The organism is Stagnimonas aquatica (assembly GCF_003730135.1).
Classification (GTDB): domain Bacteria; phylum Pseudomonadota; class Gammaproteobacteria; order Nevskiales; family Nevskiaceae; genus Stagnimonas; species Stagnimonas aquatica.
The window spans coordinates 169,923-226,360 of the sequence record NZ_RJVO01000006.1; the positions used below are offsets into that span (position 1 = coordinate 169,923).

General features: G+C 68.6%; 52 protein-coding genes and 1 tRNA gene (2 of these 53 cut by a window edge). 26 read left to right on the forward strand and 27 right to left on the reverse strand.

Annotated elements, in window-relative coordinates:
• The 4 genes in view from ED208_RS13270 to ED208_RS13285 are tightly spaced (at most 1 nt apart) and all read right to left on the reverse strand, a layout consistent with a single transcriptional unit that may run on beyond the window.
• A protein-coding gene (locus tag ED208_RS13270) for a carbohydrate ABC transporter permease (protein WP_123212400.1) crosses the window boundary here: on the reverse strand, positions 1-8 show its 5' end (the start). The gene continues 868 nt to the left of window position 1, outside the view; only the first 8 of its 876 coding nucleotides appear in the window; it begins with the start codon at positions 6-8; the stop codon falls past the left edge of the window.
• Positions 5-1,111 (reverse strand): ABC transporter ATP-binding protein, encoded by a 1,107-nt coding sequence (locus ED208_RS13275; protein ID WP_158608552.1) that lies wholly within the window; start codon positions 1,109-1,111, stop codon positions 5-7. Before ED208_RS13275 ends, ED208_RS13270 begins: the two co-directional genes overlap by 4 nt.
• Positions 1,111-2,526: an ABC transporter substrate-binding protein gene (locus ED208_RS13280; protein WP_158608553.1), complete on the reverse strand. Its 1,416-nt coding sequence runs from the start codon at positions 2,524-2,526 to the stop codon at positions 1,111-1,113. Before ED208_RS13280 ends, ED208_RS13275 begins: the two co-directional genes overlap by 1 nt.
• A 1-nt stretch (position 2,527) precedes the next feature.
• Positions 2,528-3,316: a carbohydrate ABC transporter permease gene (locus ED208_RS13285; RefSeq protein WP_158608554.1), complete on the reverse strand. Its 789-nt coding sequence runs from the start codon at positions 3,314-3,316 to the stop codon at positions 2,528-2,530.
• A 318-nt stretch (positions 3,317-3,634) separates the two neighbouring features.
• On the opposite strand from ED208_RS13285, the gene ED208_RS17365 reads away from it, so the two are divergent.
• The 9 genes from ED208_RS17365 to ED208_RS13330 all read left to right on the forward strand — a co-directional run bounded on the left by ED208_RS17365 (position 3,635) and on the right by ED208_RS13330 (position 18,306).
• Complete coding sequence (locus tag ED208_RS17365; RefSeq protein WP_158608555.1) at positions 3,635-3,727, forward strand: potassium-transporting ATPase subunit F; 93 nt, start codon at positions 3,635-3,637, stop codon at positions 3,725-3,727.
• A 29-nt stretch (positions 3,728-3,756) separates the two neighbouring features.
• Entirely contained in the window at positions 3,757-5,460 is a 1,704-nt protein-coding gene (kdpA, locus tag ED208_RS13295) for a potassium-transporting ATPase subunit KdpA (protein WP_123212405.1), read from the forward strand.
• A gap of 50 nt (positions 5,461-5,510) precedes the next feature.
• Positions 5,511-7,655, forward strand: a complete 2,145-nt coding sequence (gene kdpB / locus ED208_RS13300; RefSeq protein ID WP_123212406.1) for a potassium-transporting ATPase subunit KdpB — start codon at positions 5,511-5,513, stop codon at positions 7,653-7,655.
• A gap of 11 nt (positions 7,656-7,666) precedes the next feature.
• The gene (gene kdpC, locus ED208_RS13305) at positions 7,667-8,242 is read left to right on the forward strand and encodes a potassium-transporting ATPase subunit KdpC (RefSeq protein WP_123212407.1); all 576 of its coding nucleotides are present in this window, start codon (positions 7,667-7,669) and stop codon (positions 8,240-8,242) included.
• 56 nt (positions 8,243-8,298) lie between these two features.
• Positions 8,299-9,618: a hemolysin family protein gene (locus ED208_RS13310; protein WP_199720620.1), complete on the forward strand. Its 1,320-nt coding sequence runs from the start codon at positions 8,299-8,301 to the stop codon at positions 9,616-9,618.
• A gap of 4 nt (positions 9,619-9,622) precedes the next feature.
• Complete coding sequence (locus ED208_RS13315; RefSeq protein WP_233575069.1) at positions 9,623-12,319, forward strand: DUF4118 domain-containing protein; 2,697 nt, start codon at positions 9,623-9,625, stop codon at positions 12,317-12,319.
• Positions 12,320-12,335: 16 nt separating this feature from the next.
• Positions 12,336-13,031, forward strand: a complete 696-nt coding sequence (locus ED208_RS13320) for a response regulator (RefSeq protein WP_123212409.1) — start codon at positions 12,336-12,338, stop codon at positions 13,029-13,031.
• Between the two features lie 100 nt (positions 13,032-13,131).
• The gene (locus tag ED208_RS13325; protein ID WP_123212410.1) at positions 13,132-14,865 is read left to right on the forward strand and encodes a potassium/proton antiporter; all 1,734 of its coding nucleotides are present in this window, start codon (positions 13,132-13,134) and stop codon (positions 14,863-14,865) included.
• Between the two features lie 75 nt (positions 14,866-14,940).
• On the forward strand, positions 14,941-18,306 hold the full coding sequence (locus ED208_RS13330; RefSeq protein ID WP_123212411.1) for a transglutaminase family protein: 3,366 nt from the start codon (positions 14,941-14,943) through the stop codon (positions 18,304-18,306).
• Positions 18,307-18,492: 186 nt separating this feature from the next.
• On the opposite strand, the gene ED208_RS13335 is transcribed toward ED208_RS13330, so the two are convergent.
• Positions 18,493-19,428 carry an NTF2 fold immunity protein gene (locus ED208_RS13335; RefSeq protein ID WP_123212412.1) on the reverse strand — a complete coding sequence of 312 codons (936 nt, stop codon included), beginning with the start codon at positions 19,426-19,428 and terminating at the stop codon, positions 18,493-18,495.
• Between the two features lie 86 nt (positions 19,429-19,514).
• Positions 19,515-20,558, reverse strand: coding sequence for a DUF5924 family protein (locus tag ED208_RS13340; protein WP_148044762.1), 1,044 nt, complete (start codon positions 20,556-20,558; stop codon positions 19,515-19,517).
• A 106-nt stretch (positions 20,559-20,664) separates the two neighbouring features.
• On the opposite strand from ED208_RS13340, the gene ED208_RS13345 reads away from it, so the two are divergent.
• The 7 genes from ED208_RS13345 to ED208_RS13375 all read left to right on the forward strand — a co-directional run bounded on the left by ED208_RS13345 (position 20,665) and on the right by ED208_RS13375 (position 26,935).
• A complete protein-coding gene (locus ED208_RS13345; protein ID WP_123212414.1) occupies positions 20,665-21,087 on the forward strand; it encodes a hypothetical protein in 423 nt (140 codons plus the stop codon).
• Positions 21,088-21,174: 87 nt separating this feature from the next.
• Positions 21,175-22,359, forward strand: coding sequence for an acetyl-CoA C-acyltransferase (locus ED208_RS13350; RefSeq protein ID WP_123212415.1), 1,185 nt, complete (start codon positions 21,175-21,177; stop codon positions 22,357-22,359).
• The gene (locus tag ED208_RS13355; RefSeq protein WP_123212416.1) at positions 22,356-23,345 is read left to right on the forward strand and encodes an SMP-30/gluconolactonase/LRE family protein; all 990 of its coding nucleotides are present in this window, start codon (positions 22,356-22,358) and stop codon (positions 23,343-23,345) included. The genes ED208_RS13350 and ED208_RS13355 overlap by 4 nt, the downstream gene beginning before the upstream one ends.
• 106 nt (positions 23,346-23,451) lie before the next feature.
• Positions 23,452-23,958 carry a C40 family peptidase gene (locus ED208_RS13360; protein ID WP_123212417.1) on the forward strand — a complete coding sequence of 169 codons (507 nt, stop codon included), beginning with the start codon at positions 23,452-23,454 and terminating at the stop codon, positions 23,956-23,958.
• A 222-nt stretch (positions 23,959-24,180) separates the two neighbouring features.
• Positions 24,181-25,296, forward strand: coding sequence for an OmpA family protein (locus ED208_RS13365; RefSeq protein ID WP_123212418.1), 1,116 nt, complete (start codon positions 24,181-24,183; stop codon positions 25,294-25,296).
• Between the two features lie 35 nt (positions 25,297-25,331).
• Entirely contained in the window at positions 25,332-26,147 is an 816-nt protein-coding gene (locus tag ED208_RS13370) for a hypothetical protein (RefSeq protein WP_123212419.1), read from the forward strand.
• Between the two features lie 317 nt (positions 26,148-26,464).
• A complete protein-coding gene (locus tag ED208_RS13375) occupies positions 26,465-26,935 on the forward strand; it encodes a hypothetical protein (protein WP_123212420.1) in 471 nt (156 codons plus the stop codon).
• Between the two features lie 67 nt (positions 26,936-27,002).
• Here the strand turns inward: ED208_RS13375 and ED208_RS13380 are convergent.
• The 6 genes from ED208_RS13380 to ED208_RS13405 all read right to left on the reverse strand — a co-directional run bounded on the left by ED208_RS13380 (position 27,003) and on the right by ED208_RS13405 (position 31,499).
• Positions 27,003-27,076, reverse strand: a tRNA-Gln gene (locus ED208_RS13380).
• 57 nt (positions 27,077-27,133) lie between these two features.
• Complete coding sequence (rpsI, locus tag ED208_RS13385) at positions 27,134-27,541, reverse strand: 30S ribosomal protein S9 (protein WP_123212421.1); 408 nt, start codon at positions 27,539-27,541, stop codon at positions 27,134-27,136.
• 16 nt (positions 27,542-27,557) lie between these two features.
• Positions 27,558-27,986 (reverse strand): 50S ribosomal protein L13, encoded by a 429-nt coding sequence (gene rplM, locus ED208_RS13390; protein ID WP_123212422.1) that lies wholly within the window; start codon positions 27,984-27,986, stop codon positions 27,558-27,560.
• Between the two features lie 158 nt (positions 27,987-28,144).
• On the reverse strand, positions 28,145-29,206 hold the full coding sequence (locus ED208_RS13395) for a PilT/PilU family type 4a pilus ATPase (RefSeq protein ID WP_123212423.1): 1,062 nt from the start codon (positions 29,204-29,206) through the stop codon (positions 28,145-28,147).
• 72 nt (positions 29,207-29,278) lie between these two features.
• Positions 29,279-30,445, reverse strand: coding sequence for a PilT/PilU family type 4a pilus ATPase (locus ED208_RS13400; RefSeq protein ID WP_123212424.1), 1,167 nt, complete (start codon positions 30,443-30,445; stop codon positions 29,279-29,281).
• 10 nt (positions 30,446-30,455) lie between these two features.
• Positions 30,456-31,499 carry a type IV pilus twitching motility protein PilT gene (locus ED208_RS13405; RefSeq protein WP_123212468.1) on the reverse strand — a complete coding sequence of 348 codons (1,044 nt, stop codon included), beginning with the start codon at positions 31,497-31,499 and terminating at the stop codon, positions 30,456-30,458.
• Positions 31,500-31,606: 107 nt separating this feature from the next.
• On the opposite strand from ED208_RS13405, the gene ED208_RS13410 reads away from it, so the two are divergent.
• From ED208_RS13410 to ED208_RS13420, 3 genes are all read left to right on the forward strand, one after another.
• On the forward strand, positions 31,607-32,308 hold the full coding sequence (locus ED208_RS13410; protein WP_123212425.1) for a YggS family pyridoxal phosphate-dependent enzyme: 702 nt from the start codon (positions 31,607-31,609) through the stop codon (positions 32,306-32,308).
• A gap of 10 nt (positions 32,309-32,318) precedes the next feature.
• Positions 32,319-32,981, forward strand: coding sequence for a ribose-5-phosphate isomerase RpiA (gene rpiA, locus ED208_RS13415; protein WP_123212426.1), 663 nt, complete (start codon positions 32,319-32,321; stop codon positions 32,979-32,981).
• An 85-nt stretch (positions 32,982-33,066) separates the two neighbouring features.
• Positions 33,067-33,552 carry a DUF4399 domain-containing protein gene (locus tag ED208_RS13420; RefSeq protein WP_123212427.1) on the forward strand — a complete coding sequence of 162 codons (486 nt, stop codon included), beginning with the start codon at positions 33,067-33,069 and terminating at the stop codon, positions 33,550-33,552.
• On the opposite strand, the gene ED208_RS13425 is transcribed toward ED208_RS13420, so the two are convergent.
• The 7 genes from ED208_RS13425 to msbA form a co-directional block, all read right to left on the reverse strand.
• The gene (locus tag ED208_RS13425) at positions 33,539-33,994 is read right to left on the reverse strand and encodes an acyl-CoA thioesterase (RefSeq protein WP_123212428.1); all 456 of its coding nucleotides are present in this window, start codon (positions 33,992-33,994) and stop codon (positions 33,539-33,541) included. The genes ED208_RS13420 and ED208_RS13425 overlap by 14 nt on opposite strands.
• A 212-nt stretch (positions 33,995-34,206) precedes the next feature.
• On the reverse strand, positions 34,207-35,532 hold the full coding sequence (locus tag ED208_RS13430) for a hydroxyacid-oxoacid transhydrogenase (RefSeq protein ID WP_123212429.1): 1,326 nt from the start codon (positions 35,530-35,532) through the stop codon (positions 34,207-34,209).
• A 73-nt stretch (positions 35,533-35,605) separates the two neighbouring features.
• Positions 35,606-36,370 (reverse strand): 3-deoxy-manno-octulosonate cytidylyltransferase, encoded by a 765-nt coding sequence (kdsB, locus tag ED208_RS13435; protein WP_123212430.1) that lies wholly within the window; start codon positions 36,368-36,370, stop codon positions 35,606-35,608.
• The gene (locus tag ED208_RS13440) at positions 36,367-36,555 is read right to left on the reverse strand and encodes a Trm112 family protein (RefSeq protein WP_123212431.1); all 189 of its coding nucleotides are present in this window, start codon (positions 36,553-36,555) and stop codon (positions 36,367-36,369) included. Before ED208_RS13440 ends, kdsB begins: the two co-directional genes overlap by 4 nt.
• 2 nt (positions 36,556-36,557) lie before the next feature.
• On the reverse strand, positions 36,558-37,277 hold the full coding sequence (locus tag ED208_RS13445; RefSeq protein ID WP_148044763.1) for a protein tyrosine phosphatase family protein: 720 nt from the start codon (positions 37,275-37,277) through the stop codon (positions 36,558-36,560).
• Complete coding sequence (gene lpxK, locus ED208_RS13450; RefSeq protein ID WP_123212433.1) at positions 37,256-38,263, reverse strand: tetraacyldisaccharide 4'-kinase; 1,008 nt, start codon at positions 38,261-38,263, stop codon at positions 37,256-37,258. The genes ED208_RS13445 and lpxK overlap by 22 nt, the downstream gene beginning before the upstream one ends.
• 94 nt (positions 38,264-38,357) lie before the next feature.
• On the reverse strand, positions 38,358-40,124 hold the full coding sequence (msbA, locus tag ED208_RS13455) for a lipid A export permease/ATP-binding protein MsbA (RefSeq protein ID WP_233575070.1): 1,767 nt from the start codon (positions 40,122-40,124) through the stop codon (positions 38,358-38,360).
• A 108-nt stretch (positions 40,125-40,232) separates the two neighbouring features.
• Here msbA and ED208_RS13460 point away from each other — a divergent pair, with 108 nt between their 5' ends.
• Positions 40,233-40,589 (forward strand): histidine triad nucleotide-binding protein, encoded by a 357-nt coding sequence (locus ED208_RS13460; protein ID WP_233575071.1) that lies wholly within the window; start codon positions 40,233-40,235, stop codon positions 40,587-40,589.
• Positions 40,590-40,688: 99 nt separating this feature from the next.
• Here ED208_RS13460 and ED208_RS17475 read toward each other — a convergent pair whose 3' ends face one another.
• Positions 40,689-43,226, reverse strand: coding sequence for a PAS domain-containing sensor histidine kinase (locus ED208_RS17475; protein ID WP_199720621.1), 2,538 nt, complete (start codon positions 43,224-43,226; stop codon positions 40,689-40,691).
• 213 nt (positions 43,227-43,439) lie between these two features.
• Between ED208_RS17475 and dinB the strand changes: the two genes are divergently transcribed.
• Positions 43,440-44,507 (forward strand): DNA polymerase IV, encoded by a 1,068-nt coding sequence (dinB, locus tag ED208_RS13475; RefSeq protein ID WP_123212436.1) that lies wholly within the window; start codon positions 43,440-43,442, stop codon positions 44,505-44,507.
• Between the two features lie 27 nt (positions 44,508-44,534).
• On the opposite strand, the gene ED208_RS13480 is transcribed toward dinB, so the two are convergent.
• The 3 genes from ED208_RS13480 to gltX are packed head-to-tail and all read right to left on the reverse strand — an operon-like array spanning position 44,535 to position 48,745.
• Complete coding sequence (locus ED208_RS13480) at positions 44,535-45,368, reverse strand: M23 family metallopeptidase (RefSeq protein WP_123212437.1); 834 nt, start codon at positions 45,366-45,368, stop codon at positions 44,535-44,537.
• On the reverse strand, positions 45,368-47,278 hold the full coding sequence (gene thrS, locus ED208_RS13485) for a threonine--tRNA ligase (RefSeq protein ID WP_123212438.1): 1,911 nt from the start codon (positions 47,276-47,278) through the stop codon (positions 45,368-45,370). The genes ED208_RS13480 and thrS overlap by 1 nt, the downstream gene beginning before the upstream one ends.
• A gap of 39 nt (positions 47,279-47,317) precedes the next feature.
• Positions 47,318-48,745: a glutamate--tRNA ligase gene (gene gltX / locus ED208_RS13490; RefSeq protein WP_123212439.1), complete on the reverse strand. Its 1,428-nt coding sequence runs from the start codon at positions 48,743-48,745 to the stop codon at positions 47,318-47,320.
• 130 nt (positions 48,746-48,875) lie between these two features.
• Here gltX and ED208_RS13495 point away from each other — a divergent pair, with 130 nt between their 5' ends.
• The gene (locus ED208_RS13495) at positions 48,876-49,721 is read left to right on the forward strand and encodes a 6-carboxytetrahydropterin synthase (protein ID WP_123212440.1); all 846 of its coding nucleotides are present in this window, start codon (positions 48,876-48,878) and stop codon (positions 49,719-49,721) included.
• A 7-nt stretch (positions 49,722-49,728) separates the two neighbouring features.
• Here the strand turns inward: ED208_RS13495 and ED208_RS13500 are convergent, their stop codons facing one another.
• Complete coding sequence (locus ED208_RS13500) at positions 49,729-50,193, reverse strand: transcriptional repressor (RefSeq protein WP_123212441.1); 465 nt, start codon at positions 50,191-50,193, stop codon at positions 49,729-49,731.
• Between the two features lie 99 nt (positions 50,194-50,292).
• Here ED208_RS13500 and hisI point away from each other — a divergent pair, with 99 nt between their 5' ends.
• Positions 50,293-50,766: a phosphoribosyl-AMP cyclohydrolase gene (gene hisI, locus ED208_RS13505; RefSeq protein ID WP_123212442.1), complete on the forward strand. Its 474-nt coding sequence runs from the start codon at positions 50,293-50,295 to the stop codon at positions 50,764-50,766.
• Between the two features lies 1 nt (position 50,767).
• On the opposite strand, the gene ED208_RS17370 is transcribed toward hisI, so the two are convergent.
• Both ED208_RS17370 and ED208_RS13510 read right to left on the reverse strand, forming a co-directional pair.
• A complete protein-coding gene (locus ED208_RS17370) occupies positions 50,768-50,935 on the reverse strand; it encodes a hypothetical protein (protein WP_158608556.1) in 168 nt (55 codons plus the stop codon).
• 134 nt (positions 50,936-51,069) lie between these two features.
• Positions 51,070-52,656: a phytoene desaturase family protein gene (locus ED208_RS13510; RefSeq protein WP_123212443.1), complete on the reverse strand. Its 1,587-nt coding sequence runs from the start codon at positions 52,654-52,656 to the stop codon at positions 51,070-51,072.
• A 240-nt stretch (positions 52,657-52,896) separates the two neighbouring features.
• Here ED208_RS13510 and ED208_RS13515 point away from each other — a divergent pair, with 240 nt between their 5' ends.
• The 3 genes from ED208_RS13515 (at position 52,897) to ED208_RS13525 (ending at position 55,100) form a co-directional block, all read left to right on the forward strand.
• Positions 52,897-54,060: a diguanylate cyclase gene (locus tag ED208_RS13515; RefSeq protein ID WP_123212444.1), complete on the forward strand. Its 1,164-nt coding sequence runs from the start codon at positions 52,897-52,899 to the stop codon at positions 54,058-54,060.
• Between the two features lie 109 nt (positions 54,061-54,169).
• Positions 54,170-54,727: an antibiotic biosynthesis monooxygenase gene (locus tag ED208_RS13520; protein WP_123212445.1), complete on the forward strand. Its 558-nt coding sequence runs from the start codon at positions 54,170-54,172 to the stop codon at positions 54,725-54,727.
• 31 nt (positions 54,728-54,758) lie between these two features.
• Positions 54,759-55,100, forward strand: coding sequence for a YciI family protein (locus tag ED208_RS13525; protein ID WP_123212446.1), 342 nt, complete (start codon positions 54,759-54,761; stop codon positions 55,098-55,100).
• Here the strand turns inward: ED208_RS13525 and ED208_RS13530 are convergent.
• A protein-coding gene (locus ED208_RS13530) for a DNA internalization-related competence protein ComEC/Rec2 (protein WP_123212447.1) crosses the window boundary here: on the reverse strand, positions 55,086-56,438 show its 3' portion. It continues 975 nt past the right edge of the window; the window shows 1,353 of its 2,328 coding nt (coding positions 976-2,328); its start codon lies beyond the right edge, outside the window; its stop codon occupies positions 55,086-55,088. The two genes, ED208_RS13525 and ED208_RS13530, sit on opposite strands and share 15 nt — an antisense overlap.

The following is a 56,438-nucleotide window of genomic DNA, read 5'->3' on the forward strand; positions in this document are numbered from 1 at the left end:
CGATTCATGCCGGACCGGCGTGGCGGACCGGCGACAGCGCCTCGCCGCTATCAGGGTCGAACCAGCTGGCGCGCCCGAGCGCCAGTCGCAGCGGCAGGCTCACGCCCCGCCCCACCCGCAATTCCGGCTCGGCGCGCGCCGCCAGCCGCTGGCCGCCGGCCTGCAGCCAGACGATCTGCTGCTCGCCCAGCGGTTCGACCTGCTCCACGGTCGCCTGCAGCGTCGCCTGCTGCGGGTCGTCCTGCGCCCAGCGCGAACCGGGCAGGCTCAGGTGCTCGGGCCGCAGTCCCAGCACCAGCCGCCGGCCGGCGGCGGCGGGGGCCGGGCTCAGGCGGCGGCTGAGCTGCTGATCTCCCCACCAGAGGCCGCCGTCCAGCGCCAGCTGCACCTCCAGGGTGTTCATCGCCGGCTGACCGAGGAAGCGCGCCACGAACAGATTGGCCGGCTCGGCGTAGACGGTGCGCGGCGGCGCCAGCTGCAGCAGGCGCCCCTCGTGCAGCACGCCCAGGCGGTCGGCCAGGGCCATCGCCTCCGATTGATCGTGGGTGACCAGCAACATCGCCGCGCGACTACCGGCATGGGCCTTGAGGATCTCGGCGCGGGCGCGCACCCGCAGCTGGGTATCGAGGCTGGACAAGGGCTCATCGAGCAGCAGCGCCTTGGGCTCGCGCAGCAGGGCGCGGGTGAGGGCGACGCGCTGGCGCTCGCCCCCGGACAGTTCGCGCGGACGGCGCGCCAACAGCGGCGTCAGATCGAGCGTGTGGGCGGCGGCACGGGCGCGGTCCTCGGCATCGCGGCGCGCCATGCCGCGCGCGCGCAGGCCGAAGCAGAGGTTTTCCAGCACGCTCAGGTGTGGGAACAGCGCATAGCTCTGGAACATCATCGCCACGTCGCGCTGCCCGGGCGGCAGGGCCTGCACCGGCCGGCCGTCGAGGCGGATCTCGCCCGACTGCACCGGGCTGAGGCCGGCGATCGCGCGCAGCAGCGTCGACTTGCCGGAGCCGGAGGGTCCGGCGATCACCACCCGCTCGCCGGCCGCGACGCTCAGCGTCAAGCCGCGCAGTACCGGGCGGCCGTCGAGTGCGACGCCGAGGTCGTGCAACTCCAGCATCAGGGCGCGCCCCCGGCCGCCGGCGGCGGCGCCTTGCGCGCCTGCTCGCGGGCCAGATCCTCGGCCAGCAACGGCCGGGTGGCGTCGCGGATCTGCCGCGCCACCAGCACCGTGTCGGCGCCTTCCAGATCGGACTCGCCGGGCAGCGGCGGCTCGTAGAACCATTCCTCCAGCAGCACGTCGGCCTTGCTCTCGATCTCGTGCCAGACCGCGACATTGGGCGTGCGCCGCAGGGTCGGGATGGCGTCGAGGAAGACCTGGGCATGCGCCGGCTTCTGCGTGGGGTCGAGGAAAGCCGGCGAGTGCGCGACGGTCTTGCGCGAGGGCACAGTGCGGCCGCTCTTGGCGAGGATGCTCTGCCCGGCCTCCGACAAGGCGTAGGCGACGAACCGCTGCGCCGCCTGCGGCTGGCGGGAGGCGCGCGCCATGCAGTAGGCATCGGCATGCAGCACACCCACTTCCTGCTGGAGACGCGGCAGCGGCGCGACATCCCAGTCCAGGCCCTTGCCCTGCCCTTCCAGCTCGCGCAGGGTGGCGGTGTAGCGGCGGCTCTGGAACAGCATGCCGAGCGCGCCCCGGGCGAAGCGGGCGTCGTTGTTCTCGGCCTGGTATTCGATCAGCCGGGGCGTCACCCGGTAGCGGCTGATCAGCAGCTTCACCGCGTTGAGCCCGAGCAGCGCCGGACCACGGTCGAGGGTGAGCGTGCTGGGCGCCTGGAGGTCATCGACCAGTTCGCCGCCCATGCCCCAGATGAAGGGCGCCAGCCGGATCAGCAGCGGATCGAGCCCGACGCCGTGGATGTCGTTGCGCTTGTCGCCATCGAGATCGCGGGTGAGCAGACGCGCGGCGGGGATCAAATCCTTGAAGTAGGTCCAGCCCGGCTGCGGCTCGGGCACCCCGTACTGCTTGAACAGCGCGCGGTTGTAGTAGATCACCAGGCTGGAGACGTTCTGCGGCAGGCACATCAACTGCTCGCGGTAGCGGAAGGCCTCCACCGCCGGCGCGTAGAACTCCTCCTCCTTGAACTGGCCGCTGGCGCTCATCGCCGGGCCCAGCGGCAGCAGCACGTCCTTCGCAGCGAACTGGCCGAAGCGGCGGAAGTTGAGGATGAACAGATCCGGCGGGTTGCCGGCCGCGAAGGCGGTGGACAGCTTGGCCATGTGGTCGGCCTGCTTGCCCACCGGCAGCAGTTCGACCTTCTCGCCGGGATGCGCCGCTTCATAGGCGCCGATCAGCTCGCGGTAGCTCTTCAGCTCGGCGGTGTCGCCGAACACCTGGAGCTTGACCACGGTGGCCTTGCCGGTGGCGGCGGGCGCAGCGGTCTCAGCGCCGGAGGAGCCGCCGCGACCGCAGGCCGCGAGGCTCAGCGGCAGCAACAGGGCCAGCGCGGCGCGGGAAAGGCAGGAGGCGGACACGTTAGTTCTCCGGTCGATGATCGAGACTGCGGAACAGGCCCTGCGAGGCGAGGAACGCCAGCAGCACCGGCAGGGTCAGCAGGGCAGCGCCGGCCATCAGCACCGCCCATTGGGTGGGGCCGAGCAGGTCCAGCGCGTGCAGCAGCAGCGGCGCGGTCAGCTCGCGCTCGCGTTCCAGATACAGCAGCGGCTCCAGAAAGCCGCCCCAGAACTGCATCGCGGCCAGCGTGGCCACCGCCACCGTGGTCGGCCGCAGCTGCGGCAGGGCGATGCGCCACCACTGCGCCGGCAGGCTCAGGCCATCGAGCCGGGCGGCGTCGAACTGCTCGCTACCGAGCCGGCGCATCGCCACGAAATAGAGCAGCACGAACAGCGGGCTGGCGCCATACAGCGCGGGGGCCAGCAGCGGCAGCACGCTGCGCGACAGGCCGAGCCACTCGAACAACACGAAGCGCGGCACCCAGATCGCGGTCAGCGGGATGCTCGCCGCCACCACCAGCAGGGCCACCGCGCGCAACTGGCGCTCGGGGCTGAGCCGGGTCATGGCAAAGCCGGTGAACGAGGCACAGAGCACGCTGAGCACAACACCAGCCAGGGTCAGCGCCACCGAATTGACCAGGCCGCTGGCCATCGGCACCCATTCGAACACCCGCCGGTAGGCCTCCAGGCCCGGCGCCTGCGGCCAGGCCAGCGGCGACACCGGGATCGCCGCGCCCGGCGTGCGCAGACTGCCGATCAGCATCCACAGGAATGGCGCCAGCAGAACCGAGCCCGCCAGCGCCGACCACATCCACCGAAAACCCCACCGAACCCGAACCATGCGTCGAGTGTAGCAACCGCGCTAGCTCAATCTGCACATCCGCTACACATAGGCTTGACCAAACGACCGGTCGCGCCGGGCGCCGGTCTTTATGGCTTTTTTATGCCTCGTCGCCCGCCCCCCTCTCGACCCTTTATCGGGAGGGGGAGCCTAATGTCATGCCTCTGGCAAGGCCGCCGTCGCGGCCAGGAGCTTTTTTATGGACGACCTGATCTTCCTGGGCCTCGGCCTCGCCGGCTTTCTGGCGATGCTGGCCTACGCCCGCTACTGCCACCGGAGCTGATACCCATGCCGACACTCGACCTCGTCCTCGGCGGCCTCACCGTCGCCGTCCTGCTGGCCTATCTGGGCTACGCGCTCATCAAGCCGGAAAAATTCTGAGGGCCGCAGGCCTTCGACGCGAGACCATCATGACCATCAATGGCTGGCTGCAGATCCTTGCCTACTTCCTCGCCCTGCTGCTGCTGACGCGGCCGCTGGGCGGCTTCCTGTACCGCGTCTTCGAGGGCGAAAAGACCCTGCTCTCACCGGCCCTCGGACCGCTGGAGCGCGGCATCTACCGCGTGACCGGCGTCGATGCCCGGCGCGAACAGGGCTGGCTCGGCTACACGGCGGCGATGCTGCTGTTCAACCTGCTGGGCTTCCTGTTTTTGTACACGCTGCTGCGCCTTCAGGGCGGGCTGCCGCTGAATCCGCAGGGCCTGCCGGGCGTGTCGCCGCATCTGGCGTTCAACACCGCCATCTCTTTCGTCACCAACACCAACTGGCAGTCCTACGGCGGCGAGAGCACCCTCTCCTACCTGAGCCAGATGCTGGGCCTGACCACCCAGAACTTCGTTTCCGCCGCGACCGGCATCGCCGTGGCACTGGCCGTGGTGCGCGGCTTCGTGCGCCGCAAGAGCGACAGCCTGGGCAACTTCTGGGTGGACCTCACTCGCGCCACGCTCTACGTGCTGCTGCCGCTCGCCATCCTCAGCGCCCTGGCGCTGGTGGCGCTGGGCATGCCGCAGAACTTCGCCCACTACACCGAGGCAACCACGCTGGAGGGCGCCCAGCAGCTCATCGCCCAGGGGCCGGTGGCCTCGCAGGTCGCGATCAAGCAGCTCGGCTCCAACGGCGGCGGCTTCTTCAACGTCAATTCCGCGCACCCGTTCGAAAACCCCAACGCGCTCTCCAACTTCCTGGAATCGCTGTACCTGATCCTGATCGCCGCCGCGCTCACCAACACCTTCGGGCGCATGGTGAAGGACGAGCGCCAGGGCTGGGCGCTGTTCGGCGCCATGGCCATCCTGCTCGCCGCCGGCATCGGCATCAGCTACTGGAGCGAGTCGCAGGGCAACCCGGCGGTCGCGGCGCTGGGCGTCGAGGGTCCGAACCTGGAGGGCAAGGAGACCCGTTTCGGCGTCGCCCAGTCGGTGATCTGGAGCGCGGCCACCACCGCCGCTTCCAACGGCTCGGTCAATGCCATGCACGACAGCTACACGCCGCTCGGTGGGCTGGTGCAGATGCTCAACATCCAGCTCGGCGAAGCGATCTTCGGCGGCGTTGGCGCCGGCCTCTACGGGATGATCGTCTACGCCATCCTGGCGGTGTTCATCGCCGGCCTGATGGTCGGCCGCACGCCGGAATACCTGGGCAAGAAGATCGAGGCGCGGGAGCTGAAGCTGACCATGCTGGCGGTGCTCTGCCTGCCGCTGGTGCTGCTCGGCTTCAGCGCCTACGCCAGCGTCTCGCCAGAAATGCTCAAGGGGCTCGCGAACGCCGGCCCGCACGGCTTCAGCGAGATCCTCTACGCCTTCAGCAGCGCCGCCGGCAACAACGGCTCCGCCTTCGCCGGCCTCAGCGCCAACGCGCCGCTGTGGAATACCTTGCTGGGCATCACCATGCTGGTCGGCCGCTTCGCGATGATCGTGCCGCTGCTGGCGGTGGCCGGCTCGCTGGCGGCGAAACCGGCGGTTGCCCCTTCGGCCGGCACCTTCCCCACCCACGGCGGCTTGTTCGTCGGCCTGCTGATCGGCGTGCTGCTGATCGTCGGCGGCCTCACCTACTTCCCGGCGCTGGCGCTGGGGCCGATTGTCGAGCAGCTGGCACTGCACGCCGGCCAGAACTACTGAATCGAATCCGCGCAGCCGGTGGGCTGAAGCCCACCCTACGGAGACTCCCTATGAAAGCGCAGAAACAATCCCTGTTCGACCGGCGGCTGCTGGCCCCCGCCATCGTCGATTCCTTCCGCAAGCTCAACCCGGCTTCGCTGGCGAAGAATCCGGTGATCTTCATCACCGCCCTGGTCGCCGCGCTCGCCACCGCGCTGCTGCTGCGCGACGCCAGCACCGGCGCACCGGCCCTGGCCTTCTCAGGCCAGGTAGTGGCCTGGCTGTGGTTCACGGTGCTGTTCGCCAACTTCGCCGAGGCGATTGCCGAGGGCCGCGGCAAGGCGCAGGCCGACTCGCTGCGCAAGACCCGCTCGCTGACCGTCGCCAAACGCCTGGCCAGCCCGGAAGCGGTGACGACAACCGAGGTCCCGGCCACCCAGCTCAAGGTCGGCGACTACGTGCGCGTCGATGCCGGTGAGGTGATTCCCGGCGACGGCAGCATCGTCACCGGCGTCGCCACCGTGGACGAGTCCGCCATCACCGGCGAATCGGCGCCGGTGGTGCGCGAGTCCGGCGGCGACCGCAGCGCCGTCACTGGCGGCACCCGCGTGCTCTCCGACAGCCTGGTGATCCGCATCAGCGCCGCCGCCGGTTCCAGCTTTCTCGACCGCATGATCGCCCTGGTTGAAGGCGCCGCCCGCCAGAAGACCCCCAACGAGCTGGCGCTCAACGTGCTGCTGGCCGGCATGTCGCTGATCTTCGTGCTGGCGGTCGCCACGATTCCGGCTTTCGCGGCCTATGCCTCCGCCGGTTCAGCGTCATTGGCAAGTGCGCTGGGGTCGGCATCCGCGACGCTTCCCGCACCCACTTCGCTGCGCGAAGGCACCGTGTCAGCGTCGCACGCGGGTGGCCCGATCTCGCTGATCGTGCTGATCGCCCTGTTCGTGACTCTGATCCCCACCACCATCGGCGCCCTGCTGTCGGCGATCGGCATCGCCGGCATGAACCGCCTGGTCAACTTCAACGTGCTGGCGATGTCGGGCCGCGCAGTGGAGGCAGCCGGCGATGTCGATACCCTGCTGCTCGACAAGACCGGCACCATCACCCTCGGCAATCGCCAGGCGGTCGCCTTCATCGCCATGCCCGGCGTCGAGGCCGAGGAACTGGCCGAGGCGGCACAGTTGTCCAGCCTTTCCGACGAGACGCCGGAAGGCCGCAGCATCGTCGTGCTGGCCAAGGAGCGCTACGGCCTGCGCGGTCGCGACATGGCGAGCGCTCACGCCAATTTCATCGCCTTCAGCGCCCAGACCCGCATGTCCGGCGTCGACATCGACGGCCAGGTGATCCGCAAGGGCGCGGTGGACGCGGTGGTCGAGCAGGTGCGGCTCGCCGGCCAGAGCGTGCCGCCCGAACTGCTGGCGGAAACCGAGAAGATCGCCAAGAGCGGCGGCACGCCGCTGGCGGTGGTACGCGACGGCCGGGTGCTCGGCCTGGTGCAGCTCAAGGACATCGTCAAGGGCGGCATCCGCGAGCGCTTTGCCGAGCTGCGGCAGATGGGCATCCGCACGGTGATGATTACCGGCGACAACGCCATGACCGCCGCCGCCATAGCCGCCGAGGCCGGCGTCGATGACTTTCTCGCCCAGGCCACGCCCGAGGCCAAACTCAAGCTGATCCGCGAGGAGCAGGCCAAGGGCAAGCTGGTGGCAATGTGCGGCGACGGCACCAACGATGCGCCGGCGCTGGCGCAGGCCGATGTCGGTGTGGCCATGCAGACCGGCACCCAGGCGGCGCGCGAGGCCGGCAACATGGTCGATCTCGATTCCGACCCGACCAAGCTGATCGAGGTGGTGGGCATCGGCAAGCAGATGCTGATGACCCGTGGCGCGCTGACCACCTTCAGCATCGCCAACGATGTCGCCAAGTATTTCGCGATCATCCCGGCGCTGTTCGTCGCCATCTATCCGCAGTTGAACGCGCTCAACCTGATGGGCCTGCGTTCGCCGCAGTCGGCGATCCTGTCGGCGATCATCTTCAACGCGCTCATCATCGTCGCGCTGATCCCGCTGGCGCTGCGCGGCGTCGCCTACCGCCCGGGCCCGGCCGCCGGCCTGCTGCGCCGCAACCTGCTGGTCTACGGGCTTGGAGGGCTGGTGGCGCCCTTCATCGGCATCAAGCTCATCGACCTCCTGGTCAACCTCGTCGGTCTGGTTTGAGGATTACTCCCATGCGCGAACACCTACGCCCCGCGATCAGCCTCCTGGTCCTGTTCAGCCTGCTCTGCGGCCTCGCCTACCCGCTCGCCGTCACCGGCCTGGCGCAACTGATCTTCCCCAGCCAGGCCGCCGGCAGTCTCGCCAGCCATGACGGGCGGGTGATCGGCTCCTGGCTGATCGGCCAGAACTTCAGCCAGCCCGGCTACTTCCACGGCCGCCCTTCCGCCGCCGGCGCCCAGGGCAACGACGCCAGCGCCTCCTCCGGCTCCAACCTGGGGCCCACCAGCAAGGCCTTGCAGGAGCGCATCGCCGCGACGGTGGCGGCGCTGAAGGCCGAGAACCCGGGCGCCGCCATTCCCGCCGATCTGGTCTACGCCTCCGGCTCCGGGCTGGATCCGCAGATCTCGCCAGCGGCGGCGCGCTTCCAGGTTCCGCGCATCGCGGCGGCGCGCGGCCTCGACGCCGCCAAGCTAGACCAACTGATCGACCGCCAGACCGAGCCGCGCCTGCTCGGACTCTGGGGCGAGCCGACGGTGCATGTCCTGGTGCTCAATCTGGCGCTCGACGCGCTTGCACAAGAACCCTGAGGGAGCGCCGACCTATACTGTGCCGGCACCGATCTTGGTGCCGGCTGTGATCGGTGATGGACGTTCTGGGAAATTCGCTGTTGCTGCTGTTCGCACTGTTCCTGGTCGTCCTCAACGGCTTTTTCGTCGCGGCCGAATTCGCCATCGTCAAGCTGCGCGGAACCCGGGTCGCGGAGCTGCGCGAATCCAATGGCCTGCGCGGCCAGATGCTGGCGCGGGTGCACCGCAATCTCGACGCCTACCTGTCGGCCTGCCAGCTCGGCATCACGCTGTCCTCGCTGGGGCTGGGCTGGGTCGGCGAACCCGCCTTCGCCAGCCTGCTGGAGCCGCTGCTCGCCAGCGTCGGCGTCACCGATCCGGAGACGGTGCACACCGTCGCCTTCCTGGCCGCCTTCTCACTCATCTCCTACCTGCACATCGTCATCGGCGAGCTGGCGCCGAAGAGCATGGCGCTGCGCCGGCCGGAAGCCACCTCGCTGTGGACGGCGCTGCCGCTGTTCCTGTTCTACTGGGGCATGTATCCGTTCATCTGGGTACTCAACGCCAGCGCCAACCGGGTGCTGCGCTGGTTTGGCCTCGCCACCACCGGCCACGGCCACGACAGCTACTCGCAGGATGAGCTGCGGATGATCCTGCACATGAACCGCGCCGCCGCCGACGGCCCGCACAGTGAAGTCAACCACTGGCTGTCGCACGCGCTGGAACTGCCGGAGCTGACCGTCGGCGATCTGATGCGGCCCTGGCGCGAGGTGGTGGCGCTCGCCGCCGACGACGAGCATCTCGACCTGCGCCGCACTTTTCTTCAGCACCGCTACAGCCGCTATCCACTGCTCGACGCCGCAGGCGAACCGATTGCCGTGGTGCATATCAAGGACGTGCTGCTGATCGGCGCCAGCGACGGCTACTCGCGGCGCCTGCGCGAGGAGGCCAACGAGCTGATCCGTGTCCACGAGGACGATCCGGTGCTGCCCCTGCTGCGCGAGTTCCGCCAGGGCGCCTCGCATTTCGCGGTGGTCGATGACGGCTTCGGCAAGGTACTGGGCTTCCTCACCCTGGAAGACATCATCGAGGCGATGCTCGGCGAGATCGTCGACGAGCACGAGCGCGAGCGCAGCAGCCAGGTGCGGCGGCGCATCCAGCGGCTGCGCGACGGCAGCCTGCTGGCGCGCGGCGATACCGCCTTGTTCCGCATCGAGCGCGCGCTCGGCCAGAGCCTGGACGGCAGCGAGGACTACAACACCCTCAGCGGCTGGCTGATGGCCAAGCTCGACCAGATCCCCCGCGCCGGCGATCAGGTGCGCGCCGAACGCTGGCGGTTTGAGGTGCAGGCCGCCAACGGACCGCGCGTCGAGCGGGTCCGCATCCACCCGGTGTGAGCCCGTGAGCGAAGTCCCGCGCCCCGATCCCGATGCCCTGCTGGCCGAAGCCCAGAAGGAATCGCGCGGCAAGCTGAAGATCTTCCTGGGCATGGCCCCGGGCGTCGGCAAGACCTACGAGATGCTCAGCGCCGGCCGCAAGAAGCAGGCCGACGGCATCGACGTGGTGGTGGGCGTGGTGGAGACCCACGGCCGCCGGGAAACCCAGGCGCTGACCGAGGGTCTGGAACTGCTGCCGCGACGCCAGCAGGCCTACCAGGGCCGGGTGCTGGAGGAGTTCGACCTCGACGCCATGCTGCGTCGCCGGCCGCAGCTCGCGCTGGTCGATGAACTCGCGCACAGCAATGCGCCGGGCTCGCGCCACCCCAAGCGCTGGCAGGATGTCGAGGAGCTGCTCGATGCCGGCATCGACGTCTACACCGCGCTCAACGTGCAGCACATCGAGAGCCTCAACGACGTGGTGGCGCAGATCACCCGCGTGCGGGTGCGTGAGACGGTGCCCGACGCGGTGCTCGACGCCGCCGACGAGATCGAGCTGATGGACCTCACCCCGGCGGCGCTGATCGAGCGTCTGCGCGAGGGCAAGGTCTACGCCGGTGACGCCGGCGAGCGGGCGCTGGCCGGCTACTTCACGCCCGCCAACCTCACCGCCCTGCGCGAGCTGTCGCTGCGCCGCACCGCCGAACGGGTCGAGGATCAGCTCCAGCAGCACCGCCTGCGCCAGGGCGTGCGCGACATCTGGGCCGCTGGCGAGAACGTGCTGGTGTGCATCAGCGAGTCGCCATTCTCGGAATCGCTGGTACGCGCCGGCCGCCGGCTGGCCGACCGCTACAACGCACCCTGGACCGTGCTCTACCTGGAAACCGAGCGCAGCCGCCGGCTCGGCGAGAAGGCCCGCGACCGGGTCGCCGCCACCCTGCGTCTTGCCGAGGAGCTGGGCGCCGAGACGCGCATCCTGCCCGGCCGCTTCGACCTCGCCGCCGACCTGCTCGCCTACGCGCGGGAGCACAACTTCACCCAGTTGATGGTCGCCAAGTCGCGGCGCTCGCGCTGGTTTGAATGGCGGCACGGCTCGGTGGTGGACAAGCTGGTGCGCGAGGCCAGTGGACTCACCGTGCAGGTACTGACCGAGCGCGACGAGCAACCGCCACCGGAGCCGCTGATCCCGCTGCCTTTCGAGCTGGGGCCGCGCCGCGCCTACGCCTACAGCCTCAGCGCGCTGCTGGCGGTGACCGTGGTCGGCTACTTCGTCGATCAGCTGATCGACATCCCCAACATCTCGCTGGCCTACCTGCCGGTGATCCTGCTCACCGCCACCCGCTACGGCCTGACGCCGGCGCTGATCACCGCCTTCCTGTCGACCCTGGCCTACAACTTCAGCTTCACCGAGCCGGTGTTCACCTTCCACGTGGCAACGCCGGAGAACGTGGTGGCCCTGGGCTTCTTCGGCGCCATCGCGGTGATCGCCAGCCGGCTTACCGTGCGCCTGCGCGAGCAGACCCTGCTGGCGCGAGAGCAGGCCGACGCCACCGCCTCGCTGCTGGCCTTCGCGCGGCGCATGGCCGGCCTGCGCAAGCTCGACGAACTGCTCGGCAATACCGCCCTGCAACTGCGCAACCTGCTGCGCGTGCAGGCGGTGCTGCTGACGCCCGACGAACGCGGCCAGCTCCGGCTCAGTGCCGCCGCCCCCAGCGGCGCCAGCCTCAACGAGGCCGATATCGCCGCCGCGCAATGGGCCTATGAGAAAAACCAGGTGACCGGGCGCGGCTCCGACACCCTGCACGGCGCGCGCCGGCTGTTCGTGCCGGTCCGCACTCCCAACGGCGTGGTGGCGGTGGCCGGCGTCAGCGGCGACGACGCGGACTTCGTGCTGGCGCCGCCGCAGCGGCGGCTGCTGGAGTCGATCTGCGACCTCGCTGCCATCGGCGTCGAGCGCGTGCGCCTGGCCAAGGATGTCGATCAGGCCAAGACCCAGGCCGAGACCGAGCGCCTGCGTTCGGCGATGCTCACCGCCGTCAGCCACGACCTGCGCACGCCGCTGGCCGGCATCCTCGGCGCGCTCTCCAGCGTGCGCGCCTACGGCGAGCAGATGCCGCCCGGCGAGCGCGAAGGCCTGCTCGCCGACGCCGAGGAGGAAACCCGGCGGCTGGCGCGCTTCGTCGGCAATCTGCTCGACCTCACCCGGCTGGATGCCGGCGCGCTGACCCCGCGTACCGAGCCGGTGCGGCTCGCCGAGGCGGTGCGCGAGGTGCTGCGGCAGATGCAGTCGGCGCTGGCCCGCCACCGGCTGAGCGTGAAGGTGCCGGACAGCCTGCCGCCCCTGCGCCTGGACCCGTCCCTGCTCGAACACGTGCTCAGCAACCTGCTCGACAACGCCGCCAAGTACACGCCGGAGGGCAGCGAGATCGAGCTGGTGGCCGAGCAGCACCGCTTCAGCATCAGCCTGCAGGTGCGCGACCGTGGGCCGGGCATCCCCGAGGACGAGCTGGGCAAGATCTTTGACCTGTTCCACCGCGTGCGTCAGGGCGACCGCAACCGCGCCGGCACCGGCCTGGGCCTGGCGATCAGCCGTGGCTTCGCGCAGGCGATGGGCGCCGAAGTACGCGCCCGCAACCGCGACGACGGCGGCGCGGTGTTCGAGGTGGACTTCCCCTCGCGGCTGATCGTCGAACGCGGCGCCGAGGAAGTGATCGGCCCATGAGCCGAGCGCTGGCGGCATGAGCGCCCCGAGCCGGCTGGCGCTGATCGTCGAGGACGAGCCGGCGATCCGCCGCTTTCTGCGCGCCACTCTCGCCGCCAACGGCTACGAGGTACTGGAAGCCGCCACCGCCCACGCCGGCCTGACGCTGGCGCGCGGCGAAAAGCCCGATGTCCTGATCCTCGATCTCGGCCTGCCCGACCGCGACGGCCTGGAGCTGCTGCGCGAGCTGCGCAGCGAGAGCGAGGTCCCGGTACTGGTGCTCTCCGCCCGCGACAGCGAGGCCGCCAAGGTCGCAGCCCTGGACCTGGGCGCCGACGACTACGTGACCAAGCCCTTCGGCGCCGAGGAACTGATGGCGCGCCTGCGCGTCGCCCTGCGCCACCGCCTGCGCAGCGGCGGCGAGGCCCCGCGCTACGAGCACGACGGCCTGGTGGTGGACGTGCTGCGCCGGCAGGTGAGCCTGCGCGGCGAGCCGCTGCACCTCTCGCCCAAGGAATACCGCCTGCTGGAACTGCTGGCCCGTCACGCCGGCAAGGTGCTCACCCACCGCTACCTGCTGGAGCAGCTCTGGCCCGAGGGCGGCGAGGCCGACGCCCAGTACCTGCGCGTCTACGTGCGGCAACTGCGCCAGAAACTCGGCGACCCCGCCGAGACACCGCACTGGCTGCTCACCGAAGCCGGGGTGGGCTATCGCTTGCTGGCGCCGGCTTGAGGGCCTGCTGGCCGCGCATTCGCGTACGGATGGCGGCAAATCCAGATAAATCGGCACCGTTCGCTGGTATTGCCCACCAGCGCCCCTATAGGCTCAGTGCATGGACACCATCAACGCCCTGATCCTCGCCATCGGCTTTCTGGGAGCCCTGGGAATCGTCGCCACCATCGTCGCGCCGCGCCTGGGGGTGCCGATCCTGTTCGTGTTCCTGGTGGTGGGCATGCTCGCCGGGGAGGACGGGCCGGGCGGCATCCATTTCAGCAACTTCTGGTTCGCCAACTTCGCCGGCTCGATGGCGCTGGCGGTGATCCTGTTCGACGGTGGACTGAAGACCGACAGCGGCGACTTTCGCATCGGCCTGAAGCCGGCCGGCCTGCTCGCCACCGTCGGCGTACTGCTGACCGCCGGCGTGGTCGCGCTGGTGGCGCACTGGCTGCTGCCGCTGAGCTGGATGGAGGCCTTCCTGCTCGGCGCGGTGGTCAGCTCCACCGACGCGGCGGCGGTGTTCGGCACCCTGCATTCGCAGCGGGTCGGCCTCAACCACCGCCTGCGCTCGGTGCTGGAGATCGAGTCCGGCGCCAACGATCCGATGGCGGTGCTGCTGACCATCGGCCTGGTCGAGGCGCTGTCCGCCGAGGGCGGCATGAGCGCCAGCCATGCCCTGATGTTCTTCGTGGTGCAGCTGGGCGGCGGCGCGCTGATCGGCTGGGGCGGCGGCCGGCTGCTGAGCTGGACGCTGGGCCGCCTGCGTCTGCCCGACCCGCTCTATCCGCTGCTGGCCTTCTTCGGCGCCCTGCTGATCTTCGGCCTGGCGGCCAGCGTCGAGGCCAGCGGCTTTCTCGCCACCTATCTGGCCGGCATCACCCTGGCGCGCCAGCGGCCACCGGCGATGCGCGACGTGCTGCGCTTTCACGACGGCATCGCCTGGATGGCGCAGGTGGGCCTGTTCCTGATCCTCGGCCTGTTGGCGACGCCGCACGAGCTGCCGGCCCTGCTCTGGCCGGCGCTGGGCGTGGGCGCGGCGCTGATCTTCCTGGCCCGGCCGCTGGCGGTGGCGCTGTGCCTGTGGCCGCTGCGCTTCCCCTGGCGCGAGCAGGCCTTCATCGCCTGGGTCGGCCTGCGTGGCGGCGTGCCGATCGTGCTCGCCACCTATCCGCTGCTGGCGGAGCTACCGGCGGCGCGAGTGATCTTCGACGTGGCGTTCTTCCTGGTGCTGATGTCGCTGCTCTTGCAGGGCTCGACCGTGGCCTGGGCGGCGCGGCAGTTGAACCTGCTGATGCCGCAGGTACGCACCCGCGTGCATCGGGCGGAGTTCGACCTGCCCGGCCAGAGCGGCTGGGAGATCTTGAGCTACCGCGTCGCCAAGGGCAGCCAGCCGGTGGGCCGCACGGTCAAGCAACTGGGCCTGCCGGACGCCTCGCGGGTGGTCTGCGTGATCCGCGATGGCCGTCTGCTGCCCTACGCGCAATGGGGCCGGCTGAACGCCGGTGACCGCATCTCGCTGCTGGCCCGGCCGGAGGAACTGCCCGCCCTGGACGCTCTGTTCGAGCGCGCCAAGAGCGCCGATCTGAAGCTGCGCGACGCCTACCTGGGCCTGTTCCACCTCTCGCCGGAGGCCGGCACCGCCGAGGTCTTGCAGGCCTACGGCGCCCAGCCGCCGGCCGGCGTCGAGCAGGAAACGCTCAAACAGACCCTGCGCCGCCTGCTGCCGCAGCCGGTGGAAGGCGACCGGGTGCGGCTGGCCGGGGTCGAGCTGACCGTGCGGCGGCTGGAGGAAGGCCGCATCGCCGAAGTCGGCCTGCGGCTGCCGAAGGCGGAACCCGAGGAGCACTAGCCCGAGGGCCAGCCCGGTTCGGTTCTTGCCTCACAATCGGCGCCGGAGCCGTAGACGTTCACCCACCAGACCGCCATGTCCATCCACGCCGCGATCCACCACGTCACCCACTACCGCTACGACAAGCCGGTCACCCTGTCGCCGCAGGTGATCCGCCTGCGGCCGGCACCGCATTCGCGCACGCCGGTGCTGAGCTATGCGCTGAAGATCGACCCCGATCCGCACTTCCTCAACTGGCAGCAGGACGCCTTCGGCAACTGGCTGGCGCGGGTGGTGTTTCCGGAAACCGTGCGCGAATTCAAGGTGACCGTCGATTGCGTCGCCGATCTCGCGGTCTACAACCCCTTCGACTTCTTCGTCGAGGACTACGCCGAGCACTATCCCTTCGTCTACAAGCCGGAGCTGCTGGACGACCTGCGGCCCTATCTGCGCAAGGACGCGGGCGGACCGAAGTTCGCGGCACTGCTGGCGCAGATCCCGCGCGAGAAGATGCGCATGGTCGACTTCCTGGTCGCCCTCAACAGCCGCCTGCAGCACGACATCGGCTATCTGATCCGCATGGAGCCGGGCGTGCAGACGCCGGAGGAAACCCTGACCAAGGCCAGCGGCTCCTGCCGCGACTCGGCCTGGCTGCTGGTGCAGTTGCTGCGCCACCTGGGCTACGCGGCGCGCTTCGTGTCCGGCTATCTGATCCAGCTCACCCCGGACCTGAAGTCGCTGGACGGCCCCAGCGGCACCGAGGTGGACTTCACCGACCTGCACGCCTGGTGCGAGGTCTACCTGCCGGGCGCCGGCTGGATCGGCCTGGACCCGACCTCCGGCCTGTTCGCCGGCGAGGGCCACATCCCGCTCTGCGCCACGCCCGAACCCAGCTCGGCGGCGCCGATCACCGGCACCATGAGCGCGGCCGGCAAGATCAAGGACGAGTTCCACCACGAGATGACGGTGTCGCGGCTGCGCGAGACGCCGCGCATCACCAAGCCCTACACCGAGGCGCAGTGGCGCGACATCCAGCAACTCGGCCATCTCGTCGATGCCCGGCTCAATGCCGGCGACGTGCGCCTGACCATGGGCGGCGAGCCCACCTTCATCAGCATCGACGACTTCCAGGCGGCGGAATGGAACACCGCCGCCGTCGGCCCGACCAAGCAGAAGCTGGCCAATGATCTGCTGCTGCGGCTGCGCGACAAGTTCGCGCCCGGCGCCCTGCTCACCCACGGCCAGGGCAAGTGGTATCCCGGCGAGCAACTGCCGCGCTGGGCCTATGCCATGTACTGGCGCAAGGACCAGGAGCCGATCCTGCGCGCCGGGGTGATCGAGGGCACGGTGGCGGCCTACGAGATGCCGGCGCCGACCGCCGACACCAGCAAGACCCACGCGGACCGGGTGAAGAGCGCCGGCCGCTTGATGCGCGGCATCGCCGCGCGCATCGGCGTCAATCCCGACAACGCCCTGCCCGCCTACGAAGACGCCTTCTACTACCTGCACCGAGAGCGGCAGTTGCCGCCCAATGTCAGCACGCTCGACTCGAAGCTCAAGGACCAGGAGGAGCGTGCGCGCCTGGCGCTGGTGTTCGAGCGCGGGCTGGATGTCCCGCGCGGCTATGTGCTGCCGGTGCAGCGCTGGCAGTCGCGCGCCTGGGTCAGCGAGCAGTGGAAGCCGCGCACCGGCCGCCTGCAACTGATGCCCGGCGACTCGCCGGTGGGCTTCCGCCTGCCGCTGGAGTCGCTGCCGCACATCCCGGCGCAGGACTACCCCTACCTGCACGAGGCCGATCCCTTCGCGATCCGCAACGCCCTGCCGCGCCGCTTCAACCAGCCCTTCCTGCAACTGCCGCAGGTGGAGCAGGAGCAGCGCCGCAGCAAGCAGCGCCTGCTCACCGACGAGCTGCTCGCGGCCAAGCGCGAGAGCGAGTACCTGGAAGGCACGGTACGCACCGCGATGGCGGTGGAGCCGCGCGGCGATCACCTCTACGTGTTCATGCCGCCCACCGCCAATGCCGACGACTATCTGGAGCTGATCGCGGTGGTCGAGGACACCGCCGCCGAGCTGCAACTGCCGGTGCGCATCGAGGGCTATCCGCCGCCCAACGACCCGCGCCTGGAAGTGCTCAAGATCACTCCCGACCCGGGCGTGATCGAGGTCAACGTGCAGCCGGCCGGCTCCTGGCGCGAGCTCAACCACATCGTCAACACCGTCTACGAGGAAGCACGGCTGGCGCGGCTCACGGCCGAGAAGTTCCTGGTCGATGGCCGCAGCGTCGGCTCCGGCGGCGGTGCCCACATCGTGGTCGGTGGCGCCACCGCCGCCGACTCGCCCTTCCTGCGCCGGCCGGACATGCTCGGCAGCCTGGTGCGCTACTGGCAGAACCACCCGGCGCTCAGCTACTTCTTCTCGGGCCTGTTCATCGGCCCCACCTCGCAGCATCCGCGCGTCGACGAGGCGCGCGACGCCAATCTCTACGAGCTGGAGATCGCGCTGGCGCAACTGCCCAAGAAGGGCGCGCAGGTGCCGCTGTGGCTGGTGGACCGAATCCTCCGCCACCTGCTCACCGACCTCACCGGCAACACCCACCGCAGCGAGATCTGCATCGACAAGCTGTACTCGCCGGACAGCAGCACCGGCCGGCTCGGCCTGGTCGAGTTCCGCGGCTTCGAGATGCCGCCGCACCTGCGCATGAACCTCGCCCAGCAACTGCTGCTGCGGGCCTTGATCGCGCATTTCTGGGAGCAGCCCTACGAGGGCGAGCTGGTGCGCTGGGGCACCAGCCTGCACGACCGCTTCCTGCTGCCGCACTTCCTCTGGGCCGACCTCAAGAGCGTGCTCGCCGACCTGCGGCGCGCCGGCTTCGGCTTCGAGGATGCCTGGTTCGCGCCGCATTTCGAGTTCCGCTTCCCCAGCCACGGCACGGTGCGCTACGAGGAGGTCGAGATCGAGCTGCGCCACGCCCTGGAATGCTGGAACACGCTGGGCGAGGAGCCGGGTGGCGGCGGCACCGCGCGTTATGTCGATAGCTCGGTGGAACGCTTGCAGGTGAAGGTGACCGGGCTGACGCCGGGCCGGCACTTGCTCACCGTCGGTGGCCGGCGCCTGCCGCTGACCCCGACCGGCACCCAGGGCGAATACGTCGCCGGCCTGCGCTACCGCGCCTGGCAGCCGGCGAGCTGCCTGCACCCGACCATCGGCGTGCACACGCCGCTGGTGTTCGATCTCTACGACAGTTGGAGCAAACGCGCGGTGGCGGGCTGCACCTACCACGTCATGCACCCGGCCGGCCGCAACTACGACAGCTTCCCGGTCAATTCCTACGAGGCGGAATCGCGGCGACTGGCGCGCTTCGCGCCCTTCGGCCACACGCCGGGCAACTACTGGCCGGCGGAGGAAAAACCCAATGCCGACTACCCGCTGACCCTGGATCTGCGGCGACCCGTTGGGCTCTGAGACGGCGGCGGCACCAGCACCGGCCCGCGCAACCTACCGACGCGCGGGCCTTCTTGGGGAAACCCTGCTTAAGTCGTCATTCCGGCGGAAGCCGGAATCCAGTCCCAGCCAGAATTTCCCAGTTTGAAGTACTGGATACCGGCTTTCGCCGGCATGACAGACTTGTTTGGAGCAGTACAGACCTCCTTAGTTGCCGCGCTCCAGGCGCTGCACCCGGCCGCTGTCCTGCTCGATCACCAGAATCAGCCCATCGCCCAGCTTGCCGCTGGCGGCGGAGCCCAGCACCACCCACTGGTTGTCGAGCCGGTAGGCGCGGTAGGGCGCCTGCGCCAGCACCTCGGCCTCGCCGTAGGCCTGCGTCCACAGCTCGCGGGCGATGGCGATGGCGGCCTTGCCGCTGCTCACCGGGCCACGGCGCGGCACCCCGGCTACGAATTCGCTGGCCGGCACGCCTGCAAGGTATTGCTCCAGCCAGGGCTGCCATTGCTCCTGTGGCAGCGGCGGCAGCGGGCTGCTGTAGCCCGCCCCGCCCAGTTCCACCGGCAGCGGCAGGGACGGCGGGTAGCTCTTGGGCAGGGGCACTGCCTTCTGCGCGCCGAGCAGCTCGTTGAGCGTCTTGCGGATGCTGTCGGCGACGCTGGCCGGGCTCGGCGGCTTGGGCGGCCGGGTGTAGACGATGTTGCGCTGGCCGTCGATCACCACCACCCAGGGCGTGTACTCGACGCGATAGAGGCTGAGTGCATCATCGCCATCGAGCAGCAGTGGAAAGCGGTAACGGCGCTGCTTGAGCACCTGCACCGGATCGACGCCCTCCATCGCCCGCACGCTGATCATCCAGACTTCGACACCGGCGACGCGGTAGTCCTCGCGGATGCTGTGCAGATACGGCTGCAAGGCCCGGCTGTAAGGATCCCAGGCCGGCCAGAACATCAGCACCACCGGCTTGCCGGCGGCCAGTTCGGGGAAGCTCTGGGTCTTGCCGTCCGGCGCCTTGAGGCTGAAGGCCGGGGCGTACATGCCACTATCCCAGGGCTTGAGCGGCTCTTCCGGCTCCGCAGCCCAGGCCGGGCCTCCGAGCAATGCCGCCAGCAGGGCCAGCGCGCGCAAACCGTTCCAACGCATCCACAGCACTCCTAATTCCGTCGCGCCAGAAGCTAACGCAGGCCGCCGGACAGCGCCAGTTGCGCGGCGGGAAAAATAGCGGCGGCTCAGGGCAGGACCTCGAAGTAGAGCCGCCCAATCAACTGGTCGCCCGGGGTTAGCAGATCCACCCGCCAACGGCCCTGCGCCTGCGCCGGAAAATGCTGCTTGCGGGTGTAGGTGCGCCAGCCGCGCCCGGGAGCGCCCTCGATGCGCGCCGGGATGCTGTCCAGCCGCCGGCCGTCCAGATACCAGTCGAAGCGCAGCGGCTGGCTCAAACCCGCCGGGGCATGCACGGCAACGTAGGCAACCACCCCCTGGGACAGCTCGGCACTGCTCAACTGGCGCCGTTCCGGCCCCGGCTCCAGGCCCTGGATCGTCTGGCTGATGCGCGCCTCGGTGAGCTTGAGCCCGGCCGGCGGAATCCAGGCGCGCAAGGGCAGGCCGAGCAGCAGCAGCAAGGCCATCGTCGCGACCGGCAGCAGTTCGCGCGGCGCCCCTGCGGCGCCCTGCCGGAGCAGCCTGGGCAGCCCGGCGGCCATCGCCAGCAAGGCGATCAGCACCGCCACCGGCACCGCCCGCTCGACCGGCAGATGCAGTGCCAGCGGCAGCACCACCAGGGCGGTGATGAAGGTGCAATAGGCCTGAAAGGCGATGCCCAGGCCGCTGCCGCCACGGCCGGCCCAGCGGTGATAGAGCGGGTCCAGGGTGCTGAACAGGGCGGCGGCGCCTAGCAGCAGCGCGAACAGGACATGGCCCAGGCTCATGCGCAGGGCGCCCAGTACGAAGGGCAGCGCGAAGAACAGCATCTCCTGCTGCACCGACTGGGTGACGAAGGCGGTGAGGCGCGGCGACAGCCGGCCTTTCGAGGCACGCTGCAACCAGCGCCCGAACAGGTTGTCGAGCAGCATCCAGGGCCAACTGAGCAGGGCCAGCAGGGCGACCCAGCGCGCCAGTTGCGGGCCGCGCTCGATCAGCAGATAGCCGGCCCAGCCAAGCACGAAACTCGCCAGCGGCAACAGCCAGGGGCGTCGCTCCAGGCCGGCCATCAAGCGCGCGGTCCAGGCGGCGGCACCGGAATCCGGGCTGGGAACTGTGGGGTGATGACTCATGAGGGCGCGTAGTGTCGCATCGCCGCGCCGCGAGAGCTGGCTGCGGTCAACCCGAACCGCCAGCACCGACTTGTGGTCAGAATGCGTAGTCGCAAGGAGACCCGTCATGCCGAACCGGAAACCCATCACCATCGCCCTTCTCGCCCTGCTGCTGGCGGCCTGCGCCAGCACCCCCGCCACGCGCATCGATAAGAACCCCGCCGCCTTCGCCCAGCTCACGCCCGAGCAGCAGGAAAAGGTGCGCGCCGGCCAGATCGGCATCGGCTTCGACACCAGCGCCACCCGTCTGGCGCTGGGCGAGCCGGACCGCATCCTGCAGAAGACCACCGCCGCCGGGGAAACCGAGATCTGGCAGTACGTCGATGTCTACACCTACCCCACCGGCCCCTGTTACGGCGCCTTCTTCCGCTACGGCCTGCCCAGCTACTGCTTTGCCGGCTACTACGGCGCGCCGGTGCAGGAGACCAAGGAGCGCATGCGGGTGAGCTTCGAGGCCGGCAAGGTGGTGAGCATCGAAAAGGAGAAGTAAACCGCCTGCTCCGGCCGTGGTATTTCCAATCCCGGGGCCAGGCTTCGATAATGCGCGCCTTATAAAAGCGCCCCCGGAGCAGAGCCCATGTCGCAGGACCCCGTCGTCATCCTTTCCGCCACCCGCACGCCGATGGGCGCCCTGCTGGGCATGTTCTCCGGCCAGACCGCCGCCCAGTTGGGCGCGGTGGCGATCAAGGCGGCGGTGGAGCGCGCCGGCCTGCAGCCGGGTGACGTGCAGGAAGTGATCTTCGGCAACGTGCTCGGCGCCGGCCAGGGTCAGGCGCCGGCGCGCCAAGCGGTGCGCGGTGCCGGTCTGCCCGACGGCGTCGGCGCCACCACCATCAACAAGATGTGCGGCTCCGGCCTGAAAGCCGTGATGCTGGCGCACGACCTGCTCAAGGCCGGCAGCAACACGGTGATGGTGGCGGGCGGCATGGAGAGCATGACCAATGCCCCGCATCTGCTGATGAAGCAGCGCAGCGGCATCAAGTACGGCCACGGCGAGGTGCTCGACCACATGGCGGTCGATGGTCTTGAAGACGCCTACCAGAAGCGCACCCCGATGGGCGTGTTCGCCGAAGCCACCGTCGAGAAGTACGGCTTCACCCGCGAGCAGCAGGACGCCTTCGCGCTGGAGTCGCTGCGCCGCGCCAAGCTGGCCAACGAGGACGGCAGCTTCGCCTTCGAGATGGCGCCGGTGGAAGTCGCTGGCCGCAAGGGTCCCGAACTGATCAGCAAGGACGAGGGCCCGTACAAGGCGATGCCGGAGAAGATCCCCTCGCTGAAGCCGGCCTTCAAGAAGGACGGCACGGTTACCGCCGCCAATGCCAGCTCGATCAACGACGGCGCCGCCGCCGTGGTGCTGAGCACCGCCTCGGAGGCCGCCAAGCGCGGCTTGAAGCCGCTGGCGAAGATCGTCGCCCACGCCACCCATGCCCGCCTGCCGGCGGAGTTCACCATCGCGCCGGTGCAGGCGATCGCCTCGGTGCTGGAAAAGGCCGGCTGGAAGAAGGACGAGGTGGACCTCTGGGAGATCAACGAGGCCTTCGCGGTGGTGACCATGGCGGCGATGAAGGAGCACGCCCTGGACCACGCCAAGGTCAACATCCACGGCGGCGCCTGCGCGCTTGGCCACCCGATCGGCGCCAGCGGCGCGCGCATCCTCGCCAGCCTGCTCGGCGCGCTGAAGAAGACCGGTGGCAAGAAGGGCATCGCCACGCTCTGCATCGGCGGCGGCGAGGCGGTGGCGCTGGCGGTGGAGATGCTGTGAAGCCTCGGCCAAAGGTCTGGTTCCCGAACGCCGCGAGCAGCCTCCTGCTCGCGGCGTTTTTTCTGGCCGCCTGCGAGCAGGGCGCGACGACGACGGCGGCACCGGTCGACCCTGCCAGCCTTTGCGTGGATTCCAGTTGCGGCGAGAAAACCGTCCTGCTCGATGTTCCCGACGCCGAGAACCTGCTGTTCAGCCCGGATGGTCGCTTGTTCGTCAGCGGCGGGCTCAACGTCTACGAAGTCAGCCGCGACGGCGAGGCCTATCGGGCCCGGCCGCTGCTGGACGGCAGCGACAATTTCACTGGCCTCGCGCTGCGCGGCGATGTGCTCTATGCCAATGGTTTTTCCGGCCGGCTTTACGCGGCCCGGCTCGACGCCAACCCCAGCCTGCGCCCCATACACGAACTCGGGCTGAGTTCGGCCAACGGACTGGCGTCGGGCCCGGGTGGCGCGCTGTACGCGGTCAACGGCCCTGCGGCGCTGGCGCCGAAGATCGTCCGGCTGCGGCTGGACCCGGCGGATCCGTTCCGCGTCCTTGAACAGAGCGACTGGCTGCGCTTTGCGCCGGGCAGCTCCTTCCCCAACGGACTCCAGATTCGCGGCCACACGCTGTACTACAGCGAGAGCGTGCCGACGGCGCTGGGCCGCATTCGCAAGCTGGAGATCGGCCGCGACGGGCAGCCTGGAACTGCGGAGACGGTCGCCAGTCTGGGCAGCAGCCTCCCGGACGACTTCAGTCTGGTCGGCGATGCGATCCTCGCCGCCTATTTCACCGACGGCCGCATCGGCTTGTTTGGTGCCGATGGCACACGGCTGGCACAGACCGGCTTGGGCAGCTTCCAGAGCCCCTCGCAGGTTCGCCTGGGCCAGCCGCCGCTGTTCGCCAGCACCGACCTGCTGGTGACTGAGAAGGGGCTGCTGGGCGACAACAGCTCGCGCATCGGCAACGTTCTTTCGGTTTTCCGGCGCAAGGCACCGCTACCCTGAAGAGCTCGCTCCGGAGAGTAGAAAACTCCGACCTGGGATTTTTTACGATTCTCCGCACGTGAATGGCCTGTCATAACTCACCCAGAACCTTAAGGGGGAGAGACAAGTGCTTGATTGTGCGGACATCGGACGACCCGGATGGAGGGGCCTGCTCGGCGCAATCCTGCTCGGCCTGGGGATCGCTTCGACGGCGGGCGCCAATCCGCAATCCGACGAGCAGGGTGCATCCGCCGTCCGCGCGCAGCTGATACAGGCTGCCCTGCAGCAGGTCGGCGCCCGCTACCAACTTGGCGCCAATGGGCACGGCAAGTTCGACTGCAGCGGGCTGGTGCAGACGGCGTACCGGGCCGTTGGCCAGAGCCTGCCGCGCACCGCCCGGGAGATGCTGAAGGCCGGGGAACGCATTGCCTATGGCGAGGCTCGCCCCGGCGACCTGCTGATCTACGACTGGGGTCGGGGCCGGCGCTCCAGCCTGCACGTGATGATCTACCTGGGCAACGATCTCGCGGTGCATGCCTCTCCCAGTGCCCGGGAAGTGGAGATCACCTCGGTATCCAGCGCCTTGTGGCGACGGCGCTTCGTCACCGGAACCCGAATTCTGGTCGCCAGCTGAACCTGAAGCCTCCCAGCGGCAGCCGAAACAAGACATGTGATTCATGTCCATATCTCAGGCCTTCCAAAGAATCGCTCCTAAAAAGCAAATTTCCTAGCCAATAACTTGGGGGATCACTCACACTAAATGTGACTTTCGACTTACATTGCCAGTGGCGCCCGACATACAATGGCGCGGCAGATTAGTAGCTATTTACCACTGGCAATATGAGAAGGGAGTCGTATGAGAAACCTCACCAAGAAGGCTGTCTTTTGCAGTCTCGCAACCACGCTCAGCATCACCGCCGCGCACGCGCAGGAGCCGGTGCCTGTTGACGAGTCCACCGGCGGTGAGGTCTCGGCGGCGCCGACCGAGCCGATTCACTACGTGGGCGTGCTCGGCACCATCAGCCGCCCGGACGACGGCCGCAGCAACCGCGGTGCCGACATCGACTACGCCATCGGCGTCAGCGCCCTGTTTGGCAAGCAGTACGCCAACCGCTGGGGCTATGAAATCCAGGGTTTTGGCGAAACCTTCGAGACCGGCGACGTGCTGCGCACCGACTGGTATCGCTACGGCCTGAACGCCGACCTGACCTACTCCTGGGGTGATCGCAGCCACTTCACCCCCTTCGTGCTGGCCGGCGTCGGCGGCAACTACGACGACGTGTTCCCGGGTGAGGACAAGACCACCTGGTTCGCCAACGTCGGCGCCGGTTTCGTGACCGGCGGTATCGCATCGCTGGGCGGCCTGCGCCTGCGCACCGAGGTCCGCTACATCTACGACGACTTCGAGGACGGCTACGGCGACATCCGCCTGGGCGTCGGCTTCGAACTGCCGATTTTCGCCGCTGCGGAGGCTGCCGCCGAGCCGGCGCCGCTCGCCGAGGAACAGGTGAAGGTGGTGGAAGTCCCCACCGGCCTGCTCGACAGCGACGGCGACGGCGTGATCGACGAGAAGGATCAGTGCCCCGACACCCCCGCCGGCACCCGCGTCGACGGCAACGGCTGCCCGCTGCCCAAGATTCTCGCCCTCAACGGCGTGACCTTCGAGTTCGACAAGACCCGCCTGCGCCCCGACGCCGAGACCATCCTCGACAACGCCACCGAGATTCTGAAGAAGTATCCGGACATGCAGGTGGAAGTCGCCGGCCACACCGACAGCCAGGGCAGCGAAGCCTACAACCTCAAGCTCTCCGACGGCCGCGCCGCCGCCGTGCGCGAGTACTTCGTCAGCAAGGGTGTGCCGGAAACGCAGCTGACCTCGAAGGGCTATGGCGAAGCCGAGCCGGTGGCCGACAACGCTACCGAAGACGGCCGCGAGCGGAATCGTCGCGTCGAACTGCGCATCCTCAACTAATCAGTACTCACCCACTTCGGAAACGGAATTTCACCATGAAGAACCACAACCTCATCTTCAAGCGCACCCTGCTGGCCGCCCTGGTGGCGGTCGGCAGCGTCCAGCTGGCCGCCTGCGAAGCCGAAGGCGACCCCGCCGAGGCCGGCGGCATCAGCGGTGGCGGCACTTCCAGCGGTGGCGCCAGCAGCTCCGGCGGCTCCTCCGGCGGCGTGCCCAACGACGGCAGCACGCCGACCACGGTCACCGAGGGCGGCACGGCGATCAACGGCAACTTCATCTGCACCGCCAGCGCGAAGGCCTACGGCCCCTCCCCGGTCACCTCGGTCTCCGCCAACGGCCTGGTCGGCGCCGCCGTCACCCCGCTGCTGGCCCTGCTCGGCGGCAACACGCTCACCCAGCTGCTGAACAGCGTCAAGGATCAGTCGCTGGCGGTGGACGGCAACCTCGATACCGCTGCCACCTACTCCCTCACCCTCGGCCTGCTGGGCGGCCTGATCAGCTCGGTGGACTTCGCCATCCAGCCGAACAGCTCGGTACCGGCCGGCAAGTACGCGGTGTTCGCGCTCAGCTTCCCGACCGCGACGCTGGAACTTTCCCTGCTGCAGAACATCGAGATCAACACCTTCCTGAACGACACCGAGCAGGAAAGTGCCTCGACCGATGCCAGCACCCTCGACCTGCTGGGCCAGGTCAGCCTCACCGACCCCTATCGCTTCGTCGGCATGAAGGTGACCAAGCCCTACAACAAGGTGACGGTGACCCTGAATCCGCAGTTGCTTTCGGTGAACGTCGGCGACGCCATGCGCGTGCACGAGCTGTGCACCGACGGCAAGTTCGTCGCCGCTCCCTGAGAAGCCGGGGAGGGAATACCCTCCGGCCTGACGCTGCACCAGCGGCCCCTATTTTCTAGGGGCCGTTTTTTTGCGCTCGTTCCAGCCTGCCCCAACCAGCGCCGCCCCGGACAATCGCTTCGGCATCGTCTTGGCAGCACGGCGCATTGGAGTAGGCTAGCCGGCATCCGACCGCGCTGGAGGAGCCCATGAAAAGAACAGCCGCAGGAAACGGCGCCCACACTCCGCCCGCCGGGCAGCCCCTGGATCACTTGGTGGACGCCTACCTCAAGCAACAGGGGCCGCGCGCCAGCTCGGAACGAGACGATTTCCGAAGCATGGACCTGAAGTCTGCGGTAACCATGGCCGCCCTGGGCCTTCGCGCCGACGGCCGCCGACATGAGCACCTGCGGCGCATCCCTCAAGCCGCCCTCGAAGAGTGCTGCAACCGGCTGGTTTCCAGGCTGGAGGCCATCGACAGGATCGCGAGCTTTGACCAACTGCTCGACTTCATCGAAACGGTCGTTGGGCGCCCCCACGAGGATGAAGACCGCGTGCACGGCGTCAACGAGATGTACTACTACGATGCCGCCTGCGCCATCGCCAACCAACTGGGTCTGGACATTGACGCGGTGTATCTGCATCGCGGTACTCGCGAGGGCGCGATCAATCTCGGACTCGATGGCCGACTGCGCTCGCTGAAGGTCAGCACCCTGCCCGAGCCACTGCAACAGCTGGCACCGGGCGAGGTCGAGGATTTTCTGTGCGTCTACAAGGACGAGATGCGTCGCTTCCGCGCACGGCCATAGACGCGCAGACACAGCCACCCGCAGGCAACAAAAAAAGCCCGCATCGCTGCGGGCCTTCTCTGTTGCTTGGCTGGGAGACTAGGACTCGAACCTAGATAAGCAGAGTCAGAGTCTGCTGTCCTGCCATTAGACGATCTCCCAATAACTGCAATTGTAAGGGCCGCCACCGCGACTTCAAGCCGCAGTGGCGCCTCACGATTAACGCTTGGAGTACTGCGTACCGCGGCGGGCCTTGTGGAAGCCAACCTTCTTGCGCTCGACCTCACGGGCGTCGCGGGTGACCAGACCGGCGGCGCGCAGGGCGGGACGCAGGTTTTCGTCGTAGTCCATCAGCGCACGGGTGATGCCGTGACGCACGGCACCGGCCTGGCCGGAGGGACCGCCGCCAGCGACGGTGATCTTGAAGTCAAAACGGCCGACCGAATCGGTCACTTCCAGCGGCTGGCGAACCAGCATGCGGGAGGTTTCACGACCGAAGTACTGCTCGACGGTCTTGTCGTTGATGGTGATTTCACCGGAACCGGGCTTGAGGAAGACGCGCGCGGAGGCGGTCTTGCGGCGGCCGGTGCCGTAGTTCTGCTGAACAGGAGTCTTTTTGCTGGCCATGATCGGATCGCCTTACTTAGATCGTGAAGGTCTTGGGCTGCTGGGCAGTGTGCGGATGCTCCGCGCCAGCGTAGACCTTGAGCTTGCGGAACTGGGCGTAGCCCAGCGGGCCCTTGGGCAGCATGCCCTTGACCGCTTTCTCGATCACGCGCTCCGGGTGCTCGGCGAGCAGCTTGCCCAGCGTGGTGGACTTGATGCCGCCCGGGTGTTCGGTGTGGCGCCAGTAGATCTTGTCGGCCAGCTTGTTGCCGGTGGTGTGAACCTTGGCCGCGTTGATGACGACGATGTAGTCGCCAACGTCCATGTTCGGGGTGAACTCGGCCTTGTGCTTGCCACGCAGGCGCTTGGCCACTTCGGTGGCGAGACGACCGAGGGTCTTGCCTTCGGCGTCAATCAGATACCAGTCGCGCTTGGCGGTCTGGTCGTTAAAGAAGACCGTGGACATGGTCTCTGGTACTCCGTTAGGCCCTGCTGGATGCGGCTGCGGGCTGGTTTTAGTTCAGTGGCCGGACATAAGCCACCTCGAAAGGTCGCGAAGCTTAGCGGCGAGGCCAGAACAATGCAAGCGCCGCGACCACAGGCGTCGCCGTCACGGACGCAGGCTCAGACGCCGAAATTGATCTTGGCTTCCAGGTTGGTGCGCGAATCGGCGTTGTTGAGCGCCTCGTCGAGGTCGATCAGGCCGTCCTTGTAGAGGCGGTAGAGCGAGGTATCGAAGGTGAGCATGCCTCGGTCGGAACTGCTCGCCATCGCTTCCTTTACCTCGTCGATGCGCCGGTTGAGGATCAGATCCTGGATGTAGGGGGTGTTGACCATGACCTCCACCGCAGCGCAGCGGCGGCCGTCCTTGCGGCGCACTAGGCGCTGGGAAACGATGGCCCGCAGGGTCATCGACAAGTCCATGTAGAGCTGGTCACGCAACTCGTCGGGGTAGAGGTTGACGATGCGCTGCAGGGCCTGGTTGGCGTTGTTGGCGTGCAGGGTGGAAATCGCCAGGTGGCCGGTGTTGGCGAGCTGGATCACCGCGTCCATGGTCTCGCGCACCCGCACCTCGCCGATCAGGATCACGTCCGGCGCCTCGCGCAGCGAGGATTTCAGCGCGCGCTCGTAGCTCTCGGTATCGGTGCCCACCTCGCGCTGGTTGACGATGCTGCGCTTATTGGGGTGCACGTACTCGATGGGATCCTCGATGGTGAGGATGTGCCCGGCGGCGCTCTCGTTGCGGTGGTTGAGCATGCCGGCCAGGGTGGTGGACTTGCCGGACCCGGTGGCGCCCACCATCAGGATCATGCCGCGCTTGAGCATGATGAGATCCTTGAGCACCTCGGGGACCCCGAGCTTCTCCAGCGTCGGTATTTCCGCCTTCACGTAGCGCAGCACCATGGCGATGCTGTTGCGCTGGGTGAAGATGTTGATGCGGAAGCGCCCCAGACCGCCAGCGTCGGTGGCGAGGTCGATCTCCAGATGCTCGTCGAGGTAGTTACGCTGCTCCTCGGTCAGAAACGCCGTGGCCAGCTCGCGGATCAGCTCGCTGGTCATCAGCGTCTTGCCCACCGCCAGCATCTCGCCTTCGATACGCAGCATCGCCGGCGCATTCGAGGTGAAGTAGAGATCGGAGGCGTTTTTCTCTACGGCAAGCTTCAGGTAGGGCAGGATTTTCAGCATGAGTGGGCTCGCTTGCTCGTCAGCAGTACGTCGGCAGCTCTGGATTGCAGGCCCGGAGGCCGGATACCGGGCTCAGCGCCGCAACAACGTGGACTTGTCCTCTTCCTGCATCGACAGCCCCTTCACGCCGGCGTCCTCGTGCAGATTGGTGCGGGCGCGCTTGGATTCCAGCTTTACCTTCAGGCGCAGCTCGTTCTGGCTGTCGGCGTTTCGGATCGCCTCGTCGAAGCTGATCAGGCCCTCCTCGAACAGCTTGAACAGCGCCTGATCGAAAGTGACCATGCCGATCTCGTTGCTGCGTCCCATCACGCTCTTCAGCTCGTGGACATGGCCCTTGAAGATCAGGTCGGCGACCAGCGGCGAGTTGAGCATGATCTCGATGGCGGCGCAGCGGCCGCCGCCTTCCTTGCGCACCAAGCGCTGGGAGATGATCGCCTTGAGGTTGAGCGAGAGGTCCATCAGCAACTGCTCGCGCTTTTCCTCCGGGAAGAAGTTGATGATGCGGTCGAGCGCCTGGTTGGCGCTGTTGGCGTGCAGGGTGGCCAGCACCAGGTGGCCGGTTTCCGCGAAGTTGACCGCGTACTCCATCGCCTCGCGGGTGCGGATCTCGCCGATCAGGATCACGTCCGGCGCCTGGCGCAGGGTGTTCTTCAGCGCTGCTTCCCAACTGTGGGTATCGGAGCCGACCTCGCGCTGGGTGATCAGGCAGCCGATGTGCGGGTGCACGTACTCCACCGGATCCTCGATGGTGATGATGTGGCCCTTCGAGTTCTGGTTGCGGTAGCCGATCATCGCCGCCAGCGAGGTGCTCTTGCCGGAGCCGGTACCACCCACCATCAGCACCAGACCGCGCTTGGTCATCACCACCTCGCGCAGCACCGGCGGCAGCCCGAGCTTGTCGAAGTCGGGGATGGTGGTCTCGATGGTACGCAGCACGCCGCCCACCCGTCCCTGCTGGACAAAGGCATTGACGCGGAAACGGCCGATGCCCGGCGGCGAGATCGCGAAATTGCACTCGTTGGTGGCCTCGAACTCCTTCACCTGGCGGTCGTTCATCAGCGCGCGGATCAGCATCGCCGAGTTCTCCGGCGACAGCGGCTTCTCCATCACCGGCGTCAACTGGCCATCGAGCTTGATCGCCGGCGGAAAGCCGCAGGACAGAAACAGGTCGGAGCCCCCGCGCTGCTTCATCAGACTGAGCAACTGCTGGATCAGCTTTACTGCGGCCTCGCGTTCCATGGCAGCTCCCTCAGGCGACGGCGAAGGTGCGAGGATCGGAGGACTTCATGCGCGCTTCGTTGAGATCGACGGTGCCACGCTTGACCAGGTCCTTCAGGCATTGATCGAGCGTCTGCATGCCATCCTTCTGGCCGGTCTGGATCGCCGAATACATCTGCGCCACCTTGTTCTCGCGGATCAGGTTACGGATCGCCGGCGTGCCGATCATGATCTCGTGGGCGGCAACGCGGCCGCCGCCTTTCTTCTTCAGCAGGCTCTGCGAGATCACCGCCCGCAGCGATTCCGAGAGCATGGTGCGGACCATGTCTTTTTCGGCGGCAGGGAACACATCGACGATACGGTCGACGGTCTTGGCGGCGCTGGAGGTGTGCAGCGTGCCGAACACCAGGTGGCCGGTTTCCGCCGCCGACAGCGCCAGGCGGATGGTTTCCAGATCGCGCATTTCACCGACCAGGATCACGTCCGGGTCTTCACGCAGGGCCGAGCGCAGGGCCTCATTGAAGCCCAGGGTGTCGCGGTGCACTTCGCGCTGGTTGATCAGGCACTTCTTGGCCGGATGCACGAACTCGATCGGGTCCTCGATGGTGAGGATGTGGCCGTACTCGTTCTCGTTGATGTGATTGACGATAGCGGCGAGCGTGGTGGACTTGCCGGAGCCGGTCGGGCCGGTGACCAGCACGATGCCGCGCGGCGTGTTGGCGATGTCCTTGAAGATCGAGGGCGCCTTGAGGTCGTCCAGCGACAGGATCTTGCTGGGAATGGTGCGGAACACCGCGCCAGCACCCCGGCTGTGGTTGAAAGCATTGACGCGGAAGCGCGCCAGGCCGGGAATCTCGAACGAGAAGTCGGTCTCCAGGAACTCGTCCCAGGACTTGCGCTGCTTGTCGTTCATGATGTCGTAGACCATGTCGTGCACGGTCTTGTGATCCATCGGCGGCAGGTTGATGCGCTTGACGTCGCCGTCGACGCGGATCATCGGCTCGATGCCGGCGGAAAGGTGAAGGTCGGAAGCCTTCTGCTGCACGCTGAAGGTCAGCAGCTGGGAAATGTCCATCGCCATGGCGGTGCCGTGTGGTCGTATTCTGGTGGGCGCTTGGCTTCGACGTTAGCCACTTCCCGTAGCGCCAGCAAGCAAGCCCTTACGCCCCGATTTCCCCAGCCATGTCTTTTGCCGACAATCTCGCCAGTCTCCAGACCCGCATCGCCGCCGCCTGCCAGTGCGCCGGCCGGCCGCCGGCGTCGGTGCGCCTGCTGGCGGTGAGCAAGACCATGCCGGTCGAGCGCCTGCGCGAGGCCATCGTCGCCGGCCAGCGCGCTTTCGGCGAGAACTACGTGCAGGAGGCGCTGGAGAAGATCGCCGCGCTCGGCGGTGAAGGCCTGGAGTGGCATCACATCGGCCTGATCCAGTCTAACAAGACCGCCGAGATCGCCGCCCATTTCGACTGGGCCCACGGCGTCGACCGCCTGAAGATCGCCCAGCGACTCTCGGACCAGCGTCCGGCCGGACGAGCACCGCTCCAGGTCTGCGTGCAGGTGAACATCTCCGGCGAGGCGAGCAAGTCCGGCTGCGCGCCGACAGAGGCCTTGGCGCTCTGCCGCTCGGTCGCCGCGCTGCCAGGCCTGCGCCTGCGCGGTCTGATGGCCCTGCCCGCGCCCGCCGCCGCCAGCACCGACCCGCGCGCGCCGTTCCGGCAACTGCGCGCGCTGTTCGAGCAGGCGCGCAGTAGCGGACTGGCGCTGGACACCCTGTCGATGGGCATGTCCGACGACTTCGAGGCGGCCATCGCCGAAGGCGCCACGCTGATCCGGGTCGGCAGCGCCCTGTTCGGCGCCCGTGCTGGCAAGCCGGCGCCACAAGCCTGAAACTACGCCCATGGACCAGAACCAAGCCAAGAAAGCCGTCGCCGAAGCCGCCCTCGCCTACCTCGTCCCGGGCGAGATCCTGGGCGTGGGCACCGGCTCCACCGTCAACTACTTCATCGACGCCCTCGCCAGCCGCAAGGCCGACGTGGCCGGCGCGGTGTCTTCCTCCGAGGCCAGCAGCGCCCGGCTCAAGGCCATCGGCATTCCGGTGCTGGACGCCAACAGCGCCGGCCCGCTGTCGATCTACGTCGATGGCGCCGACGAAACCGATCCGCATCTGCGCCTGATCAAGGGCGGCGGCGCCGCGCTCACCCGCGAGAAGATCGTCGCCGAAGCGGCGCGCACCTTCGTCTGCATCGTCGACGAGTCCAAGCTGGTGCCAGTGCTGGGCCAGTTTCCGCTGCCGGTGGAAGTCATCCCGATGGCGCGCTCGCTGGTCGCCCGCAAGCTCGCCGCCCTCGGCGGTGAGCCGCGCTGGCGCGAAGGCGTGGTCACCGACAACGGCAATGTCATCCTCGACGTGCACGGCCTGCGGATCGTCGATCCGGTCGGCCTCGAGGCCACCATCAACCAGATCCCCGGCGTGGTCACCGTCGGCCTGTTCGCCCGCCGCAAGGCCGATGTGCTGCTGATCGGCGGCCCGCAGGGCGTGCGCCGCCTCGGCGGCGACTGAGGAAATCCTCCCCTCCACCGGGAACACCGGTGGTCCCGGTGCGGTCATTGCGCCCGTACCCGTTCAACTCTCTTGGAGCATGCCCATGCGCTACACCCTGCCCCTGCTGATCGCCGGCCTCACCGCCACCACCGCCGTCCAGGCCGACTGGAAGGACGATCTCAAGTCCGCCGCCAAGCAGCAGGCTCAGACCCAGGCGGAAACCAGCCTGGGCCTGCCGCAGCCCTCGCCGGCCGGCGCCAAGGTCTATTTCATCAATCTGAAGGACGGCGACACCGTCAAGAGCCCCTTCGTGGTGCAATTCGGCCTCAAGGGCATGGGCGTCACCGCCGCCGGCCTGCAGAAGGAGAACACCGGCCATCACCATCTGCTGATCGACAGCCCGGTGGTGGACTACAGCACCTCGCTGCCGATGACCGAGCAGATCAAGCACTTCGGCGGCGGCCAGACCGAGATGGAGCTGAGCCTCAAGCCCGGCAAGCACACCCTGCAACTGCTGCTCGCCGACTGGAAGCACCAGCCGCACAACCCGGCGGTGCAGAGCGAGAAGATCACCATCACGGTGCAGTAGTCGGCACGGCGATGCGCGCCAGCGCGGCGCGCAGCGTCTCCGGTAGTGGCGTCGGCCGCCGGCTCTGGCGGTCGACGAAGACGTGCACGAACTGGCCCTGGGCGGCGGCCTCGGTCTCTCCCTCGCGGAAGATCGCCAGGCCATAGGTCACCGCGCGATTGCCGAGCTTGTCCACCCTCAAGCCCACCCGCAGCGCCTCGGGATACTCCAGCGGCGCGTAGTAGCGGCAGTTGGACTCCACCACCAGCCCGATCACCGGCCCCTGGTGGATGTCCAGGCCGCCTTCGCGGATCAGGTAGTGGTTGGCGGCGGTATCGAAGTAGCTGTAGTAGGTGACGTTGTTGACGTGGCCGTAGACGTCGTTATCCATCCAGCGGGTGCTGATCGGCACGAAGTACGGATAGTCGCGGACCTGCGGCGGGCGAGGCTTGGTTTCGCTCATGGTCTTGAGAGCTTGTGAAGAAATCGTAGCGAGCATGGCCTGATGCAAGGAGCCGAACCGACTAAAGGTTCGGCCAGCGCTGCGCAGCGCACTCGTGTGCGTGAGGATTGCGAGCAGCGCATGGTGTTTGGCCCTGCGGCCGTACTGCCAGTGGCCGTACGGCTTAAGCCAAACACGCAGCAGGTCAGCGCAGTAGATTTATTCACAGGCTCTCACCAGTAACGCAGGGCGCCACGGAACAACTCCCGCAGCACCGGCTTGCTCATCTCCAGTGGCGCGTTCTGCAACAGCCGCTGCTGCGGATAGGCGCCCTCGGCGAGGGCATCGAGATCGGCCTCGCCGTAACCGACGCCGGCCAGACCGTTGGGAATGCCGACCGCCTTCATCAGTTGCAGCAGCTTGCCGGCCAGGATCTCGCCGGCATCGGCGGCGCTGGCTCTGCGTGCATCGGCGCCCAGACAGATAGCGGCTTCCAGATGCTGCTCCGGGCAGGCACTGCAAGTGAGCCGGAACACTGCCGGCGCGTTGAGGATCACCGACATCCCATGCGGGACCAAGGCTTCGGGCACTTCGCCGGCCAGCTGCGGATAACCCGGCGCGCGGTAGTCGCGCACCAGGCCGGCGACCGAATAGCTCATGGCATGCGGGGCGTGCACGCCGGCGTTGCCGAAGGCGATGCCGGCCAGGGTCGCGGCCCACATCACCTGCTCGCGCGCCTCGGCGTCGCTGGCGTCGGCCACCGCCCGCTCCAGATAGAGGCCCATCAGGCGCAAGGCCTCGCGGCAACCGAGATCGCTCCAGGGATTCGCCCCCTGGCTAAGCGGGCGCGCGCTGGGACGCGGCGGCGCGGGGCGACGCACGTAGGGCCGCGCGGTGTAGCTCTCCAGCGCGTGGCTGAGCACGTCGAAGCCGCTGGCCGCGACCACCTCGCCGGGCAGGCTGTCGGTGCAATCCGGATCCACCAGGGCCTCGGTCGGGCGCAGGGCGATGGAGGCGATGCCGGTCTTCACCCCGCGTTCGAGCAGGTCGAAGATGGCGATGCCGGTCACCTCGCTGCCGGTGCCGCAGGTGGTCGGACAGGCGATGTGCGGCTTGAGTGGCCCCGGCACGGCGCGGCCCTCGCCGATGGGCGCGTTGACGTAGGCGAGGAAGTCGGCCGGATGGCTGGCGTAGAGGTTGGCGCCCTTGCAGGTATCCATCACCGAGCCGCCGCCGAGCGAGACATAGCCATCGACCTTGGCCTCGGCTGCGAACGCCGCCGCTTCGCGGAACGACTGGTCGGTGGGCTCGACGCGGCATTGGTCGTAGACCAGCACGTCCAGCCCGGCCGCCAGCAGCGAGGCCTTGACGGTGGCGAAGTGCGGCAGCGCCGCCAGCCGGGGATCGGTGAACAGCGCCACCCGCTTCAGGCCCAGCACCAGGGCGCGGTCGCCGACTTCCTTCAGGCAGCCACGCCCGAAGGTGACCCGGGAAGCATCGACGGTGAAAGCGGTGTCGCCACCCGGAATCATCAGGGCGTGGTAGTGGCAGCAGGCCAAGGGTCTCCTCCTCGTGCGTTTGCGCCCAGAGTAGCGGCGCGCGCGCCGGCCCGTCAGCCCCGCGCGCCGGGGCTCAGCGGCGCGTCGCGAACTGCGCCGCGAGCAGGGCCAGGTCTTCTTCGGTATCGACGCCGCGCGGCGGCGGGTTGTCGGTGGTGCCGAGCTTGATGCGAAAGCCGTGGTAGAGAGCGCGCAACTGTTCCAGGGCCTCGCAGTCTTCCAGCGGCGCCGGCGGCAGGCCGCTGAACTCGGCGAGCGCGCCGACCCGGTAGGCGTAGAGGCCGATATGCCGGAACGCCAGGCCCTCGGGCAGACGTGGCGCGCCGGCGGCGGAACCCTCGCGCTGCCAGGGGATCGGTGCGCGCGAGAAGTACAGCGCGTAGCCGCGACGGTCGCGGACCACCTTCACGACATTGGGATTGGCGAAATCGGCGGCCTCGTGCAGGCCGTGCGCGAGGGTGGCGATGTGCGCCTCCGGGTCCTCGGCCAGGAGCTGCGCGGCCTGGCGCACCAGCGCCGGCGGCATCAGCGGCTCGTCGCCCTGGACGTTGACGACAATGGCGTCCTGCGCCCAGCCGGCGGCGCGCGCCACCTCGTTGATGCGGTCGGTGCCGGACTGGTGGCGGGCGTCGGTCATCCGCACCTCGGCGCCAAAGGCTCGGCAGGCCGCGTACACCTCCTCGGCGTCGGTGGCGATCAGCACTTCCTCGGCGCCGGCCTGCAGCGCGGCTTCCCAGACCCAACGCACCACCGGCTTGCCGCCCAGCTCGCGCAGCACCTTGCGCGGCAACCGGGTAGAGCCCAGGCGCGCCGGGATCACCACCTTGAACGGCGTCACTTCAACTGCTCCGCTTCGGCCTCGCTCAGGGCGCGGGCCTCTTCTTCCAGCATCACCGGCACGCCGTCGCGCACCGGGTAGGCCAGCCGCGAGGCGCGGCACCACAGCTCGTTGTGCTCAGGCCTGTAGACCAGGGGAGCCTGGCTGACCGGGCAGACCAGGATTTCCAGCAGGCGTTTGTCCATCGTCATTCTCGGCGCAAAATCTTGTCGACCACCTGGTTGGCCCACCAGCTGGCGTGGAAGGAGGCGTTCACGGCGTCGCGGTCGTAGACCGTTTCCACCCATTCGCGGAACGGCGTGCCGTGCGCGGCGTGGTAGTCGCGGTAGACCTCGAAGAAATGATCGAGCACGCCGGTCTTGGCCTGGCGCACATGGCCGTGCTGCCAGAACTCCATCTGCTTGAGCGCGACCTCCAGCGGCGCGTTCTCGCGCAGCAGCAGGTAGAGCGCGCTGGCCAGCCCGGCGCGGTCGGCGCCCGACTTGCAGTGGATCAGGATCGGCTGCGGCTGGCTGACGAAGAGCGCATCCAGGCCGAGGATCTCCTCGCGGGTCGGCGCGTCGCGCGAGCGCATCGGGAAGTGCAGCAGCTTCAGGCCGGCCTGCTCGCAGGCTTCCCACTCCAGCACATTGGAGCCGATGTGCGCCTCGCTACCACGCAGATTGAGCACGGTCTTGACCCCGGCGCGGGCGGCGGCGCGCAACTGGTAGGGCATGGGATGCGCCGAGCGGTACAAGCCCGGCACCACCTGCTTGCGCAGGTTGTAGAACACCCGGAAGAAGGCGTGATCGTAGAAGATCGCGTTCAGCCAGACGTAGACGCGGCGCCAGAAGCTGAGCTTGGGCGCAGGCGGAGGCAGCTCCGGAAGTTTGATCGGCAGGTCGCTCATGTCGGGGAGATTGGCCACGGCTTCGACAGCGCGGCTCGCAGGGATTGTCTCACAGGCTCTTCGGCACCCGGCGCGAAGGCGGCGGTCACCGGCACCGCCCACAGCCGGGCATCGGCACAGGCGCGGCATTTCACCGCGTCCTTCTCGGTCATCAGCACCGGCAGGCCGTCGCCGAAGGCGAGGTCCTCGGCGCGGTAGGCGTGGTGGTCGGGGTAGGCATGGGGCAAGACCTTAAGCCCCTGCTGTTGCAGGCTGGCGAAGAAACGCTGCGGGTTGCCGATGCCGGCGACCGCGTGCACCGGCTCCCCGGTGAAGGCGGCGAGCGGCCGTGGCTCGCCACCGGCCAAGGGCCAGGCCGCGCCGGGTAGCAGATCGAAACGCAGCGCCCGGTCGCCATAGGCCTCGGGCGCGCCGCCGTTCACCAACAGCAGCTCGCACTGCTCAGCGCGCGCCGGGGGCTCGCGCAGGGGGCCGGCCGGCAGCCGCCAGCCATTGCCGTGGCCGCGCGCACCGTCGATCACGCAGATCTCCAGATCACGCGCCAGCCGGTAGTGCTGAAGGCCGTCGTCGCAGACCAGCACATCCACGTCCGGATGCGCCGCCAGTAGCGCGCGCCCGGCCTCGGCACGGCGCGGCGCCACCGCCAAGGGCACGCCGCTGCGCAGCACGATCAAGAGCGGCTCGTCGCCCACCGCCGCCGGATCGCTGTCGGCACGGACCAACTGCGGAAACGGACCGCGCCCGCCATAGCCGCGCGAGATCACCCCCGGCCGGCGGCCCAGGGCGCGCAACTGCTCGACCAGGGCCAGGGTCAGCGGCGTCTTGCCGGTGCCGCCGACCGCGATGTTGCCGACCACGATCACCGGCACCGGCAACCGCTCGGCTTTGGCGCGCTGGCGTTGGGCCAGGGCATCGGCGACCACGCCGTAGAGCGCCGCCAGCGGTCGCAGCGCCAGCGGCGGCGCCTGCGGGCGCCACCAGAGCGTCTGCAAGGCCTCCTTCATGCCGCCACTCGGCGCTGGGCCTGGGCAGGCCGAATACCGCGCAGAGGAAGTGGCGGGGCGGCCTTTGCCGTCGCTGCTTTCGCGGCGGGTCGACTCATGCCGCCGCGTCGTCCTCGCGGAACTGCAAACGGTGCAGCGCCGCGTAGGCGCCGCCGCGCGCGAGCAGCTCGGCATGGCTGCCCTGCTCGACGATGCGTCCCTCGTGCATCACCACGATCAGGTCGGCGTTCTGGATGGTGGATAGCCGGTGCGCGATCACCAGGGTGGTGCGGCCCTTCACCAGCTCTTCCAGCGCCTGCTGGATGGCGCGCTCGGACTCGCTGTCGAGCGCCGAGGTGGCCTCGTCGAGGATCAGGATGGGCGCGTCCTTGAGCAGGGCGCGGGCAATGGCCAGGCGCTGGCGCTGGCCGCCGGAGAGCATGGCGCCGTCCTGGCCGATAGGCGTGTCCAGGCCCTGCGGCAGGCCGGCGATGAAGTCCCAGGCATAGGCGCGGCGGGCGGCGGTTTCGATGGCCTCGCGGCTGACCTCGGGCGCACCGTAGGCGATGTTCTCGCCCACCGTGGCGTTGAACAGCACCACGTTCTGGTCGACCAGCGCGATCTGTCGGCGCAGGTCGATCAGCGGGTAGTCGCGCAGATCGTGGCCGTCCAGCAACACGCGGCCGCTGTCGGGGTCGTAGAAGCGCGGGATCAGCGACAGCAGGGTGCTCTTGCCGCTGCCGGACTTGCCGACGAAGGCCACCGTGCGGCCGGCCGGGATGTCCAGGCTGACGCCGCTCAGCGCCGGCCGCGCCTCGGCGCTGTAGGCGAAGCGCACGTCCTCGAAGCGCAGGTCGCCACGGGCGCGGACGAGCGCGCGCTGGCCCTGGTCGTTCTCGGCCGGAGTGTCGAGAAAGGCGAACAGGTCGGCACCGGCAACCAGGCCGCGCTGCAATTTCTCCGACAGGCCGGTCATCGCCGACAGCGGCTGGCGCAGCATCAGCATGGCGCCGATGAAGGACACGAAAGTGCCCGGCGTCATCGTCTCCAGCATCGCCGGCTGGGTCGCCAGCCAGACCAGCAGGGAGACGCCGACCGCCGCGATCAGCTCCAGCGAGCCATTGCTGGCGGCGGCGGTGGCGGTCATCTTCAGGCTGTTGCGGCGCAGGTAGTCGTCGAGCTTGGCGAAGGCGCCCATCGCCAGCCGCTCGCCGCCGTAGACCTTGAGCACCCGGCGGCCGGAGATCGCCTCATCGGCGGCATGGGTGATGCCGCCCACCGAGGTCTGGATGCGTGCCGAAACGGTGCGGAAGCGGCGGTTGACCCAGTTCACCGAGAACGACACCGGCGGCGCGATGAACAGCACGAACAGGGTGAGCTTCCAGCTGGTGTAGAGCATCAGGCCGATCAGGCCGACGGCGGTGAGAAAGCCGCGGATGCCGTCGGCGAACACCTGGCTGGCGGTCTCGGCGATCTGGCCGGTGTGGTAGGTGAGCTTGGCCTGCAAGTCGGCGGTGCGGCTACGGTCGTGGTGCGCCACCGGCAGGCTGAGCATGTGCGCGAACACCTGCCGGCGCAGCTTGGACACCACCGCCTGCCCGACCGAGGCCATCGCGTAGGACGACAGGAAGCCGACCACGCCGCGCAGCAGGAACAGGCCGAGGATCGCCCAGGGCATCCAGCGGATCACCACCGGATCGCGGTCGATGAAACTGCCGTCGGTGAGCGGCTTGATGAGACGCGCCACCGAAACCTCGGAGGCAGCGAACAGCAGCATCGAGCCCAAGGCCAGCACGAACATGCGCCAGTGCGGCGCGGCATAGCGCATCAGCCGGCGGTAGACCGGCCAGGGCTGGAAGTCGGGTGTGGCAGCTTGGTTCACGTCGCGGGAGTCATGAAAACTTGAGGCCGCATGGTATCAGGGGCGCCGGCGCCGCCCGGCCCTGGCCTATCATCGGCCCCTGCCCTCGTCGCCCTATCGGAGCCCGCCGTGACCACGCCCGCCGTCAGCAAGACCCTGTTCGAGAAAATCATCGACCGCGAGCTGCCCGCCACCATCGTCTATGAGGACGAGCTCTGCCTGGCGTTCAAGGACATCCATCCCTGCGCGCCCATGCATGTGCTGCTGGTGCCGAAGAAGCCCATCGTCCAGCTCAGCCAGGCGGCGCCGGAAGACCAGGCGCTGCTCGGCCACCTGATGCTCACCGCCACCAAGGTCGCGGCCCTGGAGGGCCTGGGCGAGGCCTATCGTCTGGTCATCAACAACGGCGCGGCGGCGGGGATGAGCGTGTCGCACCTGCATCTGCATCTGATCGGCGGCCGTCCGCTGAAGTGGCCGCCGGCCTGAAGCCGAGGCCAGCGTAGGCCTGCTGCCGAGCACCGCCCCCACCCCGGCCCTCCCCCGCAAGCGGGGGAGGGAGACAGACCGCTCGGGCAGGCCGCCGCGCTAGTCCTTGAGAGTGAAGTAAAAAGTCGAGCCCTGGCCTGGCTCGGACTCCACCCAGATGCGCCCGCCGTGGTGGCGCACGATCTTCTGGCACAGCGCCAGGCCGATGCCGGTGCCCTCGTAGTCCTCGCTGCTGTGCAGGCGCTGGAAAATCTCGAAGATGCGCTCGCGGTGCTCCGGGGCGATGCCGATGCCCTGATCGCGCACCGAAAAGCACCAGCCCTCGGCGGTGTGCCGGGCGCTGATGTGGACCTTGGGTTGCGCCCCTGGCTGGAACTTCAGGCCGTTGCCGATCAGGTTCTGCAGCAACTGGTTCAGCTCCAGTTCGGAGCCGCGCACCACCGGCAGCGGATCGTGCGTGACGAGCGCCCCGCGCTCCTCGATGGCGGCGCGCAACTGGGTCTCCACCTGCTTGAGCAGGCGTTCGCAATCGACCTGGGTGAAGCCGCTGTCCTGCCCGACTTTCGAGAACGCCAGCAGGCCGTCGATCAGCGACTGCATGTGCATGGAGCTATCGACCAGGTAGTCGAGGTATTCATCGGCCTCGCCATCGAGCTGGCCGCCGTAGCGCTTCTTGAGCAACTGCGCGAAACCGACCACGCCACGCAGCGGTGCGCGCAGGTCGTGCGAGGCCACGTAGGCGAACTGCCGCAACTCCTGGTTGCTGCGCGACAGCTCCTCGGCGTACTGCGCCAGCCGGTTCTCCACCGCCTTGCGCTCGCTGATGTCGCGCACCGCAGCGGTGGCGTACTCGCCGCCGCCGGACTCCATCGGACTCAGGCTGATCTCGATGGCGAACTCGCTGCCGTCGCTGCGCAGCCCCATCAGCTCCAGCCCCACGCCCATGGGCCGCACCCTCGGGTCGTGGAAATAGCCCTGGCGGTGACCGGCGTGGCGCGCGCGCAACGGTGCCGGCATCAGCATCTCCACCGGCCGGCCGATGAGCTGCTCGCGCGGGTAGCCGAACAGCCGCTCGGTCTGGGCGTTGACCAGGGCGATGTGGCCTTCGCGGTCGATGATGACCATGGCGTCCGGCGCGGTTTCCAGCAGCGAGCGGAAGCGCTGCTCGGCGCGCTTGCGCTCGCCGATGTCGCGGCCGATGGTGGAGGCGCCCACCACATGTCCCTGCGCGTCACGGATCGGCGAGATGGTCAGCGACATGTCGATGCGCCGGCCATCCTTGGCCAGGCGCTGGGTCTCGAAGTGCTGCACCTGCTCGCCCTGGCGCACCCGCGCCAGCAGTTGCTCCTCCTCGTGCTGCTTCTCGGGCGGGAACAGGATGCGCACGTCCTGGCCGATGATCTCCTCGGCGCTGTAGCCGTAGCTGGCCTCCGCCGCCTTGTTCCAGGCGGTGATCCGGCCCCGGGTGTCCTTGCCGAGGATGGAGTCGTTGGAAGACTCGACGATGGCCGCCAGCCGCACCGCCGCGTCGCGCTCGCGCTTGGCCTGGGTGATGTCGCGGATCGCCGCCGTCACCCAGGTGCCCTGCTCGGTCTCCAGCGGGCTCAGGCTGATCTCGATGGGGAATTCGCTGCCGTCCGAACGCCGGCCGGACAACTCCAGCCCGGCACCCATCTCGCGCACCTTGGGGGCGTGGAAGAAGCCGGAACGATGATTGACGTGCTGGCCGCGCAGCCGCTCGGGGATCAGTACCTCCACCGGCTGGCCGATCAGCTCCTCGCGACGGCAGCCGAAGATGCGCTCGGTCTGGGCGTTGACCAGCCGGATCTGGCCGGTCTGGTCGATGATGACCATGGCGTCCGGCGCGGTTTCCAGCAGCGCGCGGAAGCGCTGCTCGGCCTTCTTGCGCTCGGTCATGTCGCGCACTGCGGCGGTGCCCCAGAGACCGTCCTCGGTCTCCAGCGGACTCAGGCTGATCTCGATGGGAAACTCGCTGCCATCCTTGCGCCGACCCCAGAGTTCCAGCCCGCTGCCCATCTCGCGCAGCTTGGGTGCTGCGAAGTAGCCACTCCGGTGCTCGCCGTGCTTGGCGCGGTAGCGCTCCGGCATCAGCACCTCGATGGGCTTGCCGACCAGCGCCGCGCGCTGGTAGCCGAACAGGCGCTCGGCCTGGGCGTTGATGAGGCGGATGTCGCCGCGCTGGTCGATGATGACCATCGCATCCGGCGCCGACTCCAGCAGCGCGCGGAATTTCTCGTTGGCCTTGCGCCGCTCGCTGGCATCGCGGATCGCGGCGGTGGCGAACAGGCCGCGCGCGGTGCGCAGCGGGCTAAGGCTGATTTCCACGGGGAACTCGGCACCGTCCTTGCGCCGGCCCGCCAGTTCCGCGCCCGCGCCCATGCCACGCAGCTTGGGCTCGGCGAAGTAGCCGTCGCGCAGCATCGAATGGCGGCCCCGGTAGCGCTCCGGCACCAGCATCTCGATCGACTGCCCGAGCAGCTCGCCACGGCCGTAGCCGAACAGCCGCTCGGTCTGGGCGTTGACCAGCAGGATCAGCCCCTCGCTGTCGATCAGGATGGCGGCATCCGGCGCGGATTCCAGCAGATCGCGATACCACTGAGGATCGACTTCGGTCATGGTGGCCGCAGACGCAAATCGGATGATGGCGACCAGTCTGGCACGCTGACGTGCCGCGACCGCCTCCGGTCGGCCGACCGTCGCCACCGCCCGACGGCCGGCCGCCTGGCCTACCATGCCCGCAGCCCGGCAAGCCCGCCGGCGCGGGCCCGGCCACGCCGCCCCCAGACCCAGCATCGGCCCTGCCCCCAGAGCAAGAAAAGCCCCAGGCAAATGTCCCCAAATCCGCCGCGCAAGATCATCCATCTGGACATGGACGCCTACTACGCCTCGGTCGAGCAGCGCGACGACCCGGCGCTGCGCGGCCGGCCGGTGGTGGTGGCCTGGCGCGGCGCGCGTTCGGTGGTCTGCGCCGCCTCCTACGAGGCGCGCCGCTACGGCGTGCGCTCGGCGATGCCGGCGGTGCGCGCCGAGCGCCTGTGCCCGGAGGCGGTGTTCGTGCCGCCGGACTTCGTGCGCTACCGCGCGGTGTCGCGGGCGGTGCGGGAAATCCTTGCCCGCCACAGCGAGCTGATCGAGCCCTTGTCGCTGGACGAGGCCTATGTGGATGTCAGCACCAACAAGCTGGGCCTGGCGACCGCCACCGAAGTCGCCCAGGCGATGCGCGCTGCGATCCGCGAGGAGTTGCAGCTCACCGCCTCCGCCGGAGTCGCTCCCAACAAATTCCTGGCCAAGATCGCCAGCGACTGGCGCAAGCCGGATGGTCTGTTCGTGATCCGCCCCGAGCAGGTCGAGCGCTTTCTCGAACCACTACCGGTCGCGCGCATTCCCGGCGTCGGCAAGGTGATGGAGCAGCGGCTGAAGGAACTGGGCATCAGCACCGTCGGCGAGCTGCGGCAATGGCCGGCGGCGGCGCTGCTGGAACGCTTCGGCCGCTACGGCCAGCGCCTGCACGAACTGGCGCGCGGCATCGACGAGCATCCGGTACAGCCGGACCGGCCGACGCAGTCGATCTCCGCCGAAGACACCTTCGCCACCGACGTCACCCTGGCCGAAACCGAGGACAGCCTCCGCCGCCTGGCGGAAAAGGTCTGGGCCGCCTCCCGCCGCGAAACCCGGGTGGCGCGCACCGTGGTCCTGAAGCTCAAGACCGCGCAGTTCCAGGTGCTGACCCGCAGCCAGACCGGCAGCACGCCACCCGCATCCTGCGAGGCGCTGACCGCCACCGCCCTGGCGCTGCGTGAGCGCATCGAAGACCACGGTCAACGCTACCGGCTGGTGGGGGTCGGGCTGAGCAACTTCCGGGAACCGGAAGAACTGCCGCAACCGGGGCTGTTCTAGCGCCGGTCGCCGCGCCTGGGATCGGCCTTAGGGCTTGCCCTGGGGCGGCACCAACTGCTGCGCATCCACCCGCGACTCGAACCAGTTGACCCGCCAGTCGAGGTGGGCGCCGGTGACGCGGCCGGTCTTGCCGATCAGGGCGATCTTCTCGCCGCGCTTCACCGGCTGGCCTTCCTTCACCAGGATCTTCGACAGGTGCAGGAAGGCGGAGGAGACGCCGTAGCCGTGGTCGAGGTAGAGGGTGCCGCCGGAGAAGAACATGTCCGGGTTGGCGAGGCTCACCACGCCATCGGCCGGCGCCACCACCGGCGCGCCGACCGGGCCGGCGACATCGACGCCGTAGTGCGGCTGCTTGGGCTCGCCGTTGAGGATGCGCTGGCTGCCGAACACGCCGGTGATCGCGCCCTTGGCCGGCCAGGCGAAGGGCGCGAATACCGAAGCGTAGTCGCTGTCGCGCGCCCTGGCCTTGCGGTTCTGCGCCGCCTCGGCGGCGATGCGTGCTTCCATCGCCGGCTCGGGATTCACCTGCTTGGGCGGCAGGCCGTTGAGGCGCTGGATCTGGTACTCGCGCTGGGCCACCGGGTAGCGCGTCAGCCATTCCGGCGCGCCGGGCAGGCGGATGCTCAGACTGGCCTCGGCGGGCTCGTCACGGTCCAGGCCGAACACGAAGCGACCCTCGGGGCTCAGCCGCAGGCGCCGGCCGTTGAAGTGCACCTCGGCGCCGGGCGTGGTCTGCCCGAACAGCAGGCTGCCCTGGCGCCACTCGCCCTTGAGGCTCAGCGGCGGCGTGGCGTCCTGCGCGCTGGCGCCGCTGGCAGCGGCCAGCAGCGCCAGGCACAGCAGGACGAGCCGCGCCCGCATCAGGCCTGCGGACCGGCGAGCTTGGCGACCGCCTCGGCCAGACTCAGGGTCTCCTGCGCCTCGCTGCCCAGGCGACGCAGGGTGACGGTCTTCTGCTCCGCCTCCTTGCGGCCAACCACGGCGATCACCGGCACCTTCTGCACGCTGTGTTCGCGGATCTTGTAGGTGATCTTCTCGTTGGAAAGATCGGCCTCGGCGCGGACGCCGGCCTCGCGTAGCGCCTCGCAGACCTCGCTGGCGTAGCCGTCGGCATCGCTGACGATGGGTGCCACCACCACCTGCACCGGCGACAGCCAGTAGGGCAGCACGCCGGCATGGTGCTCGATGAGGATGCCGATGAAGCGCTCCATGGAGCCGACGATGGCCCGGTGCAGCATCACCGGATGCTTGCGCTGCGAGTGTTCGTCCACGTACTCGGCGCCCAGGCGCTCCGGCATCATGAAGTCCACCTGCATGGTGCCCACCTGCCAGGCGCGGCCGATGGAGTCCTTGAGGTGGTACTCGATCTTCGGGCCGTAGAAGGCGCCCTCGCCGGGCAGCTCGGTCCACTCGACGCCCGCGCTGCGCAGCGCGGCGCGCAGCGCCTCCTCGGCACGATCCCAGGTGTCGTCGCTGCCGAGACGCTTCTCGGGGCGCAGGGCGATCTTGATCGCCAGATCGGTGAACCCGAAGTCCGAGTACACCCGCATGGCCTGGCGGTGGAAGGCGGTGACTTCCGACTCCACCTGCGCCTCGGTGCAGAAGATGTGGCCGTCGTCCTGGGTGAAGGCGCGCACCCGCATGATGCCGTGCAGCGCGCCCGAGGGCTCGTTGCGATGGCAGCCGCCGAACTCGGCGTAGCGGATCGGCAGCTCGCGGTAGCTGCGCAGGCCGGCGTTGAATATCTGCACATGGCCGGGGCAGTTCATGGGCTTCACCGCGTAGGTCCGCTTCTCGGACTCGGTGAAGAACATGTTTTCCTTGTAGTTGTCCCAGTGGCCGGACTTCTTCCACAGCGACACGTCCATGATCTGCGGCCCACGTACTTCCTGGTAGCCGCTCTTGCGGTAGACGCCGCGCACGTACTGCTCCACCGCCTGCCAGATCGCCCAGCCCTTGGGGTGCCAGAACACCATGCCCGGCGCTTCTTCCTGCTGATGGAACAGGTCGAGCGCGCGCGCCAGCTTGCGGTGGTCGCGCTTCTCGGCCTCCTCGACCTGCTTTTGGTAGGCCTTGAGGTCGTCCTCATTGGCGAAGCAGATGCCGTAGATGCGCTGCAACTGCGCGTTGTTGGCATCGCCGCGCCAGTAGGCGCCGGACACCTTGGTGAGCTTGAAGGCGGTGCCGAGGCCGGCGGTGGAGGGCATGTGCGGGCCCACGCACATGTCCAGCCAGTTGTCGCCCTGCTTGTAGATGCTGATCTCGGCATCGGCGGCGATGCCTTCGCGGATCCACTCGGCCTTGAACTTCTCGCCGGCGGCCTCGAAGTGGGCGATAGCCTTGTCGTGGCTCCACACCTCGCGGCTGATCGGCAGGTTGCGCTTGACGATCTCGCGCATCTTCTGCTCGATCTTCTCGAGGTCGGCATCGCTGAAGGATTCCGCCCGCGCGAAGTCGTAGTAGAAGCCCGAGTCGGTGGACGGCCCGAAGGTGATCTGGGTGCCGGGGAACAGCTCCTGCACCGCCTGCGCCAGCACATGGGCGCCGTCGTGACGGATCACTTCCAGCGCTTCCGGCTTGTCGCGGGTGACCAGTTCGAGCTTCGCGTCCTCGTGGATCGGACGGGTCAGATCCCAGAGCTGGCCGTTGATCTTGGCGACCACGCACTTCTTGGCGAGTCCGGGGGAAATGCCCTGGGCGATGGCCAGGGCGGTGATACCGGCGTCGAAGGGCTTCTTCGCGCCGTCGGGAAAGGTGATTTCGATGGACATGGGGACCAACCTCGTTGTTGCTCTTGATGAGCGCCCGGCTCAGGCGGCGGGCGCGGCTTTGGCAGCGTGTGCAGCGGCGGCGGCAAGCCGCGCCAAAGTGGCCGTACGGCCCAGCAGGAACAAGGTCTGGTCGATGGGCGGCGACACCGCCGCGCCGGACACCGCGACGCGGATCGGCTGAGCGACATCGCCCAGCTTCAGGCCCAGTTTCTCGGCCACCGCATGCACCACGCCGTGGATGTCGGCGGGCTGCCAATGGGCGAGGCCGGTGAGGCCGTCGATGAGGGCATTGAGCACCGGCGCCGCCTTCGCGGACAGGTGCTTGGCGGCGTCCTTCTCGTTGTAGCTGCCGACTTCGGCGTAGAAGAACTTCGACTTCTCCGCCATCTCCAGCAGGGTGCGGCAGCGCTCGCGCTGCTGCAGGATCACGTCTTCCAGCGCCGGGCCATTGGCCGGGTCGACGCCCTGCCGGCGCAGATGCCAGTCGAACTCCGGCGCGATCACCGCCGGCTCGGTGACCTTCAGGTACTGGTGGCTGACCCAGTAGGCCTTCTCCATGTCGAAGCGCGCGGGGGCGGCGCTGACGTGGTCGAAGTCGAACTTGGCGATCATCTCCTCGCGGGTGAACAGCTCCTGGTCGCCGTGGCTCCAGCCCAGGCGCACCAGGTAGTTGAGGATGGCATCGGGCATGAAGCCCATGGCGCGGTACTCCATCACTCCCAGCGCGCCGTGGCGCTTGCTGAGCTTGGCGCCGTCGCTGCCGAGGATCATCGACACGTGCGCGTACTTCGGCGGCGTGCCGCCGAGCGCGCGGATCATCTGGATCTGACGCGGGGTGTTGTTGACGTGGTCGTCGCCGCGGATCACATGGGTGATGCCCATGTCCATGTCGTCCACCACCACGCAGAAGTTGTAGGTGGGCACGCCGTCGGCGCGGGCGATGATGAGATCGTCCAGCTCCTCGCTGGCGAACACGATGCGGCCCTTGATGAGGTCGTCCAGCACCACCTCGCCGTCTTGCGGATTCCTGAACCGCACCACCGGCTTCACCCCGGCCGGCGGCTCCGGCAACACCTTGCCCGGCTCCGGGCGCCAGCGGCCGTCGTAGCGGGGCTTTTCCTTGCGCGCCTGCTGCTCGGCGCGCATCTGGTCCAGCTCTTCCTTGCTGGCGTAGCAGTGGTAGGCGGTGCCCGCCGCCAGCATGTCCTGGATCACCGCCGCGTAGCGGTCGAAGCGCTGGGTCTGGTAGATCTCCTCGAAGTCGCTGTTCAGGCCCAGCCAGGCCATGCCCTCGAAGATCGCATCGACCGCCGCCTGGGTGCTGCGCTCGCGGTCGGTGTCCTCGATGCGCAGCAGGAACTTGCCCCCGAAGCGCTTGGCGTAGAGGTAGGAGAACAGCGCGGTGCGGGCGCCGCCGATGTGCAGGAAGCCGGTCGGCGAAGGGGCGAAACGGGTGACGACGGACATGCGCGGAAGGACTGCGGCGAGCTAGGGGCGCGCAGTTTACCAGCGCTGGAGGCCGGCCCCGGGGCCGCAAGGCAGGCGGCGAGGCGCCGCCGGGCAGTAAAATGGCGCCCCCCACGCGGCACGCCAGCCCATGACCACCCTCTTCGTCGAACAGCTCACCGTCATCGACGCCAGCTATCTCTGCCCCCGGCGCGGACTGGTCGGCGAAAGCTGGATCGTCGATCTGGAGCTGGAGGGCGCGCTCGACGAGCAGTCGATGGTGCTGGACTTCGGCAGCGTCAAGAAGCAGCTCAAGCGCGCCATCGACGACGGCCCCGACCACACCCTGATCGTGCCCCTGCACTACCCCGGCCAGCAGACCCGTGCGCTGCCCGACGGCCGTGTGCAGACCCTGTTCATGTCGCAGGCGGGCGGCTACGAGCACTGCGCCCCGGCCTGCGCGCTGACCCTGCTGGAGGCGCCGGAGGTGAGCGCCGAGGCCCTGATCGCGCACCTCACTCCGCAACTGGCCGGCATCGTCCCCGCCAATGTCGCCAGCATCCGCCTGCGCCTGCGCCAGGAACAGATCGACGGCGCCAGCTACCACTACAGCCACGGGCTGTCGAAGCACCAGGGCGCCTGCCAGCGCATCGCCCACGGCCACCGCTCGCGGCTGGCGATCTTCATCGACGGCGTCCGCGACGCCGGCCTGGAGGCGGCCTGGGCCGAACGCTTCCGCGACATCTACCTGCTCACCGGCCGGCATCTGCAGCGCGACGACGGCGAGCGCCTAAGCCTGGCCTACCGTGCGCCGGAAGGTCTGTTCGAGCTGGAACTGCCGCGTGCGCGCAGCTATCTGCTCGGCCAGGACACCGACAGCACCGTGGAGGAAATCGCCGAGCACCTGGCCGGCCAGATCGCCGCCGCGCGCCCCGGCCAGCGGGTGGAAGTACGCGCCTACGAGGGCGTCATGAAGGGCGCGCTGGCGCGCCGCTGAGCCTGGCTCAGGCCGCGCACTGGCGGCACAGGCCCTGTACCTCGATCACCTGCTTGCGCGGCTTGAAGCCCAGGCTGCGCGCCTTGGCTTCCAGCAGATCGCCGATGGCGTGGTCGTCCACCTCCTGGGTGGCGCCGCACTGACTGCACACCAGATAGAAACTCTCGTGGGCCTCAGCGGGGTGGTCGCAGGTGAGGTAGCTGGCGTTGGTCTCCAGCCGGTGGATCAGCCCCTGTTCGAGCAGGAAGTCCAGCGCCCGGTACACCGTCGGCGGCGCCAGCTTCTTCTTCAGCCGCGTTTCCAGCCGCGCCAGGATGTCGTAGGCCGACAGCGGCGCCTTCTGCTGCAGCAGGAAATCGTAGGTGGCCCTGCGCATGGTGGTGAAGCGGGCACCGCGGTCCTGGCACAGCGCCTCGGCCTCGGCCAGGCGCTCGGCGCGGCTGTGGCAATGGGCGGTGTGGACATGGGGCATGGCGAGGGCCGACGGCGGGAGACCCGGCAATGGTATCCTTGCGCCCCTTTTTTCGCCCCCGCCGGGCTTCTCCGGGGGCAGCGCAGCAGCGAGGTCGGTATGAGCGAAGACGTGCGTTTCTTCCAGCGGGTGTCCATCGAGCAGGTCGAGGAAGGCCAGGAGCTGGCGCCGAAGTTCGACGAACACGGCCTGATCGCCTGCGTGACCACCGCCGCCCACAGCGGCGAGGTGCTGATGCTCGGCTACATGAACGCCGAGGCGCTGAAGAAGACCATCCTCACCGGCGAGGCGCACTACTTCTCGCGCAGCCGCCAGGTGCTCTGGCACAAGGGCGCCACCAGCGGCCTGGTGCAGAAGGTGGTCGAGATGCGCATCGACGACGACCAGGACGCGGTCTGGCTGCGGGTGGAAATCCCCGGCGACGCCTCCTGCCACGTCGGCTACCGCTCCTGCTTCTACCGCTCGGTGCCCACCGGCGAGGGCGAGTTGCACGCCCTGAAGTTCGAGGAAAGCGAGAAGATGTTCGACCCGAAGCAGGTGTACGGCGACGCGCCGAACCCGACCATCCTCTGACTCATTCGCGGCCGTTCTTGAGCGGCGTCGCCTCCAGGGCCGGATCGGGATCGTAATCGCTGTCCTGCCGCTGCTCGTCGCGTGGCGGGACCGCAGGGCGCTTTTTCACCATCGCCGCCTTGCGCTGCGAGCGCTTGTTGTAGGGGCTGGGCCTGAGGTGGGATCTCATCGGCGGTTCCTCCGGGGCTGTGGGGCGCCGCCCAGACTGCCCGCGCCTGCCTGAACCCCAGCCGAACCGCGCCGCTCTCCCCGCCTGCACCCATCGTTCCCTCTCCCCGGGTGGGAGAGGGAGAAAACAAGCCATCAGTCGCGCAGCATCTCCCGCGCCGCGTTGTGGCCGGGAATGCCGGTGACGCCACCGCCCGGATGCGCGCCGGAGCCACAGAGGTACAAGCCCGGGATGGGCGTGCGGTAGTTGCCCAGGCCCAGCAGCGGGCGCGCGCTGAACAGCTGGTTGAGCGTCAGCTTGCCGTGGAAGATGTCGCCGCCGACCAGCCCGAACTTGCGCTCCAGATCCAGCGGCGTGTGGATCTGCCGGGCGATCAGGCTGGCCTTGAAGTTGGGCGCGGCGCGGTTGACGGTTTCGATCACCGCATCGGCTGCCGCCTCGCGCTCGGCATCCCAGCTTCGGCCGTCCGGAAGCGCGTAGCGGAAGTGTTGGCAGAACAGGCTGGCGACGTGCTGGCCGGGCGGTGCCAGCGTCGGGTCCACCGTCGAGGGAATCAGCATCTCGACCACCGGCGCCTGCGCCCAGCCCTGCTCGCGGGCGTCGATGTAGGCGCGCTCCATATACGCCAGCGAGGGCGCCAGGATGATGCCGCTCTGGTGATGGGGAGACAGCGCCGTCCCCGGCGCGCAGCGGAAGTCCGGCAGCTCGGCGAGCGCCACGTTCATGCGCAGGGTCGCGGATTCGTTCTGGTGGTCGGCGAAGCGCTGGCTCAGCTCCGGCTCGCGCTGGCTGGCGTCCAGCAACTGGGTGAACAGCAGCTTGGGATGCAGATTGCTCGCCACCCGCGATGCGGTCAGCACCTCGCCGTTCTCCAGATCGACGCGGAGCTGCCGGCGACCCAGCGACCGCACCCGGTGCACCGCCGCCCCGGTGGACAGCTCCACCCCCAGCAGCCGCGCTTCCGCCGCCAGCGCCTGGGTGATCGCACCCATGCCACCGAGCGCGTGGCCCCAGACGCCGGATTTGCCGTTGACCTCGCCGAACACGTGGTGCAGCAGCACATAGGCGCTGCCCGGCGCGTAGGGGCTGGCGAAATTGCCGACGATGCTGTCAAAGCCGAAACAGGCCTTGAGCGGCGCCGACTCGAACCAGCGGTCGAGCAGCTCGCCGGCGCTGAGCGCGAACATGTCGAGTACGTCGCGCTGGGTGGAAAGCGGCAGATCCTTGAACACCCGAGCAGTCTTCCAGGCGCTGAACAGCTCGGCGATGCCGCCGCCGACATTCGGCGGGGTTTGCAGCAGCATCGCCCGCAGTACCTCCGCCACCCGCTCCAGCAGCGCGTAGTAGTCCGGCAACCGCTCGGCATCGCGCCGCGAATAGCGGGCGACCTCCGCCTGGGTCGCCGCCAGCCCGCCGCCCAGGCGGATGCACTCGCCGGGCATCTCGCCCAGCGGCAGGAAGTTGGAATACGGCCGCTCGACGATCTTCAGCCCGTGCGCCTCGGCGAGCCGCAGCTCGCGGATGATCTTGGGGTTGAGCAGACTCACCGTGTAGCTGGCGGTGGAATTGCGGAAGCCGGGCGCGAATTCCTCGGTCACTGCCGCGCCACCCAGCACCTCGCGCCGCTCCAGCACCCTTACTTTCCAGCCGGCCTTGGCGAGGTAGCAGGCGCAGACCAGGCCGTTGTGGCCACCGCCGAGGATGAGGGCGTCGTAGTGCATGGCGAGGAATATCCGGGGGAACCCCGGCCGATGCTACACATTCCGGGCGCAGCGCCGGCCCTGCCGGTCGCGACCCGCGCCGACGCCAACCACCGGCGGCCTGGCGCGTCTCCCAGATCACGCCCGAAAGCCGGACGGACTATGCGGTGCACCGGCCGCTGGCTAACCTGAGCGGACTACTCATCGAACCAGACCGGCGCCCTCCCCGCGCTGGGATCGGTATCGGTGCAAAAACCCTTCATGAAGAAAAATCTCCCCTCCCTGACCCGGCTGCGCATCCACAACCGCCTGATCGGCCTTTCGGTGCTGATGGGCGCGGGCATCCTGGTATTCCTGCTGTTCTTCTACCACTCCTTCTCCGGCAGCCTGCAACGCGAAAAGAACACCCAGACCCAATACCTTTCGGAAGTGGGCGTGAAGGTGCTGCAGCACTTCCAGCAACTGGCGGCCTCTGGCGAGATCAGCGACCAGGACGCGCGCCGGCTGGCGATCGGCGCGTTGCGGCAGGCCACCTACGGCGACAACGGCTACTTCTGGATCGTCGACAGCGCCGGCACCATGCTCATGCAGCCCTATACCCCGGAGCAGGTGGGCCGTGACTTCAGCGCCTGGACCGACAGCCACGGCAAGCACATCGTCCGCGAGTTCATTGCCACCGCGAAGAGCGGCGGTGGCTGGGTGTCGTACTACTGGCCCAAGCCGCATGGCCAGGAGCCGTTCGCGAAAGTTTCCTACGTACTCTATTTCCCGCCCTGGGACTGGGTACTGGGCACCGGCGTCTACCTGGACGACACCCGCGCCAATGTCCACCAGACCATGTTCCAGGCTTCCGGTATCCTGCTGGCGCTGTTCGCCGGCTTCGTCGTCGCGATGGTGCTGATCGGCCACTACTTCCTGCGGCAACTGGAAGGCATCGCCATCCGCGACGCGCTCACCAATCTGCACACCCTGCGCTTCCTGCGCGAGGTCACGCCCTCGATCTTGAGCAAGCAGCAGCGCGACAGCCACCGCCTGCTGGCGGCGATCTTCATCGACATCGACCACTTCAAGCGGGTCAACGACAACTACGGCCACGCCAGCGGCGATCAGGTGCTGGTGCGTATCGCCGAGCTGATGATGAGCATGACCCGCGCTGGCGACTTCTGCGTGCGCTTCGGCGGCGAAGAGTTCGTGTTCATCGGCTTCTTCGACGACCAGGCCGCGATCCTGCAGGTGGCCGAGCGCATCCGTACCGAGGCCGCCAAGCTGCGCTTCACGCACCGCAAGACCGAATACCAGGTGACCCTGAGCGCCGGCGTCGCCGTCTACCGACCTGGGCAGGAGTCCTTCGACGAACTGCTGCAACGCGCCGACCAGAAGATGTACGAGGCCAAGCAGGCGGGGCGCAACCGAGTGGTGATCTAGAAGCTGCGCCCGCAGCCCGGCCTGGAATACCTCTTATGGAACGCGCTAGGTTCGCCACGCCGCTGGCAATCCCGCCACGCGGCCAGCATGGCCAGGAAGGGAGCTCCGCATGGACGCCACGAACCCGGGTGCAACCGTCGTCATCAGCCACCGCGTGCGCGCGGACCGGCATGCCGAGTACGAGGCCTGGCTGAAGCAGATCGCGCCGCTCTGCCAGGCCGCGCCCGGCCATCTGGACTGGCAGATCGTGCGGCCGGTCGCCGGGCTCAGCGAGAGCTACACCGTGATCATCCGCTTCGACAGTACCGCCACGCTCCGGCAGTGGATGGACTCGCCCACGCGCGCTCGGCTGATCGAGCAGGCCTTGCCCCTGCTGGTCCAGGGCGATGATTTCTTCGTGAGTAGCGGGCTGGATTTCTGGTTCACGCCCGCCGGCGCCAAGGCCAAGCTGCCGGTGCGCTGGAAGCAGTACCTGCTCACCTGGTCGGCGATCTACCCACTGGTGATGGCCGTGCCGCTGCTGGTCACGCCGCTGCTGCGCGCGCTGGGAGCGCCGGAACAACGCTGGCTGAGCTCCCTGGCGGTGACCGCCACGGTGGTGTTCCTGATGGTCTATGTGGTGATGCCGCGCTACACGCGGCTGGTGCAGCGCTGGCTGTTCCGCTGAGCTTTTCGTCCCGCCCCGCCGGAGGAGCCGCATGCAATTCCTGCTCATCATCAGTCACGACGCGCACTTCGTTTCCAGCGAGGCCCTGGTCGCCGACATCCTGGCCTGGATCGGGCGCATGCAGGCGCGCGGCATACGCCGCCACGGCGCGCCGCTGCGGCCGCCCTCGGATGCGGTCACCCTGCGGATACGCGAGAGCCAGTTGCAGATCACGCCCGGCCCCTTCAGCGACAGCCGCGAGCAGATGTGCGCCTACGAGCTGCTCGACTGCACCAGCCAGGAGGAAGCGCTGGCGGCAGCGGCCGAGCACCCGATGGCGCGGGTGGCGACCATCGAACTGCGACCGGTATGGGCCGAGCTAGCGAGGCGCTGAGTCGAACTCGCGCAGCGGCGGCGCCCACCAGCCGCGCGCGCCGGCTTCGCGCCAGGCCTGCACCGGGCCGGCGCCGGTTTCTGGATCGACATGCAGGCGCAGCGCGCCCTCGTGGCCGCTCATGCGCAGTTCGGCGCCCTGCTCGGCATAGCGGCGCAGCACCTCCGGGCGCGGATGCCGGTAGGGATTGCGAAAGCCGGCCGGGAAGATCACCAGCCTGGGTTCGACCGCGTGCACGAAGTCCGGCGTCGACGAAGTCTTGCTGCCGTGGTGCGGCGCCAGCAGCACTTCGGCGCGCAGCCGTTCGGGCACGGCGCGGACCAGCGCCGCCTCGGTGCCGCGCTCGATGTCGGCCGGCAGCAGCGTGGCATGGCCGTTGGCGCTGACCCGCAGCACACAGCCGGCGTCGTTGTCGGACGCACTCTCGCCTGGCCTGGGGCCGTGCAGCAGCTCGAAATCGACGCCATCCCATTGCCAGTGCTCGCCAGCGCGGCAGGGTTCGACGCTCAGCGCGCCGATCTCGCGTCGCGGTTTCAGCAGACGCCGGACGGCCGGCACACCGCCGCGATGGTCGAGGTCGGAATGCGAGACGATCAGCAGATCCAGCCGGCGCAGGCCCTCGCCGAGCAGATAGGGCGCGACCACCGACTCGCCGGCATCGAAGCCCTCCTCGTAGGCCGGCCCGGCATCGAACAGCAGGCTGTGTCCGGCGGTGCGCACCACCACCGCCAGGCCCTGGCCGACATCGAGCACGGCGAGGTCGTAGCCGCTCTTCGGCGCGTTCTGCGGCGGGAACAGCAAGGGCAGCAGGCAGAGCAGACCCAGGGCTTTCAACGGCAGGCCGCGCGGGCTGGTGAGCAGCAGCGCGCCGAGCAGGGCCAAGGCCAGCGCGGCCGGTGGCGGGCTGGCGGCGATCCAACTCTCCGCATGGCTCTGCGCCAGCGCGACCAGGCTGGCGTGGACGGCATTCAGCGCCCAGGCCAGGACCGTCAGCAGCGGCAGCCCGGTCCAGGGCCAGACTGCACAGAGCAGCAGGACCAGCACCAGTAGCGGCGTCAGCAGCGCGAATACCGGCACCGCCAGCAGATTGACGAAGGGCGCGATCCAGGCGGTGCCCTGGAAGAAGAACAGGGTCATCGGCGCCAAGGCCAGCGACAGCAAGAGTTGCAGGCGCAGCGCCTGCTTCCAGACCGGCTCGCCCGGCGGCCGGCCCAGGCTCAGCCAGAAGATCGCCGCCACCGCGCCGAACGACAGCCAGAGGCCGGGGCTGAGCACCGCGAAAGGGTCGTGCAGCAGCACCAGGCCCCAGGCGATCAGCAGCACCCGCCAGGACGCCGC

Coding starts and splice junctions, on each gene's coding strand:
- ED208_RS13275 (WP_158608552.1), bottom strand. CDS start 1,111: ATGCTGGAGTTGCACGACCTCGGCGTCGCACTCGACGGCCGCCCGGTA.
- ED208_RS13285 (WP_158608554.1), bottom strand. CDS start 3,316: ATGTGGTCGGCGCTGGCGGGCTCGGTTCTGCTGGCGCCATTCCTGTGG.
- ED208_RS17365 (WP_158608555.1), top strand. CDS start 3,635: ATGCCGACACTCGACCTCGTCCTCGGCGGCCTCACCGTCGCCGTCCTG.
- kdpA (WP_123212405.1), top strand. CDS start 3,757: ATGACCATCAATGGCTGGCTGCAGATCCTTGCCTACTTCCTCGCCCTG.
- kdpB (WP_123212406.1), top strand. CDS start 5,511: ATGAAAGCGCAGAAACAATCCCTGTTCGACCGGCGGCTGCTGGCCCCC.
- kdpC (WP_123212407.1), top strand. CDS start 7,667: ATGCGCGAACACCTACGCCCCGCGATCAGCCTCCTGGTCCTGTTCAGC.
- ED208_RS13310 (WP_199720620.1), top strand. CDS start 8,299: ATGGACGTTCTGGGAAATTCGCTGTTGCTGCTGTTCGCACTGTTCCTG.
- ED208_RS13320 (WP_123212409.1), top strand. CDS start 12,336: ATGAGCGCCCCGAGCCGGCTGGCGCTGATCGTCGAGGACGAGCCGGCG.
- ED208_RS13325 (WP_123212410.1), top strand. CDS start 13,132: ATGGACACCATCAACGCCCTGATCCTCGCCATCGGCTTTCTGGGAGCC.
- ED208_RS13330 (WP_123212411.1), top strand. CDS start 14,941: ATGTCCATCCACGCCGCGATCCACCACGTCACCCACTACCGCTACGAC.
- ED208_RS13335 (WP_123212412.1), bottom strand. CDS start 19,428: ATGCGTTGGAACGGTTTGCGCGCGCTGGCCCTGCTGGCGGCATTGCTC.
- ED208_RS13340 (WP_148044762.1), bottom strand. CDS start 20,558: ATGAGTCATCACCCCACAGTTCCCAGCCCGGATTCCGGTGCCGCCGCC.
- ED208_RS13345 (WP_123212414.1), top strand. CDS start 20,665: ATGCCGAACCGGAAACCCATCACCATCGCCCTTCTCGCCCTGCTGCTG.
- ED208_RS13350 (WP_123212415.1), top strand. CDS start 21,175: ATGTCGCAGGACCCCGTCGTCATCCTTTCCGCCACCCGCACGCCGATG.
- ED208_RS13365 (WP_123212418.1), top strand. CDS start 24,181: ATGAGAAACCTCACCAAGAAGGCTGTCTTTTGCAGTCTCGCAACCACG.
- ED208_RS13370 (WP_123212419.1), top strand. CDS start 25,332: ATGAAGAACCACAACCTCATCTTCAAGCGCACCCTGCTGGCCGCCCTG.
- ED208_RS13375 (WP_123212420.1), top strand. CDS start 26,465: ATGGACCTGAAGTCTGCGGTAACCATGGCCGCCCTGGGCCTTCGCGCC.
- rpsI (WP_123212421.1), bottom strand. CDS start 27,541: ATGGCCAGCAAAAAGACTCCTGTTCAGCAGAACTACGGCACCGGCCGC.
- rplM (WP_123212422.1), bottom strand. CDS start 27,986: ATGTCCACGGTCTTCTTTAACGACCAGACCGCCAAGCGCGACTGGTAT.
- ED208_RS13395 (WP_123212423.1), bottom strand. CDS start 29,206: ATGCTGAAAATCCTGCCCTACCTGAAGCTTGCCGTAGAGAAAAACGCC.
- ED208_RS13400 (WP_123212424.1), bottom strand. CDS start 30,445: ATGGAACGCGAGGCCGCAGTAAAGCTGATCCAGCAGTTGCTCAGTCTG.
- ED208_RS13405 (WP_123212468.1), bottom strand. CDS start 31,499: ATGGACATTTCCCAGCTGCTGACCTTCAGCGTGCAGCAGAAGGCTTCC.
- ED208_RS13410 (WP_123212425.1), top strand. CDS start 31,607: ATGTCTTTTGCCGACAATCTCGCCAGTCTCCAGACCCGCATCGCCGCC.
- rpiA (WP_123212426.1), top strand. CDS start 32,319: ATGGACCAGAACCAAGCCAAGAAAGCCGTCGCCGAAGCCGCCCTCGCC.
- ED208_RS13420 (WP_123212427.1), top strand. CDS start 33,067: ATGCGCTACACCCTGCCCCTGCTGATCGCCGGCCTCACCGCCACCACC.
- ED208_RS13425 (WP_123212428.1), bottom strand. CDS start 33,994: ATGAGCGAAACCAAGCCTCGCCCGCCGCAGGTCCGCGACTATCCGTAC.
- ED208_RS13440 (WP_123212431.1), bottom strand. CDS start 36,555: ATGGACAAACGCCTGCTGGAAATCCTGGTCTGCCCGGTCAGCCAGGCT.
- lpxK (WP_123212433.1), bottom strand. CDS start 38,263: ATGAAGGAGGCCTTGCAGACGCTCTGGTGGCGCCCGCAGGCGCCGCCG.
- ED208_RS17475 (WP_199720621.1), bottom strand. CDS start 43,226: ATGACCGAAGTCGATCCTCAGTGGTATCGCGATCTGCTGGAATCCGCG.
- dinB (WP_123212436.1), top strand. CDS start 43,440: ATGTCCCCAAATCCGCCGCGCAAGATCATCCATCTGGACATGGACGCC.
- ED208_RS13480 (WP_123212437.1), bottom strand. CDS start 45,368: ATGCGGGCGCGGCTCGTCCTGCTGTGCCTGGCGCTGCTGGCCGCTGCC.
- thrS (WP_123212438.1), bottom strand. CDS start 47,278: ATGTCCATCGAAATCACCTTTCCCGACGGCGCGAAGAAGCCCTTCGAC.
- gltX (WP_123212439.1), bottom strand. CDS start 48,745: ATGTCCGTCGTCACCCGTTTCGCCCCTTCGCCGACCGGCTTCCTGCAC.
- ED208_RS13495 (WP_123212440.1), top strand. CDS start 48,876: ATGACCACCCTCTTCGTCGAACAGCTCACCGTCATCGACGCCAGCTAT.
- ED208_RS13500 (WP_123212441.1), bottom strand. CDS start 50,193: ATGCCCCATGTCCACACCGCCCATTGCCACAGCCGCGCCGAGCGCCTG.
- hisI (WP_123212442.1), top strand. CDS start 50,293: ATGAGCGAAGACGTGCGTTTCTTCCAGCGGGTGTCCATCGAGCAGGTC.
- ED208_RS17370 (WP_158608556.1), bottom strand. CDS start 50,935: ATGAGATCCCACCTCAGGCCCAGCCCCTACAACAAGCGCTCGCAGCGC.
- ED208_RS13510 (WP_123212443.1), bottom strand. CDS start 52,656: ATGCACTACGACGCCCTCATCCTCGGCGGTGGCCACAACGGCCTGGTC.
- ED208_RS13515 (WP_123212444.1), top strand. CDS start 52,897: ATGAAGAAAAATCTCCCCTCCCTGACCCGGCTGCGCATCCACAACCGC.
- ED208_RS13520 (WP_123212445.1), top strand. CDS start 54,170: ATGGACGCCACGAACCCGGGTGCAACCGTCGTCATCAGCCACCGCGTG.
- ED208_RS13525 (WP_123212446.1), top strand. CDS start 54,759: ATGCAATTCCTGCTCATCATCAGTCACGACGCGCACTTCGTTTCCAGC.